Below are 55960 nucleotides of genomic sequence, written 5' to 3'. Positions count from 1 at the left end.
TCTGGCGCGGGCAGGCATTCCGGCCTCCTCCATCTGCTTTGAGCTTTCCGAACGTTTCGACAATACCAGCGTGCCGGAATTCACGGCGCTGATTGCCCGTATGCGCAAGGAAGGCTTCAAGCTGGCGATCGATGATTTCGGCGCCGGTCACGGCGAGATGAAGCTTTTGTGCGACTATCCGCTGGACTACCTGAAGATCGACCGGCACTTCATCAGTGGCGTCGATCATCTTCCGCGCAAACAGCACCTCGTTCGCAACATCGTCAACATCGCCCATGTTCTCGGTGTGCGGGTGATTGCGGAAGGCATCGAAACGGAAGCGGAGTTTCTGACCTGCCGCGAATATGGCGTCGATCTGGTGCAGGGCTGGCTGATCGCCAAGCCGACCGTCTTCACCAGCGAGCTTCCAGAGAGCTTTCCGCACCTCAACCGCATGGGCGTGGCGCGGCGCAGCAGCCAGTCGCTGGATGAAATATTGATCCGCCGGGAAATTGAGCGTCTTCCCACCGTCTATGAGCATGACAGCGTCGATAATGTCTTCGAACTGTTTCGCAGAAACCCGCAGCAGGCATTTTTTCCGGTTCTCAACGCCAATGGCGAACCGCGCGGCGTCATCAACGAATATCACCTCAAGGAATATATCTACCGGCCTTTCGGTCGCGACCTGCTCAAGAACAAGATCTATGAGCGCACCATCTCCCATTTCGTCGATCCCGCGCCGATCGTCGGTCTTGATGCGGATGCCGACCAGTTGATGAACATGTTCGCCAGCATGGGCGGCAGCGCCTGCATCATCCTGACCGAGAACATGCGTTACGCCGGCATCGTCTCGGCGGCCTCGCTCATCAAGGTCATCAATGAAAAACAGCTGAAGATGGCGCAGGACCAGAACCCGCTGACCGCGCTGCCCGGTAACCGTGCCATTGGCGGCTTCATTGCCGACAGCTGCGGCGACGGCGACGAGACGCGGTTTTTCTGCTATTGCGACTTCGACAATTTCAAACCCTTCAACGACAAATACGGCTTCAACGCCGGTGACCACGCCATTACCCTGTTTTCAGCGCTGATGCGCCGCTACTTTTTTGCCGGCGACTGCTTTCTCGGCCATATTGGCGGCGACGATTTCTTCATCGGCGCGCGGGACTGGACGGTGGAGGAACTGACGGAAATCCTCGAACGCCTGCTCAGCGATTTTCATGACGACGTGGCGGAACTCTATTCGCCGGAGGACCGGCAGGCAGGCCGCATGGTCGGCCTCGACCGGCGCGGCAATGAGCGGGATTTCGCCCTGCTGCGCTGCTCGATCGGTGTGCTCACCCTGCCGAAAGGGCTGATCATCGCCAATCCCGAACGCATCGGCAGCGAAATCGCCGGGGTCAAGACAGCCGCGAAGGAAAACGAAAGCGGCCTCGTCATCCGGGTGTTCGGCGAGACGAATTGAGAAATAGACTCTGGGCTTGGGATGCGTTCGCCTCTGCGTGCGTCGCTCACCCCCCTCTGTCCTGCCGGACATCTCCCCCTCAAGGGGGGAGATCGGCAAGAAGCGCTACAGCCACGTCATTCTCTGAAATCGAGACGGCCGAAACCTCACGGCATGTCGATCTCCCCCCTTGAGGGGGAGATGTCCGGCAGGACAGAGGGGGTGAGCGGCATACTCCAAGCCCGTGTCGTCCAAAAACGTGCAGCGCGCCGCAGCGTCAAAGAGCCGCCTTCCCTAAAGGACGCATCCGGCCTACATCTTAAGGTAACGCCAATGCTCAGGGAGTTGCCCTCGCCCATGTCCGACCCCACGACCCTGCCCGAAACAATGCGCTTCATCGACCTTCCTTCCCATGGCGGCCCGGAGGTCATGCGGCTTTCGCAGATGGCTTTGCCGAAACCCGCCAAAGGCGAGATTCTGGTCAAGGTCGAGGCGACGGGCGTCAACCGTCCCGATGTCGCGCAGAGACAGGGCATCTATCCGCCGCCCAAGGATGCAAGCCCGATCCTCGGCCTGGAGATTGCCGGAGAAGTCGTTGCTCTCGGCGAAGGTGTCACCGAATTCAAGCCGGGCGATAAAATCTGCGCGCTCGCCAATGGCGGCGGTTACGCAGAATATTGCACCGTGCCGGCCAGTCAGTCCCTGCCCTTCCCCAAGGGTTATGATGCCGTCAAAGCCGCAGCGCTGCCGGAAACCTTCTTCACTGTCTGGGCCAATCTCTTCCAGATGGCGGGCCTCACCGAAGGCGAAAGCGTGCTGATCCACGGCGGCACCAGCGGCATCGGCACGACGGCCATCCAGCTCGCCAAAGCATTTGGTGCGGAGGTCTATGCCACGGCCGGCTCAGCGGAAAAATGCGACGCCTGCGTCAAGCTCGGCGCCAAACGGGCGATCAATTACCGCGAAGAGGATTTCGCCGCCGTCATCAAGGCCGAGACCGGCGGCAAGGGCGTGGATGTGGTTCTCGACATGATCGGCGCGGCCTATTTCGAAAAGAACATCGCCGCGCTCGCCAGGGACGGCTGCCTCTCCATCATCGCCTTTCTGGGTGGCACGACGGCCGATAAAGTCGATCTGCGGCCCATCATGGTCAAACGCCTCACCGTCACCGGCTCCACCATGCGGCCCCGCACCGCCGAAGAAAAACGAGCGATCCGCGACGACCTCATCGAGCTGGTCTGGCCGCTCATCGAAAGCGGTAAAGTCGCACCGGTGATCAACCGGGTCTTTGCGCTGGATGAGGTCGTGGAAGCGCACCGGCTGATGGAAAGCAGCAATCATATCGGCAAGATCGTGATGCGGGTGTCGTGACGCCATGAACCGGGCCCGTTGTTTTGATTGACAACAGACGAGTGGGTTGTCATGAATAACAACATGAAGGCGGTCCTGATCGAAAAGACCCGCAAAGTGATCGATGAGACGGCCTTCTTCGAGGTTGTCTTGTGGCACCTGCCCGAGCCTGTTCCCGGAAGCGACCATCCGTTCAAATACCGGCTGGCGCTGGTGGTCAGAGGGGAATGTGTTCTGCGTTATGACAATGAACGTGGCAAAGGCGATCATCGTCATATGGACGGGCATGAAGACGCCATTGCATTCACCAGGCTCGAAGCCCTGTTCGATGCTTTTCAGGCGGATATGGAAAGGATTTTGTCATGACGGCACTTACTGTACGTCTCGGCACTGTTGACGACATTAAAAGCCGGTTCGCTGCCGCCGGAAACCTCGCCATGTCCGGAAAGCCGGTGGAGGCGAAACCATCCGTCGAATTTTCCAGCTATGAGGACCTGCACCGCATTCTCGCGCCGCTGCGCCTTGCCATCGTCAAGGTTCTGGCCGGACAGGGACCGCTTTCGATCCGTGAGGTCGCACGTCGGGTTGGCCGGGATGTGCAGGCCGTCCATCGCGACGTGACGACGCTGCTCCACGCGGGCATTATCGACAGGAGCGAGGTCGGGATCGAGTTTCCCTATGACAGCATCCACTTCGAATTCGACGTGAAGGCGGGAGAAGCGGCGTAAGCGCCGGAGGCCGATGACGGCGGAACCTCTTGCATTACTCACGAATCGTACTACCTTCTAGTTATGTTCAACGTATCGGAAGGAGGTGATCCAATGTCTAGTGAGATTTCGGTCTCTGGTGCAGGCAATGGAAAGGGTGTGTTTTCGACGGGGCAACCCTCGGCGTAAACCTCTTGCCTTCGGAACGTTGAGAAACAGTCCCGGGTCTGTAAACAGGACCAAACTCATGGAAGGGTCGCTTCGGCGGCCCTTTTCCGTTTCCGGGTTATTTGCCTTTGATGACGACGCGCGTGCGGATGCCCCTGCGGCAGGTTCGGTGCCCTACGTTGCCTTGAAACTTCTCTCCCGTCATGCCGGGCTTGATCCGGCATCCAGCAGACGCGAGTCTGCGCGGCGAGAAGGAAGCCTTTCAGCCCAAGGACTTGGGCTGGCTGGATATCGGCTCAAGGCCGGTATGACGGAGAACTGGGAGAGCGGCGGATCATCGACCGTCAATTACGGTCACGTCCCCTACTTCTTCCCGAACACCTTCCACCGTGTCGGGCGGAAGCGCAGTTCTGCGCCCACGGCCACGGCGGCGTTGAGCGGGACTTCGATTTCGAGGTGATAGGGCTCGTGGCCGTTATTAGCGATGTCGATTTCGGCGATACGGGTGCCCGCGAGGCGGCGACAGGTGGTGACCTTGCCGTAAAGCGCGTCCTTCTCCTGCGTCAGCACCACATCTTCCGGACGGAAGAAAAGCTCGCCCTCGCCCGTGCCGCTCTCATCGATGCCGATGCTTTCACCCTGAAACAGCACATGGCCGTCACGGATCGTTACCGGCAGGCTGGAGGATTCGCCGATGAAGGAGAAAACGAAGGGGGAGTTGGGCGTGTCGTAGACATCGTCTGCCGTGCCGACCTGTTCGATCTTGCCCTGGCTCATGACAACGACGCGGTCGGCCAGTTCCAGCGCCTCTTCCTGATCGTGGGTGACGAAAACAGTGGTGTGGCCGGTACGGTCGTGGAATTCGCGCAGCCAGCGGCGCAGCTCCTTGCGCACCTTGGCGTCGAGCGCGCCGAAGGGTTCATCGAGAAGCAGGACCTTCGGCTCGATGGCGACGGCGCGGGCGAGCGCCACGCGCTGGCGCTGGCCGCCGGAAAGCTGGGTGGGGTAGCGCTTTTCGAGACCGGAGAGATGCACCATGTCGAGAAGCTCGGACACCCGCCTGCGGATTTCCGCCTTTGGCGGGCGCTTGGCGGAGGGGCGCACCTTCAGGCCGAAGGCGATATTGTCGGCCACCGTCATATGGCGGAACAGCGCATAGTGCTGGAACACGAAACCGACATTGCGCTCCTGCACCGTGCGGTGGGACGCATCCTCATCACCGAAGAAGATTTGACCCTGCGTCGGCTGTTCGAGGCCGGCGATCAGACGCAAGAGCGTCGTCTTGCCGGAACCGGAAGGACCGAGCAGCGCGATCAGCTCGCCTGAGCGTATGTCGAGCGACACGTCGTTCAGCGCCGGAAAGCGATCGAACTGCTTGGTGATGCCGGAAACTTTCACTTCCATGAAGATGCCTTTCAATGCTTGCCGGCTGCGTTGCCCGCGCCAAAGCGTATTTCGAGAATGGTTTTGAGAACGAGCGTCACGAGCGCCAGACCGGCCAGCAGCGTCGCCACCGCAAAGGCAGCGCCGATATTGTACTCATTATAGAGTATCTCGACATGCAGCGGCATGGTGTTGGTCTCGCCGCGAATATGGCCTGATACGACAGAGACGGCGCCGAACTCACCCATGGCGCGGGCGTTGCAGAGCAGCACGCCGTAAAGCAGGCCCCATTTGATATTGGGCAGCGTGACATACCAGAAGGTCTGCCAGCCGGACGCGCCGAGCGAAATCGCCGCCTCCTCGTCGCCATTGCCCTGATCCTGCATCAGCGGGATCAGTTCACGCGCGACGAAGGGAAAGGTGACGAAGATGGTGGCCAGCACGATGCCGGGCACCGCGAAGAGGATTTCGATGCCGTAACTCTTCAGCCATGGCCCGAGCACGCTGTGGGCGGAGAACAGGATGACATAGACCAGACCGGAAATAACCGGCGAGATCGAAAACGGCAGGTCGATGAGCGTTATCAGGAACGCTTTGCCCTTGAACTCAAATTTGGCGATCGCCCAGGCGGCGGCAACCCCGAAGACCACATTGAGCGGCACCGAGATGGCGGCGACAAGCAGCGTGAGGCGGATGGCGGAGAACGCATCCGGCTCCACAATCGCTTCCCAGAAGGCATCCGCGCCCTTGCGGAAGGCTTCGAAGAAGACTGAGACGAGCGGCAACACGAGGAAGGCCGCGAGGAACAGGAAGGCAACGGCGATCAGCGCCAGACGGGCGGGAAGGCTTTCGCTGGCGGGATCACGAAACGGCCGGGGGGACGTGCGGGAAGCGGTCTCAGACATAACCGTACCTCTTGCGGCTCCAGGCCTGAATGAGATTGATGAGGAACAGCATGGCAAACGAGATGATCAGCATGATGGTGGCGATGCCAGTCGCGGCCGCATAATTGAACTCCTCCAGCCTGATGACGATGAGGAGCGGCGCGATTTCCGAGACATACGGAATGTTGCCGGCGATGAAGATGACTGAGCCATATTCGCCGACGCCGCGCGCGAAGGCGAGCGCGAAACCCGTGAGGATGGCGGGCGTGAGGCTCGGCAGCAGCACTCTTGTGATGGTCTGGAAACGGTTGGCGCCGAGCGTGGCCGCCACCTCCTCCACCTGCCGGTCGATCTCTTCCATGACCGGCTGCACCGTGCGAACCACGAAAGGCAGGCCGATGAAGATCAACGCAATGACGATGCCGGTCGGCGTAAACGCGATCTTGATGCCGAAGGGTTCGAACAGCGAACCGACCCAGCCGCGATTGGCGTAAAGCGTGGTGAGCGCGATACCGGCGACCGCCGTTGGCAGGGCAAAGGGCAGATCGACAATGGCATCGACAAAACGGCGACCGGGAAACCGGTAACGTGTCAGCACCCAGGCGACGATGACGCCGAAAACGGCGTTGACCAGAGCGGCGATGAAGGCCGTGCCGAAGCTGACGCGCAGCGCATTCAGCGTTCGGCTATCCGTGGCAATCGCAATGAAATCTGCAAAACCAAGTTTCGCCGTGGACCAGACAAGGCCGCCGAGCGGAATAAGAATGATGAGAAACAGATAGGTGACGGTGTAACCAAACGTCAGGCCGAAGCCGGGTATGACGCTCGACTGCCGCCATTTCCACCTGTTTCCGGATGTATTATTGCTCATCAAGGCTCCGGATAATCTTTGTTTTTGTACATTTCCAGGACAGGAAACCGGGGTCCACTTTTCTTGGAAATGCCCTCTGGGAGCCGGCGTTCCCCGGCGTTTATTATAAAGTATCGACCGGCACGGCGTCCGGTCGATCAGGTTCTTATTGTCTTGTCCCTGCGGACGGGTGATCGCGTTTCACCCCATCATCCGCTTACTTTGCGGGCTTGTAAATCTGGTCGAAGATGCCGCCATCACCGAAATGTTCCGGCTGCGCCTTGGCCCAACCACCGAAGATCGGGTCGTCGATGGTGACGAGCTTGATATCGGGCAGCTGCTTCAGCAGATCCTTGGAGACCACGGCGGGGTTGGACGGGCGGTAGAAGTGCTTGGCCGCAATATTCTGTCCCTCATCGGAATAGAGATATTGCAGATAGGCTTCCGCCGCCTTGCGGGTGCCCTTGGCGTCGACATTCGCATCGACCACCGCGACCGGCGGTTCGGCAAGGATCGAGATCGGCGGCACGACGATATCGAAGGCGTCAGCGCCGAATTCCTGACCGGCGAGATAGGCTTCGTTTTCCCAGGCCAGCAGCACGTCGCCAATCTGGCGCTGCGCGAAGGTGACCGTGGAGCCGCGGGCGCCGGTATCGAGAACCGGGGCGCGCTTGTAGAGATCACCGACATAGGCCTTGATCTTGTCCTGGTCGCCCTTGAACTCTTCATTGGCCCAGGCCCAGGCGGCAAGGTAGTTCCAGCGGGCGCCGCCCGAGGTTTTGGGGTTCGGCGTAACGATCTGGATATCGCCCTTCACCAGATCGCCCCAATTATGGATGCCCTTGGGATTACCCTTGCGCACCAGGAAAACGATTGTAGAGGTGTAGGGCGAGGAGTTGTGCGGCAGGCGGGTGCGCCAGTCCTTGTTGATCTTGCCGGAATTCTGGACGATGGCGTCGATGTCACTCTGCAGCGCCAGCGTCACCACATCCGCTTCCAGACCATCGATGACGGAACGCGCCTGCTTGCCGGAGCCGCCATGCGACTGCTGGATCGTGACGTCCTCACCGGTATCGGCCTTCCACTTCTTGGCGAAAGCTTCGTTGAAATCCTTGTAGAGCTCACGGGTCGGATCATAGGACACGTTGAGCAGCTTGGTCTGCGCGGCGGCCGAGCCAGCGCCGCCAAGTGCCAGTGAAAGGCTAAGCGCGACAACGCTCAAACCGGACAGAAGCTTGGACATCGGTATTCCCTCCTGATTGCGATGGCTTAACTCTACCGGTTGAGTAGAGTTGGTCAATGAGGCCGAATACGATCGAAAAAGTGTTTCCCAAGAGCGTTTCCCCGGGCAACAAATACAGCGCAGCATAAGCGAAAGGCGCAACAAGCGTCGTGTAAAACTTTGCTGAATGCAAAACCGTTTCACTTTTTTGGCGATTTTTTGCCGCGATGGCGAAAAATATTATGGGGTTTTAGACGATTTTTTCGTTTTGAAGGAACGAGGCAAGGGGACCATTACAATCTCCTCATCCGTCATTCCGGCCCTGAGCCGGAATCCAGCCAGCCCAAGTCCTTGGGCTGAAGGAGTCGTTTCGCCGCGCAGACGCGCGTCGGCTGGATTCCGGCTCAGGGCCGGAATGACGGACGGGTTGAGGACCCTCGTTGCAAACTCTCGACAGCGAAACGTGAAAAAAGACGAGTGTCAGGCCGTCAAAAGCTCGGGCACTTCGACACCGGCCACCGCATCGGCGATGGTGGTGTTGAAAAGGATGTTGCGCGTCGCATCGGCCACGCGGGCAAAGACGTGGCGTATCTCGCACTGCTTTTCGCCGTCACAATCCTCGCAGCGCCGATAGGCGGTCTGCGACAGGCAGGGCAAGGGGGCAAGCGGCCCGTCGATGAGGCGAAGTACCTCGCCGAAGGTGATATCCGCAGCCGGGCGCGCCAAGAGATAACCGCCCTGCTTGCCGCGCCGGCTTTCGACCAGGCGTTCCTTCTTCATTTCAAGAAGGATCTGTTCGAGGAACTTTTTGGGGATGGCCTGTTCGCGGGCAATGTCGGAAATCTGCACAGGACAGGCACCGTCGGCCTTAGCCAGCGAAAGGAGCGCCCTCAGCGCATATTTTGCCTTCTGCGAAATCATCGTAAAACCAGTAGACCACAAGCCCGGAAACCCGGCAATTCCGGCTTAGCGCAGAAGTTGTCACAATTCAAATCCAAGCTGCGAAGAAGGTGAACGGGTATCTTTTGCTCATACCCCGCACGCCTGAGGCATTTTTGCTCTGAAGTGCAGCGCACAAGCACTGTCATTTCTGTTCGCGGATAAGGATTTCAACAATAATCGGCCATGGAAATCCCGGACGTGACAATGACGATCAATTCAGCAAATGCCTTAGCCGATACCGCTTCCTTCGACGCCACGCTTGCCGGGCTCGATCTGGCGGGTCGGCTTTCGTTTATCGCCGGCCTCGGCGGGCGGGCGGTTTTCACCACCAGCCTCGGCATTGAGGATCAGGTCATCACCGCCGCCATCGGCACGCATCGCCTGCCGATCGATGTCGTAACGTTGGAGACGGGTCGGCTGTTTAAGGAAACCGTCGATCTCATCGATGAAACCGAAGAGCGCTTCGGCATTGAAATCCGTCGCTTCCGGCCCGAACAGGACGATATCGACGCCTATGCCGAAAAATACGGCCTGAACGGTTTTTATGAGAGTGTCGAAGCCCGTCACGCCTGCTGTCATGTCAGAAAGCTGATCCCGCTCGGCAAGGCGCTTGATGGTGCTGCCTTCTGGATCACCGGCCTTCGTCGCGGCCAGTCGGGCAATCGCGCCACGACGCCTTTCGCCGAATTCGACGCCGAGCGTAATCTCATCAAGATCAATCCCCTGGCTGACTGGGATATCGACCTTATCCGCGCGCATGTGCTCAAGGAAAACATCCCCGTCAACCCGTTGCATCAGCGCGGTTACCCCTCCATCGGCTGCGAGCCGTGTACGCGCGCCATCAAGCCCGGCGAGCCTGAGCGCGCCGGACGATGGTGGTGGGAAAACGACGAGAAGCGCGAATGCGGTCTTCACGTCGCCGGTGCGGAGCAAACATCCGCCGTTTCCGCCATCCCGCAACGATAATCATTCAGTACATCTCCCGGAGTTCACAATGTCCAACGCAGTCCACGAGACGGACAGCAAGAATACTGTCGCATCCAAGCCGCCGCTCGATCCCCATCTGAAGGCGCTTGAAAACGAAGCTATTCATATTTTCCGCGAAGTCGCCGCCGAATTCGATAACCCTGTGATGCTTTATTCCATCGGCAAGGATTCATCCGTGCTGCTGCACCTGGCGCGCAAGGCGTTTTTCCCGGGTCGCATTCCCTTCCCGCTGTTGCACGTCAATACCGGCTGGAAGTTCAAGGAAATGATCGAATTCCGCGACAATATCGTCAAGGAATATGATCTCGACCTCATTTCCTACACCAACCCGCGCGGTGCGAGTGAAAACGTCACGCCCTTCTCCCATGGATCGGCGCTTTACACCGACATCATGAAAACAGAAGCGCTGCGTCAGGCGCTGGATGCCGGCCAGTTCGATGCGGCCTTCGGCGGTGCGCGTCGTGACGAGGAGGCGAGCCGCGCCAAGGAACGCATCTATTCCTTCCGCACGCCCGACCACAAATGGGACCCGCGCAACCAGCGCCCGGAACTGTGGAACATCTATAACGGCATGGTCCGCAAGGGCGAAAGCGTGCGTGCCTTCCCGCTTTCCAACTGGACCGAAGTCGACATCTGGCGTTACATCGAAGCGGAAAACATTCCGCTGGTGCCGCTCTATTACGCCGCCGATCGCCCCTATATCGAGCGTGACGGCATGATGATCCTTGCCGAAGACGAGCGGCTGGAACTGTTGCCAGGCGAAGAGATCAAGCACGGCTCGATCCGCTTCCGCACGCTCGGCTGCTTCCCGCTGACCGGCGCGATCCGATCCGAGGCGGCGACGCTTCAGGAGGTCATTGCCGAACTCGAAATCGCCACCGTCTCCGAGCGGCAGGGCCGCGCGATTGACCGCGACCAGTCCGGCTCCATGGAGAAGAAGAAGCGCGAGGGGTATTTCTGATGAGTGCCGCTGCCATCAATCCCCCCTCTTCCGCCACCATCCTGCCGTTTGCCGAACATTCGAAGGCGACACGCGACACGCGTCCGCTGCGCCTCATTACCTGCGGCAGCGTCGATGACGGCAAATCGACCCTGATCGGCCGTCTTCTCTGGGACACCAAGGCCGTCAAGGAAGATCAGGCCGCCACGCTGCACCGCGACAGCGGCAAGCAGAACGATCTCGGCCTGCCCGATTTCGCGTTGCTGCTCGACGGTCTTCAGGCGGAGCGCGAACAGGGCATCACCATCGATGTCGCCTATCGTTATTTCGCCACCGACCGGCGCGCCTTCATCGTTGCCGACACGCCCGGCCATGAACAATATACCCGCAACATGGCGACCGGCGCTTCCACGGCCGATCTCGCCGTGCTTTTGGTCGATGCGCGCACCGGCATTCTGGAACAGACGCGCCGCCACGCCACCATTGCGGCGCTGATGGGCATCCGGCAATTCGTGCTGGCGATCAACAAAATTGACCTGACGAATTACGACAAGGCCGGTTTCGAACTGATCGCCCACGAATTCCGCGAGTTCGCCTCCGATCTCGGCATCAAGCAGATTACCGCCATTCCGATGTCGGCGCTGAAGGGCGAAAATGTCGTTCTCTCCGGCAAGGCCTCCATGCCCTGGTATGAAGGTCCGACGCTGGTGGAGACGCTGGAGCTCGCCACCGTTCGCTCCGCGCAGTCCGGCGGCTTCCGCCTGCCGGTACAGCGTGTCTCGCGTCCCGGTGAGAGCTTCCGTGGTTATCAGGGCACGGTTGCCGGCGGTTCGGTGAAGCCGGGCGATAGCGTCGTGGTTTTGCCTTCTGGCATGGTCGCCAATGTCAAGCAGATCGTCACCTTCGATCTGGTACGCAACGCCGCCGTCGCGGGTGATGCCGTCACCCTCGTGCTCGACCGTCAGGTGGATGTCTCGCGCGGCGACATGATCGTCTCCATCGAGGCGCAGCCGCAGACAGGCCTTGCCTTCGACGCACAGATCGTGGCCTTGCAGCCGGGCGGCATCGAGGCGGGAAAACGCTACTGGCTGAAAAGCGGCAGCCGCCGCCAGCGCGTCAGCGTGCAACCGATCAGCCAGCTGAACCTCAAGGAAGGCGAATGGCAGGCGCATGAGACGTCGCTGCCGATGAACGCCATCGGCAAGGTGCGGCTCTCCTTCGACGAGACGGCAATTTTCGATGCCTATGAACAGAACCGGGCAACCGGCTCCTTCATCCTGATCGACCCCGACACCAACAACACGGTTGCGGGCGGCATGATCGCCGGCAAGCGCAGCGTTGGTGCGGCGGAAGAAAAGGGCGACCGGGTCATCCTCTCGCTGCCCGCCGATCTTGCCGAAAAGCTGCTGGCGAGCGAGTTGCTGGCCAGACACCGCGACGAGATCGACATTCGCCGCACCGATGTGGCGACCGCCTCAAGGCTGATCGGCGATCTGGACTGAGAAAATTTCCGATACAAACAAAAAGGCGACCGCAGTGCGGTCGCCTTTTTTCGTTGCGGGCCATAGGTGCGAGGCGCCGCTTAAAATACAAACATATAAAGCAGAATGATCACCACAACCGGAACGCCCATAGCCCACAGTGCAATACCCTTTAGCATATTATCCTCCATTGTTATTGTGAATGGATAACGGCTGAAGTGCGGTTGCGTTCCCTGCTGCTGAGCCGACAATGGCTTCATCGCAGTCAATAAGCACGTGAAGGCAGGCGGAACCGGGAAGACGGCAAGCGCCATTGCACCCCGCCACATTGGCGCTGAAGCCTGCGCCGTCACCCATCGCGCAACCACGACCTGTTCGCTGTTCGCAGGGAAACCCGTGGAACCGCGTTCAGGCCCGGTTAATGGCCGACACGTCACTCTCTCAACAATGGAACTACGTACTCCAGCGCACGTTGGGGTCCGTCATTGGGAGATTAAGATCATGAAAATTTTGACTGCAGCGATCTGTCTTGTTTCGGTCGGCATCCTGAGCGGCTGTGTTGACGATCGGGGATACCGTAGCGGCGGATACTATACGACAGGCGTATACTACCGCTCCTATGACCGCGATCGCCACTACCGCGACTACGATCGTCGCGACTGGCGCGACCGGAGGGATTGGCGTGATCGTCGGGACTGGCGTGGTGACCACCGCTACCGCTGATAATGGTCGACTGGACCTACATCAGGCCGATTATTTCTGGAACTGGTGATGGGATGGTTTGACAGACGTCCGGCGCGCGGCCGTTGTTTGCTTTTCTCATTCTCGCGCTGACGAGAATGAGAAACTCACTACTCTTATAGTCGCTAATGTGGAGACTATGGACGGCACAACTGGGCGTCGAACCCGCGCAGTAGGCGACCGCATTCTAACCGGCCAGGGTTTTAAACGGTCCGGCTTTGATACGAGACTTTAGATTCAGGGATTTTCAGGAAATATCGGGATCAGTTGCAAGCCATCGTGAATGTGAGGCTTTTAGCTGGTCGGAGTGAGAGGATTCGAACCTCCGACCCCCACGTCCCGAACGTGGTGCGCTACCAGACTGCGCTACACTCCGTGACCAGCGGCGCTTCTATAGACCAGCCTCCAGCATTCGACAAGCGGCATATTGCATTTTTTATGACAAGTTTTCTCCCTGCAGCGAGGCAGCCTCGCCAACCGCTTGCGGCAAAGGGCGCAGGGCTGAAAAACGTTACAAAAAAGCAATTGTGGCAGGAAATTTTCGTCAAGCCGCATACCTCCCCTGCCCGCCGCCGCCAAATCTGCTAGGGGAACGGAATGACCGGCGGGATGCCGGACACGGCACAAAGGACATTTCACCATGCTATTTCGCAGCATAACGCTCGCAGGGCTCGCCATTGCGCTCTCCGCCTGCACGACATCGGAAGGCTCCTCCGTCCCTTCCTTCACCCAGAAGAGCCCCGTTGAAACACGGTGGGTCGGTCAGTCGGCAGGCATTTTCTTCGCAAAATTCGGCCCACCGCTGAGCGACACGGAATCCGGCAGCTCCACCGTCTATAACTGGCGCGGCGGTTACAAGAAGGCCACCATTCCGGCCAGGTTCGAAGAAGGCAAGGACGGCAAGAAGGGTCGCCAGATTTCGCCCGCCCGCACCGCCTCGCTCTCCTGCACGGTGCAGCTGGTCGTTTCCAGCAATTATACGATCACCTCGGTGCGCACGGTCTCCGACCGCCCCGGCGTCAACGGCCCCAGCTACTGCGCGGAATTCCTCGCCGCGAACTAAGGTTCGCCCCGGAAACCGGACGAACAAGGCCCGCCCGAAACGGCGGGCCTTTTCACTTTTTCGGGATTATTGTCATTTTCCTGAAAAAACTTTCGCCTAAAATCACAAGGCCCGTTCCATTGCGCCATGCACGCACGGGATTGTGGGCCGTTGCGCAATATTCGGCCCACAGAGCACTTTCAACCGTTTGAAAGCCCTGCCTGATCTTCGCATTCATAAAACTGACAATCCGCAAGACCGGAAAAAGCGCTATTGCGACCATATATCCCGACGAGCCAGCTGCAAAAACGCTTGAACTGGAGTGAAAAAGTCCGGGTTGTGCCGCTTTGCGCTTTGCTATAACGGGGCGGACGGGAGGAGTGTTTTTAACACAAAACAAGAATCAGGTATGGCCGTGACTCCCATCGATCAAGACAAATCCCAGCTCACTGATCTTTCCCAGGATACCTCCCTTTCCCAAGCATTTCCCCCCGGCGTGCTTCCAATGAACCGCCGTCAGGTTCTGGGTGGCGCGCTTGCCGGGATTGCCGCAGCGGCGCTGCCCTCTTCTCCACTTCTCGCCAGCACGACCGCCAAGAAGGTCGACGTGCTTTTGATCGGCGGCGGCATCATGAGCGCGACGCTCGGTGTATGGCTGCGCGAACTCGAGCCCACCTGGTCGATGCAGATGCTGGAGCGGCTGGATGGCGTGGCGCTTGAAAGCTCCAACGGCTGGAACAATGCCGGCACCGGACATTCCGCGCTGGCGGAACTCAACTACACGCCGGAAGACGACAACGGCAACATCAAGATCGCCCAGGCCATCAACATCAACGAATCCTTCCAGATTTCCCGGCAGTTCTGGGCTTGGCAGGTGAAGAACGGTGTTTTGAAGAACCCGCGATCCTTCATCAACCACACGCCGCATATGAGCTTCGTCTGGGGTGATGAAAACGTCGCCTATCTGGAAAAGCGCTATCAGGCGCTCAAAACCAGCCCGCTTTTCGCCGGCATGGAATATTCCAGCGACCCCGAGCAGATCAAGAAGTGGGTGCCGCTGATGATGGAAGGCCGCGATCCTTCCCAGAAGATCGGCGCGACCTGGTCGCCGCTCGGCACCGACATGGAATTCGGCGAAATCACCCGGCAATTCGTGTCGCATCTGCAGGGCGACCAGAATTTCGACCTTCAGGTCAACAGCGAGGTTTCCGACATTCAGCGCAATGCCGATGGCAGCTGGCGCGTGACCTATACCAACACCAAGACCGATGCCGAACAGGTGGTGGATGCGAAATTCGTGTTCATCGGCGCCGGCGGCGGCGCGCTGCATCTGTTGCAGATGTCCGGTATTCCGGAAGCGGACGATTATGCCGGCTTCCCGGTGGGCGGTTCGTTCCTCATCAACGAGAACCCTGACGTGACGATGCAGCATCTGGCCAAGGCCTATGGCAAGGCCTCGGTCGGCTCGCCGCCGATGTCGGTTCCGCATCTCGATACGCGCGTGCTGGGCGGCAAGCGCGTCATCCTGTTTGGACCTTTCGCCACCTTCTCCACCAAGTTCCTGAAGGAAGGCTCCTATTTCGATCTCGTCTCCTCGGTCACAACAAGCAATGCCTGGCCGATGGTGCGGGTGGGCATCGATGAATATCCGCTGGTGGAATATCTCGCTGGCCAGCTGATGATGTCGGATGACGACCGTTTTGCCGCGCTGAAGGAATATTTCCCGAATGCCAAGCAGGGCGAATGGCGCCTGTGGCAGGCCGGCCAGCGCGTGCAGATCATCAAGCGCGACGAAGAAAAGGGCGGCGTGCTGCGGCTCGGCACCGAAGTCGTCGCCGCACAGGACGGCAGCATCGCCGGCCTGCTCGGCGCTTCGCCGGGCGCCTCCACGGCCGCGCCGATCATGCTCAGCGTTCTGGAAAAGGTGTTCAAGGACAAGGTGGCGACGCCGGAATGGCAGGCCAAGATCCGCCAGATCGTGCCGAGCTACGGCACCAAGCTGAATGACAACCCGGAAAAGGTGCGTGAGGAATGGGCCTACACCGCCGAACACCTGCAGCTGCCCACCCCGCCGCAGATCGACCTTGAGGCGCTGAAGGGTGCCGGTGCGGCACCTGCGGGTGCACCGGTGAAGAAGGTGCCGGATATCGCGCTTTAAGGCTTGGCTGCGATTTTAAGATTCGACGCCGCGTGTCTTTGGATGCGCGGCGTTTTTTGTTGATGCGCGCCTTCCTCCGCACTCGACGTCCTCCTCGGGCTTGACCCGAGGATCCATTAACTTCAACGGATCGTGGATCCTCGGGTCAAGCCCGAGGAGGACGGAGGACAGGTTTTCGCGCTTAACAGTATCCTAGGTTATAGCGTAGCGTGGTAAGCCGACCATCATCGGATATACCGCCACCGAAATATCTGGCCCCCAAACATACTCGGTGGTAATAATTCCCACCAGATGATGGAGATAACCATGGCCAACGTGGAAAAGATCAGCGTTTCGATGACGCCCCAGCACGCCGAAATCTTGCGTGACGCCGTGGAGAGCGGCGCTTATGCCAGCAGCAGCGAAGTCATCCGTGAAGCGATGCGAGACTGGTCGGCAAAATGGGTTCAGCGACGCGGCGACATCGCCAAGCTGCGCGCATTGTGGGCCGAGGGCAAAGCCAGCGGCAATTCAACCGAAGTGGATTTTGACGAGGCGCTCAATGAAGCGCGTGCAGAACTGGCCTCGTTGAAAAATCGTGACCACTAAGCTTGTCTGGACGCCCCGCGCACGCAGCGATGTGAAGAAAATCTATATCGACATTGGCAAATCACAGCCCCTTGCCGCAGAACGATATTTCGCTTCTTTCCGCGCCAAAGCGGAGCGCCTGGTCGCCCATCCTCACCTTGGCGAGCGCCACCCGGAAATTTTTCCATCTGCCCGTATGCTCGTCGAAGCGCCTTATGTCATTCTCTACGAAACCGTGCCGGATACCGATGGCGGCGAAATATGTTCCGTGGAAATCGTTCGCGTGATCGATGGTCGCCGGGACCTGCGCACGTTGTTCTGACTTTGGAAGAGATGGCTGGGGCGCCAGGATTCGAACCTGGGAATGCCGGTACCAAAAACCGGTGCCTTACCGCTTGGCGACGCCCCAACAGGGCAGCGAAGGCGAAACGCCGCTGCCTGAACCGCGCCTGATTATCAAAGCCTGCCCGGCCCGGCAATGACCCGGCGACTTATTTTTTCACAAAATCCAAGCTTTTTGGATGCCGTGCCAGAGATGGCATGTTAGGGCTTGGCGATGGCGCGGTTGAGGCCGTGGCTCAAGCTGGCATGGCATTTTTCAGGAGGTCTCGATGGCGGACCCGGCATTCGATCTCGATTTTAAGCCGGCCTATGGTGAGGCGGTTGCTGTCGCCCCGCTGATCCAGCGCCTCACCGTCAACAACCCTTCCGCCTTCACCTTCCATGGCACCAATTCCTATATCGTCGGCGACCGTTCCGTCGCCGTCATCGATCCCGGTCCGGAGGATGAGGCGCATTTTCGGGCGCTGATGGCGGCGCTCGAAGGCCGCGAGGTGACACATATCTTCGTCAGCCACACTCATCGCGATCACTCGCCGCTTGCCCGGCGGCTGAAGGAGACAACCGGGGCGCTGACGGTGGCCGAAGGCCCGCACCGGGCCGCCCGGCCGCTGCATGTGGGCGAGACCAACCCCTTTGCCGAAAGTTCCGATACGGCTTTTGCGCCGGATATCGCACTTGGCGACGGGCAGAGCCTTTCCGGCGACGGCTGGACGCTTACCGCGCTGCATACACCGGGCCACACCGCCAATCACGCCGCCTTCGCGCTCGATGGCAGCGGCATCGTCTTTTCCGCCGATCACGTCATGGCCTGGGCCACCACCATCGTCGCACCGCCGGATGGGGCAATGAGCGATTACATGGCCTCGCTGGAGCGGCTGCTCACCCGCGACGACCGGCTGTTCCTGCCCGGCCATGGCGGCCCGGTCACCGATCCCGCCGCCTTCATGCGCGGGCTTCGCGCCCACCGCCGCATGCGGGAAAAGGCGGTTCTGAAACGCATCCGCGACGGCGACCGGTTTATCGCCGATATGGTGAAGGTGATTTATGCCAGCACCGACAAGCGCCTGCATGGGGCGGCCGCACTTTCCGTGCTGGCGCATATCGAAGACCTGATCGAAAAGGGCGAAGTGCGGACGGACGGTGCGCCTTCGCTCTCGGGTGAGTATTTTCCGGCGTAGTCGGGGTTTTGAAGCGCGCGATTTTCAAATCTTGCTATCGCCTGAGCCACCGCTGTCCTGTTGATGGAGCGAGCGACTGACGCTTGTTTCTTCTCCCCGAGGGGGAGAAGGTCGCGGCAGCGGGATGAGGGGGCAAGGTCAGAGATAAACCGAGAGGTTGCCCCCTCATCCGACCCTTCGGGCCACCTTCTCCCCGGCGGGGAGAAGAAACCAAGCCGCAGCGCCATGCGCTACCTCACGCCAAAAAACACCTCAGTTATCGTTCAACCCCTGCATTTCCGCATCCAGCGCATCGAGATAGGCCTCGGCGATGGCAGCTCCCATGCCGAGATCGTGCGGGGCGTAGCGCGAGGCGACGCGGACATCGACGATGGTGGTTTCCGCCTCTTCCTTGAGGCGGATGAGAATATCGAAACGCAGGCCCCAGATGCGCGTGCGCGTTTCGCCCTGCATCAGCACCACACCGCTGCCGTTAAAGAAAGTGGGCTGCGGTGCCTCGGCCGGTCGGGCCGTGGGCACCGGCACGATGGAGGGCAGGTCTTCGACAGGCCCCTCTTCAGCCGGCGGCGTCTTGTCCTGTTCGGGAATGCCGGTGGAGGGTGCTTCCTCCGCGCCGATGACGCCTCTCGTGTGGGTGATACGGATATTCTGGGCGGCGGCCATCTTCTTGGCGGCCGCATAGATGCGGTCGATCGCGCCTTCATAACGGCGGCCGGCGAGGCTGGCATAGGCAATCGCCTGCGCGTCCCGGTCCTCTTTTGCCACCATGGCGGGCCTTGCCAGCCATTGCTGGTTCGCCACCGGCACCACCAGCCATTCCGGCACGTCGGTCAGATCGGTCGAGATGTCGTAAATCTTCGGCTGCTGCCAATAAAGATATGCGCCGTAACCGACCACACCGAGCGGCAGGGCCGATAGAAGAAGAGCGGCAAGCGCTGAAAGCCCGCCCCGCGCGCCCCTTGTCCACAGCCGCTCAAGGCCGATCAGCGCCAGAAGCACCGCCATCAGCGCAATGCCGGCGGCAATCATCAGCAACCCCACGAGGTCAGGCGTCGTCAGCGGCCCGAAACGGTGGATACCGGCGGCGATGAGAAAAAGCGCCAGCGCCACTAGTGCGAGATAGCGGGAAAGATAGGCTGCAACCGAAAAAGGCCGGACGAAACGCACAGTCATGGAAGCGGATATCCGTATGATCGCATTGGCGTAAAAGCGTTGCACCCGAAATCTGGCAAGGGAATCACCTGCATATGATGTCATAGACCGGATTTGCGGCGAGGAAAACAAAGGAGGCGGCCGATCCGTACGCTAAAGCATGCGAATCTCTCCGTCATGCCGGACCTGATGCGGCATCCAGACCGCGCGTCTGCGCCGTTAAGAATGAGTCTTTTGCGATCAAGGACTTGATCGCGCTAGACCCCGGATCAGGTCCGGGGTGACGGCGTATGAGGCTACGACACTGCCAAACTACAGGTTCCAGGCCTCCGACGTCAGAGGCGACGAAGAAGTGGAACATTTTTCCGTATTATCTCACCTTAAGAGAATAATTCCCCGACAATGCAACAAATACGCAAGCTCATCCCTTAATTGCTGAGGAAATCGGCGTATCCTCGGCGACCTCCCTCGAGAATGCGTGTAAAAAGTGCAACATTCTCGTTTTCTTGCACAATAAAGAGACATGTCATGTCACAGGCAACGACGTCCGCCGGCCCCTCCGGGCCTAAACCCTTTTATCGCAATTTCGGCTTTCAGGTTCTGATCGCCATGGTTATCGGCCTGCTGCTCGGGCTTCTTGCGCGCAACATCGGTCCCGATGCTGCCGGCAGCCCGAACGGGCTTTCGGTGACGCTGCAGACCATCGGCAGCATTTTCGTGCAGCTCCTGCGCGCGCTGGTACCGCCGCTGATCTTCACGGCCATCGTCGCCTCCATCGCCAATCTCAAGAACCTTTCCAATGCGGCAAAGCTGGTATGGCAGACACTTTTGTGGTTCGCCATCACTGCGCTCATCGCCGTGGTCATCGGCATCGTGCTCGGCCTCGTCATTCAGCCGGGCGTCAACACGGCGATTGCCAATACGGCTGCGGCAGCGCCGTCCTCCACCGGTTCGTGGCTGGACTTCCTCAAGGGCCTCGTTCCTGCCAACGTCTTCGGCCTCGAAGCGTCTACCAAAATCAACAACGGTTCCGGCAGCACCTCGCTGAACTTCAACGTGCTGCAGCTGCTCGTAGTATCGATTGCCTTTGGTGTTGCGGCACTGAAAGCCGGCAAGGCGGCGGAGCCGTTCCTCGCCTTCAACCAGTCGCTGCTCGCCATCGTGCGTAAAATCCTCTGGTGGGTCATCCGCCTCACCCCGATCGGCACGATCGGCCTGCTCGGCCGTGCGGTCGATCAATATGGCTGGACGACGCTGTCGCAGCTCGGCTGGTATGCGGCGGCCGTCTATATCGGTCTGGCGCTGGTGCTCTTTGTGGTTTATCCGGCGCTGCTGATCGCCCATGGCCTGAAACCCTCGCGTTTCTTTGCCGGCGCATGGCCGGCCATCCAGCTCGCTTTCGTGTCGCGTTCCTCCATCGGCACGCTTCCCGTTACCGAAACCGTGACGGAAAAGAGCCTGGGTGTGCCGCGCGAATATGCCGCCTTCTCCGTGCCGCTCGGCGCCACCACCAAGATGGACGGCTGCGCCGCCATCTATCCGGCGATTTCGGCGATCTTCATCGCACAGTTCTTCCAGGTGCCGCTCGGCATTCAGGAATATGTGCTGATCGTTTTCGTCTCGGTGCTCGGTTCCGCCGCAACGGCAGGTCTCACGGGCGCAGTGGTGATGCTGACGCTGACGCTTTCGACGCTCGGACTGCCGCTCGAAGGCGTGGGCCTGCTGCTTGCCATCGACCCGATCCTCGACATGGGCCGCACGGCGGTCAATGTCGCCGGTCAGGCGCTGGTGCCCACCATCGTCGCCAAGCGCGAAGGCATTCTCAATGAGGCGGTTTACAACAACGCCAAGGATATCGACGCGCTCGATGACCGTGAAGTAGCGCCGGCCTGACTGCGATAATCGTGGGGTGTTTCCGGTAAAACCGGAAACACCCCAGGTCGATTTCTGCTGTCACAAATAGTATCAAAACCGCCTCCCATGGCGCTTATAAAATCTGCTGCATTCAGCTGGAATGGAACGCGCTTTGGAAATGCTTCGAATGTCCCGCGGTCTCGGCAAACACGACCCAGCTCTTACCGTTCGGCGTATTCTCAAGGTCAATCACGCCGGTGAATTTGGCGCTATTCGTATCTACGGAGCGCAGATATGGATGGCTCGCCGGCTGTTTCCGGAGATCGTGCCCGCTCTTCAGGAAATGCGGGAAGACGAAATTGATCATTGCCGCCGGTTCCGGGACGCCATGCCAGCCAGAAAAGCGAAACCTTGTCGCGTAATGGCATTTTGGAGCCTTGGAGGTCTCGTTCTCGGTTTTCTGACCGCGCTCGGCGGACGCAACATGGTCTGGATTTGCACCGAAGCTGTTGAAAGCACCGTTCACCGCCATCTGGGAGATCAATTGGCCTTCCTGCAAACAAGAGATCCCGAGCTTCACGGGCTTATCGCTTCAATTCAAGAACAGGAATTGGCCCATCTGCAGGAAGCCGAGAAAAACCAGACGACGCGCGGTTTGGGCCACAGGCTTCTGCTGCCGATTATCGGCTTTCTCACCGATCTGATGATCTGGCTCTCGACATGGAGGGATTCGAGCTGGATGCGCGCTGAAATGGCGAGATCCAGACAGTCTGGACGATAAGCGCCGTTGCTGGATACCGACTAAGGGCCCGACATGACGGTAGAGAGGTTCTCGTTCCAAACGCAACTTTCCGCGCCAACGCGGCTTTTCCCCGTATGAAAACAGGCGTATCAATCGCGGCAATAAAAGTGCCGTACGGCTGTCATGTTCAAGGGAGAAACAAGATGCGTGTTTCCATCGTCTTCGGTGCGCTTGCCACTATGCTGGCGCTCACCGCCTGCCAGACGCTGACGCCGGAAGAGCGACGGGCGCGGGACGAGGCGACATGCCGGGGTTATGGTTTCCGCCCCGGCACAGACCCGATGGCGGGTTGCCTTCTCGATCTGGAAATGGACCGCCGCGCCGATAACCGCGCCTGGCAGGCGCAGATGAACCGCGACATGTTCTACCGGCCGGTCGTCGTCGAGCGTCAGATCATCGTCCGACAGAACCCCTGACGGGAATAAACGCGACATTGCTTGCCACCTGCCCCTCCTTTGCCCGCGCAGCAAGCGTTGCCTGCGCGGCGGCAAGGCGGGCGATGGGCACGCGGAAGGGTGAACAGGACACGTAATCGAGATCGGCATCCTCGCAGAAATGAATGGAGGCCGGATCGCCGCCATGTTCACCGCAGATGCCGAGCTTCAGTTCCGGCCGCGTCTGGCGGCCACGTTCGGCGGCAATACGGATCAACTCCCCCACACCGTCGAAATCGAGCGAGATGAACGGATCACGTTCGATGATGCCCTTGCGCTGATAGGTATTGATGAAGCGCGCCGCATCGTCGCGGGAAATGCCGAAGGTCGTCTGCGTCAAATCGTTGGTGCCGAAGGAGAAAAACTCCGCGGCTTCGGCGATGACATGGGCGCGCAATGCTGCGCGCGGCAACTCGATCATGGTGCCGGTCAGATATTCGAGCGTCATGCCGGTTTCTTCCGCCACGGCGGCAGCAACGCGATCGATAACCTCGGTAACATAATCCAGCTCCGATCGCAGGCCGACCAGCGGCACCATGATCTCAGGCACAACGGGCGCGCCGGTGATGCGCGCCGCCTCAACGGCGGCTTCGAAAATGGCGCGGGCCTGCATTTCGGCGATCTCGGGATAAGAAATGGCGAGACGGCAGCCGCGATGGCCGAGCATGGGGTTAAATTCGTGCAGCGCATCCAGCCGCTGGCGGAACACGGTCTGCGGCATGCCCATGGCGGCCGCCACCTCGACGATCTCGCCATCGGTCTTCGGCAGAAATTCATGCAGCGGCGGATCCAGCAGACGGATCGTCACTGGCAGGCCATGCATGATCTGGAACAGTTCGGTGAAATCCGAACGCTGCATCGGCAAAAGCTCATCGAGCGCTGCCCGCCTGCCCTTTTCGCTTTCGGCAAGGATCATCTCGCGCATCACATGGATACGGTCGCCCTCGAAGAACATATGTTCGGTGCGGCAGAGGCCGATGCCTTCGGCACCGAAGGCGCGGGCGGCGCGGGCGTCGGCCGGGGTATCGGCATTTGTACGCACGGTCATGCGGCGCAGATTGTCGGCCCAGACCATCAGCTTACCGAAGTCGCCTGACAGTTCCGGCTGCGTCATCGGCACTTCGCCCTTCAGCACCCGGCCGGAAGAGCCATCGATGGTGATGATATCGCCGCGCTTGAGCATACAGCCGACGCCGATCAGCACCTTGTTGCGCATGTCGACACGCATGGAGCCGGCACCGGTAACGCAAGGGATACCCATGCCGCGCGCCACCACCGCGGCGTGGCTGGTCATGCCGCCACGCGTCGTCAGAATGCCTTCGGCGGCATGCATGCCGTGAATATCTTCCGGGCTGGTTTCGATGCGCACCAGAATGACGCGGCGACCTTCGGCTTCCGCCGCAACCGCTTCTTCCGAGGTGAAGACGATCTCACCCGTCGCCGCTCCCGGAGAGGCCGGCAGGCCGGAACCGATGATGGGGCGGGAAATGCCCGGATCAATTGTCGGGTGCAACAGCTGGTCGAGCGATGAGGGCTCGATGCGGCAGACGGCCTCCTCCTGCGAAATCAGCCCCGCTTCCACCATATCGACGGCAATCTTCATGGCGGCGCGGGTGGTGCGTTTGCCGGAACGGGTCTGCAACATCCAGAGCTTGCCGCGCTCGATGGTGAATTCCAGATCCTGCATGTCGCGATAATGGTTTTCCAATCGATTGCAGATGGCCAGGAACTCACTGAACGCCTCCGGCATCAGCTTTTCCATTGAGGGCTTGTCGGAACCCGACGCCAGCCGCGCCGCCTCGGTGATGGATTGCGGCGTGCGGATGCCGGCCACCACATCTTCCCCTTGAGCATTGACGAGGAATTCGCCGTAAAGCTCCGCCTCGCCGGTAGAGGGATTGCGGGTGAAGGCGACGCCGGTTGCCGAGGACGAGCCGAGATTGCCGAAAACCATGGCCTGCACGTTGACCGCCGTGCCCCAATCGCCCGGAATATTGTGCAGGTGGCGGTAGGTTACGGCGCGGTGGTTGGTCCAGCTGGCGAAGACGGCGCCAATCGCACCCCAGAGCTGGACATGACAGTCCTGCGGGAAGGCTTCGCCCAGCTCATCTTCGATCAGCTTCTTGTAAAGCGAAACGACGTGCTGCCATTCGACCGCCGACATGTCGGTATCGTATTCGTGGCCGAGCCGGCCTTTCTCGTCCTCGAGAATTTCCTCGAATAATTCGTGGTCGAGGCCCATGACCACATCGGCATACATCTGGATGAAGCGACGGTAGCTGTCCCAGGCAAAACGGGCGTCGCCGGCATCGTGGCCCAGCGCCTCGACGGTGCGATCATTGAGGCCGAGGTTCAGGACCGTATCCATCATGCCCGGCATGGAGGCGCGCGCGCCGGAGCGGACGGAGATGAGCAACGGCGAATGGCTGCCGCCGAAGGTCTTGCCCGTCACGGTTTCCATGCCGTGCAGGCCGGCCATGACTTGAAGCTTCAATTCCTCGGGAAGATCACGTCCGTTCTTGTGATAGAGGGCGCAGGCATCGGTTATGATGGTGAGGCCGGGGGGAACGGGTAGGCCGAGACTTGCCATTTCGGCAAGGTTCGCGCCCTTGCCGCCCAATATTGCAACGTCACCTGCCCTGCCTTCGGCAGCACCATTGCCGAAGGTATAAACCCATTTTTTCATTCCACGCTCTCCACCCAGAAGCGTTGTCATTTTTCTATCATCTACAGCATTGCCAGCGTGTTGGAAACGCCGCAACGTACAGTTTACATCGCAGTGCAGCATAATTGCGGCGAATTGCGCGCCAGAATTGCCGCAAACACAAAATAACAGCAGGACTGACGCATTCGTGTAGTGCGCAGAAACGGAGTGTTCCCTAAGCCATTATCATCGCCGACAAAGAGATTATTCATGCAATTTACTCGCCGCCATACGTTGAAATTTGCCGGAATTTCTTGCGCCGCCACGGCGCTGGCCGGTGCGCTCAAGGCCGAGGGCGGCAGGCCCGCCGCAAATGCCGCCACCACCCTGCCCTTTGCCGTGACGACACCCATGCATATCGGCCAGGCCGCACTTCGCGTGCGCGACCTTGATCCGATGATCGATTATTACCGTTCGGTGCTTGGCATGAACGAGGTGGGACGCACGGCGAGAGGCGTGACGCTCGGCGTGGGAAGCGTGCCGCTGCTCGATCTCGTCCACAAACCGGCGGCAGATTTCGAAAGCCCTACCTCCGCCGGCCTGTTCCACATCGCCTATCTGATGCCCTCCCGCAAGGATCTCGCCCGCTGGCTGGTGCATGCGGCGCTCAGGCAGGTGCCGCTTTCCGGTTTTGCCGATCACAATGTCAGCGAGGCGGTCTATCTCAACGATCCCGAGGGCAACGGCATCGAGGTTTACAGCGACCGCCCAAAGGACGCGTGGGTCTGGAGCGGCAGGGTGGTGAAAATGGGCACCGAACCGCTTGATGTCGATAATCTCGTGGCGCTGACCGACACCAAAACCGACCATTACGAGGTCGCCCCGGCCGGGATGCGCATCGGCCATATTCACCTGCGGGTCGGCGAAATCGCCGCCGCCCGTGGCTTTTATGAACAGGCCGTCGGCCTGCAACCGACGCAGGATGCGCGTTCGGACGCATCATTCCTCTCCTCCGGCGGCTATCACCATCATCTGGCGGTGAATAGCTGGAACAGCCGGGGTGCGAAGGAACGCAACGCCATGGAGACCGGTCTCGACTGGTTTTCAATCACCGTTCGCAATCCCGATGATCTCGAGGCGCAGAAGACGCGGCTGCGAGCGGCCGGTTATGTGCTGGTGGAGATGGAAAACGATATGGTGGAGGCGATCGACCCCTGGGGCACCCGACTGCGACTGATGCCGGGGTGAGTGGTGGTGGGTCTCTCCATGCATGATGCGGAGTACATTGCGCGATTGACGGTTACGGCGAGTTGAGCGTTTAGAGGGCTTCGCAGCATCTTCTCCTTCCGACATTCCGGCCTTGGAACGCTACTGTCCGGTTTAAATTTTCAGCGTTGGACACGAATGACGTATTGCCGTCGCCCTATGAATGGCAAACCTCGCCAAACACTCCGACGTCATCCTCGGGCCTGTCCCGAGGATCTGCAACGGCTTGATTTTGTTGACGTGTTTAGATCCTTGGGACAAGCCCAAGGATGACGTCGAGAAAATGCTCAACGCTCACCGCTGTCTTCCACGCCATATGAAGTGTCCAGAAATTTAAACGAGACGGCAGTCGCCTTGAGCCGTAATCCAGCCGACGCGCGTCGGTGCGACGGGAAGAGTCTTTTCAGCCCAAGGACTTGGGCTGGCTGGATACCGGCTCAAGGCCGGCATGACGGAGGAGGTTTGCGCCCCGGAAACGATTACCAGCCATGCAGCCACCTCGCACTATGAACCCGGAAAAAGAAAGCCTTGCGAGGCCACGGCAGCGGCCTCGCAAGGCATTCCATCCGGTACAGGAAACCGGATGGGGGGTCTGGTGAGAGCCCTTGGTTGTTTCGGAAAACATAGCAAAATGCTGCGCATTGTCGCTCACCCGAATGGGTGATACGGCCAGATAAATTCGCGATGGAGAGAAACGGAAAAGGAGCCTCAGACGGCTTCGCGCAATTGCTCGGCGGTCTGCAAATCCACGGAGACGAGTTGCGACACGCCCTGTTCGGCCATGGTGACGCCGAAGAGGCGGTTCATGCGCGCCATGGTGATGGGATTGTGGGTGATGATGACGAAACGGGTTTCCGTCGAGGCCACCATTTCATCCATCAGGTTGCAGTAGCGCTCGACATTGTGGTCGTCGAGCGGGGCATCCACCTCGTCCAGCACGCAGATTGGCGCGGGATTGGTGAGGAAGACGGCAAAGATCAGCGCCATGGCCGTCAGCGCCTGCTCGCCGCCGGAAAGCAATGTCATGGTCTGCGGTTTCTTGCCCGGCGGACGGGCGAGAATTTCCAGCCCCGCTTCCAGCGGATCGTCGGATTCGATCAGCTGCAATTCCGCCGTGCCGCCGCCGAAGAGATGGGTGAACAGCCGCTGGAACTGTGAATTCACCACGTCAAAGGCGGCGATCAACCGTTCACGACCCTCGCGGTTGAGATTCTGGATGCCGGCGCGCAGCTTGCGCACGGCATCGATGATATCGTCGCGTTCCTTGATAAGCGCTTCGAGCTTGGCGGAAAGCTCGGCCTGCTCTTCCTCGGCACGCAGGTTGACGGCGCCAAGCCTCTCGCGTTCGATCTTCAGCCGGTCGAGATCACGCTCGACATCGCGAATATCGGGCTTCGGCTGGTCCGGGCCAAGGCCGGTCAGGCGCAGGGCCATATGCGGCTCGGTGTTCAGTGTTTCGCGGATGCGGTGTTCAGTCTCCTGCCGTTTTTCGCGGGCGGAAACCAGGCGTTCTTCGGCACGGCCGCGTTTTTCCCGGGCCTCGGCCAGTTCGGAAAGGGCCGTTGCAGCCACCCGGTCTGCGGCACGCTGCAGGTTTTCCGCCTCGGCCAGCCGGTCAGCGGCCTGACGGCGGGCGTCTTCGGTCTTTTGCAACTCATTGAGGAGGTTGCGGCGTTTCTCGTCGAATTCTTCTGGCGCTATATCAAGCTCGGCGATTTCATCGCGCGCCTCTTCCTCACGCGCACGCAACGTCGCGATGTGATCGGCCGCACTTGCCGCGCGTGACTGCCAGGTGGAACGCTCCTGCCCTATTGCCTGTATTCTGCGCTGGCGGCTTTCCGCCTCGCGGCTCACGCCCTCGTGGCGGGCGCGGGCCTCCGCCAGAAGACCGCGATCAGTCGCGACCTCCAGCTGGCTTTCGCGCAGCTTGAAATCCAGCACGGAAAGGTCAGGCGCATCTTCCATTTCGATGCGGGCATTTTCTTCCTGAACGGCGATCTCGTCGACCTGCGCGCCAATCTGGTTCAGCGCTTCGGAAACGATATCCCGACGACGCAGCAGATCGCCCGAAGCCCGTTCGGCTGATGTCAGCGCCTCTCGCGCTTCGGCAAGCTGACGGGTCGCGAGCCGGCTCCGGTCCCGCGCTTCCGAAAGCCGCAATTCGCTGCTTCTGATGGCCTCGGTTCTCGCGGCAAGCTGGTCTTCGGCCTCTTCCAGAATGAACCGAGCCTCATCCAGTTCGGTCTCGATTTCGGCGAGGCGGTTCTTCTGCGACAGGCGAAGTGCTGCAGCGCCCGGTGCATCGGCGCTGGCGATGTGGCCGTCCCAGCGAAACAGCGCGCCTTCGCGTGTTACCAGCCGCTGGCCAGCTTTGAGTGAAGGCAACAGGCGTCGGGCTTCCGATACGTCTGCAACGACACCGATCTGCGCCAGGGCGCGGCGCAGAGCATCCGGCGCCTGCGCATAGTCCAGAAGCGGTTTCGCGCCCTGCGGCAAGGCGGGATCGCCCTCCCCGTCGCCATTGCCGGCCCAATAAGCGGGAGCGCCGGAATCGAGCGGGCTTTCGATATCGTCGCCAAGGGCGGCACCCAAGGCTGCCTCAAAACCGCGCTCCACCGTCATTTCTTCCGCAACCGGCGTGAAGCTGCCATTGGCAGCAGCGCCGGAGGCGAGGATTTTGGTGATGGTGCGTGCTTCCGTTTCCAGCGCGTTCAGCCGGTTTTTCGCCGTTTCCAGCGGCCCGCGCGCCAGCGCTTCGGCGGAGCGCGCCTCGGCGACGGCGGCTTCGGCCTCCTCCACCACGATCAGCGCATCCTCGACCGCGATTTCCGCCGCCTCTACCGCTTCTCGCCGTTCCGAAGGATCGGGAAGGCCGGAGAGTTTCTCATCGATGGTATCGATCTCGGCGGACGCTTCCTGCGACTGCCGTTCCAGCCGGAGCTTGCGGTCGGAAAGATCGCGGATCGCCCGTTCCAGCTGCTGGCGGGCGGCAGCGGCCTCGGCCCGCTCGGCGGTGATGGCGGTGAAAACGGCTTCGCTCTCCGCCAGTTTGACAGCGGCGGTTTCGAAGGCATCGCGCATCTCTTCCGCATGGCGGCCGGAATCGGAGAGGATTTCGAGGAGTTCGGCTTCCTCTTCATCGAGCCGTGCGAGTATCTGGGCATTGTCAGAGACAAGCCGTTCCTCGCGGACGATATCTTCGCCAAGCTGCGAAAGACGGCGCGCCAATTCGTCACGACGGCGCAAAAGGCGGTTCGCCTCGTCATCCAGCTGGGTGCGGGCGATCTGCAGGCGTTGCAGGGCGGCGGCCACCCGCGCTTCATCCTCGCGCAGTTCCGGCAGTTTCAGGCTGGCGATGCCCTGCTGCTTGGCCGCTTCCATCTGGCCTTGAGCCTTTTCGGCGACGATATTTGTTGCCTGATTGAGCGCGCTTTCCGCCTCGCCTTCCGCTTCCTTCGCCTCCACCCAGCGGATGTGCAGCAGGGTCGCCTCGCGGGCGCGGATATCGGCCGACAGCATCTTGAAACGGTTGGCCTGTCGCGCCTGGCGTTTCAGGCTTTCGATCTGGCTTTCCAGCTGGGCGGTCACATCTTCCAGCCGCTCCAGATTGGTCTCGGCGGCGCGCAGGCGCAGCTCGGCCTCGTGGCGGCGGGAATGCAGGCCGGAAATGCCGGCCGCCTCTTCCAGCAGCTGGCGGCGGGCCTGCGGCTTGGCGTTGATGAGTTCGCCAATACGGCCCTGCCCCACCATGGAGGGTGAGCGCGCGCCGGTGGAGGCATCCGCAAACAGCAGCTGCACATCCTTGGCGCGGGCTTCCTTGCCATTGATGCGATAGACGGAGCCGTTTTCGCGCTCGATGCGGCGCGTCACCTGAATTTCATCGGCATCGTTGAAGGCGGCGGGCGCGGTGCGGTCGGAATTGTCAAGATAAAGGCCGACTTCGGCGGTGTTGCGGGCCGGGCGATTGCCGGAGCCGGAGAAGATGACGTCATCCATGCCGGATGCGCGCATGTTCTTGTAGGAGTTTTCGCCCATCACCCAGCGAAGCGCTTCCACCAGATTGGACTTGCCGCAGCCATTCGGACCGACGACGCCGGTGAGACCCGGCTCGATGATGAATTCGGAAGGTTCAACGAAGGACTTGAAACCGACAACGCGCAGCTTGTTGAACTTCATGCCGCCATGCTCCGGCCGGAAGACAGGCAATAAAAAACGGGCGAACGGAAATATCCGCCGCCCGTTTCTCTCAGGGTTCGGCGATCAGAGCAGCTTGTCGATGACAGCCGACATGTTTTCAACCGACATGTCTCCCGCATATTTCTTGCCGTTGATGATGAAAGTCGGCGTGGAGTTGATGCCGAATTCCGTCGCACCGCGTTGCATGGTTGCGTTCACATCATCCAGAAGTTTCTGGTTCGTCAAGCAGGCCTCGAAAGACTCCTGTGAGAAACCGGCCATTTTCGACAATTGCAGCAGGGCGGCGCGCGCATCCTGGGCTACAGCCCAGCTCTGCTGCTGCTTGAACAGCATGGAAACGAAGGGGAAATACTGTCCTTCAGGGGCGCAACGCGCCAGCATGAAGGCGGCAGCAGCGCGCGGATCGAACGGGAATTCGCGCAGCACGAAATAGACCTTGCCGGTATCGATGTATTTCTTCTTGATCTCTTCGAAGGTCTTGTTGTGGAAGTTTGCGCAGTGCGGGCAGGTCATCGACATATATTCGACGATCTTGACGGGTGCGTTTGCATCACCCAGAGCCGCTTCCGGCAGCGGGCCGGGCTTCATCACGGCGGCCATATCCACGTCACCGGTGGATTCAGGCAGTTCCTGCGCCTCGGCGACACCGGGCGTGAAGGCAAACGGCAGGGCCGCGGCAACGGCGGCAAGGGCAACGCCGCCAAGGAGGCTACGACGGGAAATGGTCAGTTCGGGAAAATGCATGAAAGCACCTGTTGGTAATAGACTCTATTGTCCGTTGATTCCGATATAGCGCCAGCCTGTTCATCACAAGCGGGGTTTTGAACTCTTCTTGTCAAAGAATTGTGACCAGTCAAGGACAGCGCCGTTGGTCAAATCGCTTTGCGTGGCGGTTTCTTCTGCAAGACCGCCGTGCCAAGCCGCTCCACCGCCTTGCGCAGCGCCTCGCTCTCGATGCCTTCCATCATGTCATCGAGACGTTTTGCCGCATCGCCGCGCAGCGGCGGCGGCTTCCTTTTGCGGGCAATGGTTTGGGAAACCGGCTTCTGCACGATACGGATCTGGCGCACCGCCGGAAAGCCGAAAAAGCCGTTGATGCGGGCGATGAGTTCGCCCTGCGCATGGGTGAGGAACAAAGCGCGGGCGCCTTCGCAGGCAATGGTCAGCACGCCGGGCTGATAACCGCCGCGATCCGGCCCCTCGTCGCGGCGCGGCCAGGTTATCTTTTCCGGCCGGGTGCAATCGGCAAAGTCGTCACCGGCAATCTCGTCCCAGGAGCCGAGCAGCGCGGTGTTGATGCCCGCCCGCTTCGACAGCACGGGATCCATGATGCCGTTGGCGACTTCGGCGATCTGTACGACGCCCTTGCGGAATGAATCTGCGGGTTTCTTCATGCTCTCCTCGACAGAGGCGAAAGACCTCAAGCGGCCGCGCCGTCGTCATCTTCTTCGCCGCGCAACAGCGCACGGAATCGCTGCCAGTCTCGGCGGGCGGCCAATCGTATCATTCCAGCCGCCAAACATCCAAAGAGGAAATATCCGGCGGTCAAAAACTGCAGATGCAATATTCCCGGTTTATCGGAGAGAAAGGCAATCACCAACATGCAGACCAACGCGACCGACAGGTATATCCACAGGCCATGGCAAAAAATCGCCCAGAAACCGGATTCAAAAATCCGAAAGCGGCGCGAAGGCTTTTGCCGCGTCCTTTCCAGTTCGCGAACATGCCGGATTATGCGCGCGATCGTCACGGCCACACCGTTCTGCAACCCGAAACACAGCCGGCCGATGTGGTTCAGCAGGCTCATGATCAGGCACAACGCCAGCAGAATTCCGATGACATACGGGAGCGGTTGAGGGATATTTTCCAGCAGCGCATCAGGCATAAGGGTCTTCCTCCGAAATCGGATCAGGGGGGCGATGTCATGGTGTTCATCGCCGGATGCGGTTTTCCACCTCGCCGCAACGGGTCTCCTGTTGCAGATTGCCGTGCCGTGTCTATGTTCAGCGGCGATGAACACACATACGCGGCAACCGATATCACATCCGACGGCGGAACACCTTCTCGCATGGTACGACCGGCACCATCGCGAACTGCCATGGCGCACGTCTCCAGCCATGGCGGCACAGGGGAAACGTGCCGATCCCTACCATGTCTGGCTTTCGGAGGTGATGCTGCAGCAGACGACGGTGCAGGCGGTCAAACCCTATTTCCTGAAGTTTCTCGCCGCCTGGCCTGATGTCAACGATCTGGCGGCGGCGCCGGTCGAGGATGTCATGGCGGCCTGGGCGGGGCTTGGTTATTATGCCCGCGCCCGCAACCTTAAGAAATGCGCGGAAGCCGTAGCGCGCGAGCATGGCGGCGTCTTTCCGGACACCGAAGAGGGACTGAAGGAACTGCCCGGCATCGGCGATTATACCGCCGCGGCCGTGGCAGCCATTGCGTTTAACCGGCAGGCGGCTGTCATGGACGGCAATGTCGAACGTGTCATTTCGCGCCTCTTCGTCATAGATGCTCCCCTGCCCGGCTCCAAACCCGCAATGAAAGCGAAGGTGGCGGCGCTGACGCCTGCCGACCGGCCCGGCGATTTTGCCCAGGCGATGATGGATCTCGGCGCAACGATCTGCACACCAAAGCGGCCGGCCTGCGCGCTCTGTCCGTTCAATGGCGCCTGTCTGGCGCTTGCCCGTGACGAGCCGGAGCGTTTTCCGGTCAAGGCGGCGAAGAAGGCCAAGCCTGTGCGGCTCGGCGCCGCCTTCGTGGCCGTAAACACAAGCGGCGAAATCCTGCTGCGGCGGCGCATCGATAGCGGGCTTCTCGGCGGCATGACCGAGGTGCCGACAACGGCATGGACTGCCCGCATGGATGGCGGCACCGATGCGAGCCACGCGCCCTTTGTCGCCGGCTGGCAGGCGGCAGGCGTGATTGTGCATGTCTTCACCCATTTCGAACTGCGGCTCACGGTCTATCGTGCCCAGGTGCCGGATGGTCTTCAAACCGGGCCGGATGACGGATGGTGGGAGCCGGTTACAAATCTTGACGCGCAGGCGCTGCCAACGGTGATGAAAAAAGTCATCACCCAAGCTATTCCATCCGCGTGTCGGCCCGAAAATCGAAATTGATTTTCGACAGGAACGATGCGCAACTCAAAGATTTAGAGCGTCTGAAAGGCGCGCTAATGTTCGATGAAAGCAGGAAGTTTCGATGACCAAGATTGAGCATATCGTATTCGACATCGGCAAGGTGCTGATCCATTACGATCCGCATATTCCCTATAGCCGCCTCATTCCCGATGCCGACGAGCGCAAATGGTTCTTCGAGAATGTCTGCACCCATGACTGGAACCTCGAACAGGATCGCGGCCGCCGCTGGGAAGATGCCGAAGCGCTGTTGCTGGAGCAATTTCCCGAGCGGGAAGAACATATCCGCGCCTTCCGCAAGTTCTGGCACGAGATGGTCTCGCATTCCTATGACGACAGCGTCGCGATCATGGTTGCCCTGATCAACAACGGCCACGATGTGACGATGCTGACCAACTTCGCTTCCGACACCTTTCGCGAAGCGCAGAAGATGTTTCCCTTCCTCACCTTGCCGCGCGGCGTGACGGTCTCCGGCGATGTGAAGCTCCTGAAGCCTGACGTGGCGATCTACGATCTGCACGCCCGGGAATTCGGCCTCAACCCGGCCACCAGCATCTTCATCGACGACACGCTGGCGAATGTGGAAGGCGCCAGGGCTGCCGGCTGGCAGGCCGTGCACTTCACCGGCGCGGAAAAGCTGCGGCAGGATTTGCGGGAATATGGGGTGGAAGCCTGAAAATGACAGAACGGGCAGCTCCGAGGGAGTTGCCCGTTCCTTGAGATTGCACCGGAAACCCGGGGTTCAGCCCTGTGCGAAGGGCACGGCGACATAGGTCTGCGAATCGCCACGCTGGATGAGCAGCAGAACGGATTTGCGACCGGCCTTGCCCGCCTGCGCGATCGCCGCCTTGGCATCGGCAGCCGATTTCACCGCCGTTTGATTGACCGAAACGATCACGTCGCCTGCCTGCAAACCAGCTTCGGCTGCGGGTTTGGAGGGGGTAACACTCTCGACGATCGTGCCCTTCTCATCCTGCGGGAGATTGAGGGCTTCACGGATCGCCGGGGTGATATCGGCCAGTCCGATACCGATCATCGGCAGGGCTTGCGATGAGGCATCGCCCTTCTGCTGGCCATTGTCAGGGGATGCCTGTGCGCTCTGGGCGTCGTTGCCGCCCACGGTCAGAAGCATGTCCTTGCTTTCTCCCTGGCGCCAGACCGTGACATGTTCCTTCTGGCCGGGCGACAGATCGGCGACCATGCGCGACAGGTCGCGCGGGGACTTGACCGGCTGTCCGCCGAGAGAGGTAATCACGTCGCCGGTCTTTATGCCGGCGCGGCCTGCCGGCGTGCCGGCATCGACCTTGGCGACCAGCGCGCCTTCCGCCGTGGCAAGACCGATGGCATTGGCCACGTCAGGGGTCACCGGCTGTATCTGGACACCGATGAAGCCGTGCTGGATCGATCCGTCCTTCATGAGACGGACAACGACGTTCTGCGCCTGGTCGGAGGGAATGGCGAAACCGACACCGACGCTGCCGCCATTCGGCGAATAGATCGCGGTATTGATGCCGACCACCTTGCCTTCGACGTCGACCAGCGGGCCGCCTGAATTGCCGTGATTGATCGGTGCGTCGATCTGGATGAAATCGTCATAGGGTCCGCTATGCAGGTCGCGTCCGCGGGCCGAGACGATGCCGGCCGTGACCGTGGTGCCGATGCCGAACGGATTGCCGATCGCCAATATCTGATCGCCGGCCTTCAGCCTGTCGGAATCGCCCCAGGAAATCACCGCGAGCGGCTTGGGTGAGACGACCTTGAGGACCGCCAGATCGGATTTCGGATCAGCGCCGACAAGCGTGGCGGGAAGCTCCGTGCCGTCATCCAGCGTCACCTTGATCGAGGTGGCATTGTCGATGACGTGATTGTTGGTGACGATATAGCCGTCCGGCGAGATGATGAAGCCGGAACCCAGCGCTTCCGCGGTCTGGGACTGGCGCTGCTGCGGCTGCTGTTGCGGCAGGGGAATGCCCTGCTGGCCGAAGAACTGGCGGAATTGCTGGTCGAACGGCGTGGTATCGTCGGTCGCCTGTTCCTGCGTCTTCATTTCGGTGGTGATGGTCACCACCGCCGGCTTGTCGGCGGTAACGATCCCGGCGAATGAACCGCCCGAGGTCACCGGACCGGGAACGGCCGATAATCCGGCCTGGGCAAAAGCGGGTGTGTTATGCAGAAAGACGGGCAGCACAAGCGGTGCGGCGACAAAGGCTGCGCCAAGCAAAGCTGCGATGCGATATCTGCGTAGAATACCGGACATGACGTTTCTCCTTTGTGAGGACATGCTCACGGCCTTAACCGGGAGGGGAGCAGGCTGGGCCGCACCCCATGCAGCCGGCAGGCGCATGGTTTTTAAGTTTCCATTCGTTGTTTCGAAATCCGCGCGACCCCGTGGGGGATTGGATCGTTCTGACTTTTCTTCGAACCGCCAAAACGATCCAACTGTTTGTCCTGATGGCTGGAGGGCGGGTTCGTGCCCCGTCACCGCTCTCCGGCGGCTATCTGCGGCGGCATGGCCGATCCTCGTCACGCGAGGACGGAAAGCCCCGGTCAGCTCATGCGGACGATGTTCCGGTCAAGTTGCCGGACTTCGCCCTGAAGGGTGGCAAATGCCTTCATGGGAATATGGCCACGATGCATTTGGGCGGTTTTCAGCGCCTGGGTACGGATTGCGGACGATTCATTTTCGAGCCTGTGGAAAGCGCTTGCGCTCAACCTGCCCTGCTGGCGTTCAAAATCGATCCGGTGGTCGGCGACACGAAGCTCATGAAGCACACGAACCAGATGCGGTCTCTGCCCGTAAGCGGCAGGACCCGTATAGTTCATGTACATAGTGTTCATGGACAGGTCGTCATCGTTATGGCGGAAGAAATGTCTCCCACCCCGGTCGAAATCATGGGACCGTTCGCTATGCATTCCGCCGGAGCCGGAATGCTCGCCGTGCGAGTGTTCGGCCGCGAAAGCACCGCCAGTGGCGGCCGCCAGAATGAAGGATGCTATTGTGACTGTCTTGAAAAGCGAGCGCATGGCACGCCTCCTTGTTCATCGCAGGTTGGCCCGCGAATCCGGCTGTCTCGCATCGTCGCGTCGCGATCATTTTGGTCGCCGGCGACACTCAGCCTGGAAGAATATGTACTCCCCGCCGTGTATAGCGTCACGTTAATCTTCCGTAACGCGCAGGACATCTATTGTTAAGGCTGGGGAACTCGTCGCGGCCGGGCGGAGCGTCATGAATGGCTGATGAAAAGCCCGCGCAGGCCCAGAAAAGAAAATTGGCGCAGGCGGAAATGGCGGTCTCCGGCCTGCGCCAGTCCTGCCGCAAGCGGCATGGGACAGCAATGTTTTCGTGATCTGTCCGAACCGGATTTTCACAACCACTGCTTTGACCCAGACAGTATGGGCCGTCTCTTGCGCGAAACTTGTCTGGCTAAAGTTTTATATTCGAAAATACCAACGCCCGACACCGAGGTGCCGGGCGTTGGTCGTTCTCCATCCGGGACTGAAGGTACTAAACCGGACAGAGACGTATTCTGACAAGGGCGGGCGGTGGATCGTCCGTCTACAGCCTCCAAGGCTTTTGACTATTCGGCCTTTGCCATTTCACTGCGAATGATCGTTCTCAGATCATCGATCGGCTTCAATTCGTCGCCGTCCTCGAAATGCCAGAACGTCCATCCGTTGCATGCGTCGAGACCCTGCACCTTCGCGCCGAGGCGGTGAATGGAGCCGGCGGTCCCACCGGATGCGAGGGTACCATCGGCACGAATAATGGCGCTATAACGGCGTCTTGCATCCGTCAGAACCTGGCCGGGGCGAACGAGGCCGCTTTCCACCAGCGTGTTGAAGGCCACGCGCGGCTCAGCCTTCTTGCCCGTCATGACCGTCAGTTCGGCCTTGCCGAGCGGTTCGACGGCGGCGATGCGGGCGGAAGCCGCATCGATATAATCCTGTTCGCGCTCGATGCCGACGAAGTGGCGGCCGAGACGCTTTGCAACAGCACCCGTGGTGCCGGAGCCGAAGAACGGGTCGAGCACGATGTCACCCGGCTTGGTCGACGCCATGATGATGCGAGCCAGCAAGGCTTCCGGCTTCTGGGTCGGATGCACCTTCTTGCCGTCGTCACCCTTCAGCCGCTCATGGCCGCTGCAGATCGGGAACAGCCAGTCGGAGCGCATCTGCACATCGTCGTTGGAAGCCTTCAGTGCATCGTAGTTGAAGGTGTAGCTTTTGGCTTTCGGATCACGGCTTGCCCAGATCATGGTCTCATGGGCGTTCTGGAAACGGCGGCCCTTGAAATTGGGCATGGGATTGGTCTTGCGCCAGACGATATCGTTGAGGATCCAGAAATCGAGGTTCTGGAGCATGGCGCCGACGCGGAAGATATTGTGGTAGGAGCCGATGACCCAGATGGTGCCGTTCGGTTTCAGCACGCGGCGGCAGGCGAGCAGCCAGGCGCGGGTGAAGGCGTCATAGGCATCGAAGGAGGCGAACTGGTCCCATTCGTCATCGACAGCATCGACCAGCGACTGATCGGGCCGGTGAAGCGTGCCGCCAAGCTGAAGATTATAGGGCGGGTCTGCGAAGATCGCATCCACCGACTGGCTCGGGAGGGCATCCAAGGCAGCGACACAATCACCTTTGATGATGCTGTCTTTCCAGGCGTCACTCTCGCCCGCACGATCAAAACCGGCACGCCGAAAATCGGCCAGCGGAAAAACTGCTGCCATTGGTACTCGCTCCATACGCTTACTCTCTACTGACGCTTATGGTTACCGAAGATGGTTATCAAAGCCTGAACAAGTCACGGAAAACGCAAAATAAATGGCTGTGGCGCCCGCCATGAGGGATTTGCGGCGATGGGCGGGGAACCCGAAGCGGCGCAAAAACGTTGTGCACAACGGGTTAGTCTGTCGCGCAGTTCGACGCGGCAGGAAGACGGCAATGGCAAGGGGTGATCCGCAATGGGGTCGATGATGAAAATGGCTTCTTTTTCCGTAAATGTCGTATGCGCTGCGCTTGTCGTTGCGGCGCTGCCGTTACCATTGCGGGCGCAGGCGCCGTCGGCGCAATTTAACGTGGTGACGGATGCGGTGCTGTTCGATGGCGGCCCCTCGCTTGGCAACAGCAACAGGGTGCGTTGGGATTTCTACAAGACCGACCGGGCCGGAGCACGCACCGACGAAAATGCCGGCGGCTCCTATGACGCCACCTTCGAGGCAAAGCTGCCGGCGGGCAAATATGTCGGCGTCGCGGCGCTGGGCAATGTGAGCCGCGAAATTGCCTTCGAGGTGAAGGATGGAAGCGTTGCAAGGCCGAAGGTGAATTTCGATGCGGCGGAACTGACGGTCGTGCCGAAACGCAGCCCTGATGGCGATGTGGAAACCCAGGCGAAAACCGAAATCACCAAGGGCGATTTCAAGGACAGCGTCTATGGCCAGAATGCGGTCTTCGTGCCGGCGGGCGAGATTGTTCTCACCGGCAGCATCGGTCCGGCGCGAGTGCAGGAAACACTTGCCGTCAAGGCCGGCGAAACGATCAGCCACGAGCTTGTCATCCCGAGCGGCGTGGTGGTTGCCAAGGCGGTTTATACGCAGGGCGGCAAAGCGGTTGAAACGGACGACATCCGTTTCGAGGCGATGTCGGCCAAGGAAACGCTTGATGGCACCCGCCAGACCATCAACGGCATTTACGGCACGGGCAAGATGATGGAAATGCCGGCGGGCGATTTCCTCATGCGGGGCCGTCTCGGCAAGGTGACGGTGGAACAGCCATTCACGGTGACCGCCGGAAAACGCTCGGAAATCACCCTTAATCTCGATGCCGGCGTTCTTGCCATCACCGCTCCCGGTGCGGAGCGGATTGATATCGTCGAGACCACCAAGGATCTTCAGGGTACGCAGAAGGAAATTTCCGGCCGCTACGGCACACAGCATCAGGAAACGCTGCATCCCGGCGATTATTCGGTGAAGGTAAGCTACGACAAGAAATCCGGACGCGACCCGAAAGAGATCAAGGCAACGGTCAAGGCGGCGGAGCGGACCGAGACGAATGTGCCGGAGTAATGGCCCAGCCCCCTGCCCTCACTCCTGTGCCCGTCACGGGGATGAGGGTTTGGAATGTCGAACATCACAATTTCCTACCATGCGGCCCATATTTGGGCCTGAGCATCGGATGCTTCGCAAACCGCGCCACATCCTTCGGCGCTGCCTGTAACGGCTCGCCGATCTTTACGCCCACGAAGCCTGATGCGGCGATGCGGTCACACAGCCTTATCCACTGGCAACCACGACAGGCCTGCCGGATGTCTCCCGCAGCGAAGGCAAGACGCATGCTCTCAAGAAAATCCGGCGTTGCCCGCAGCCGTCTCCCGGAGGCAAGCGTCTCGTTCAAAAGCGCCGAAACAGAAAGCCGGGCCGCCTCATCCCGCTGCACCACGCCTTCGTTAAAACAGTGCGCATGGCTTTCGCAGAGCAGGCCGGTGCAGATATCATCCGGTCCGTCCACCAGCTCGATATCCTCCTCACCCGCATTCAGGCGGGCGGCGACACGGTCGTAATTTTCGACGAAGCCCGAGGTATAGCCCTTGCCGACATAGGTCAGCATACAGAGAAGGTGGTGGGGGCGCAGCCGGACAGTCACGGGCGGCCGCCTATCCGACAATCGCAAAGGCGTCGCGCACCGAGCCGGACGAGGTGCGTATGGCCTTGCGGCCGATCCATTGCACATGTCCGTCGAGAATGCGCACCGCCTCCTCTGCCCTGCCGCCGCGCAGCGCATCGATGATCGCCCGGTGATCGGTATCCGTGCGACGCTCCCAGCCGGCCCGCCAGGCGGAAAACAGGAAACGAGCGCTTGCCGCATGCAGGCCGTCGATCGCCTCCATCAGACGCGGCATGTTGCAGGGCGCGGTGATGAGGCGATGGAAGCGGCGATTGGCCTCTTCCCAGTGCTGCACGTCAACGGCGCTATCACCTTCCAGTGTCGCGGCCTCGGCCTGATCGAGAATGGCTGACGTCATGTTTGGAATGGCGTGGCGCAGCGCCAGAACCTCGAGCGCAGCGCGCATTTCTGCCACTTCGCGCACATCGTCAAGGCCGAAATCCGCCACCCGGACACCCCGGCGCGGAATGCTGGCGGCGAGCCCCTGCGCTTCCAACCTGCGAAACGCTTCGCGAACCGGCACATGCGACGCGCCGAATTCTGCGGCGATATGATCCTGCCGCAGCCGTTCGCCCGGCGACAGCTCACCGCGGACGATGCGGTCGGCGAGCGTGCGGCTGATGCGTGCGGCAATGGTGTCTTCAGGTGTGGTTTTCACTGGCTTGGGCATAATATCCCATAACGCATATGCCGCGCGACTGTGTAGCTGTTTTTGCAGGGTCCAGATGCGTAAAACCGAATATTCTAAATCAGTCAGCTGCTTATGTGCTCCCCGCATTCGGAACGGGCAAGCTATGAGCCCGGTGGGACCGACCCTTGCGGGTGAGCCGGTTGAGCTTGGCGCGGACATGGTCTAAAAGCCCGGCATCACTTTTTCCAGGCACATTCGATACAGGGAGCGCCCATGAGCGGCTTCGACCTCATTATTTTCGACTGCGACGGCGTTCTGGTCGATTCCGAAATCATCGCGGCGCAGGTGGAATCCCGCCTTCTGACCGAGGCCGGTTATCCGATCTCAGTCGAGGAAATGGGCGAGCGCTTTGCCGGCATGACCTGGAAGAACATTCTTCTGCAGGTGGAAAGCGAAGCCAGCATTCCGCTTTCCGCGTCGCTTCTCGACAAGTCGGAAAAGCTGCTCGACATGCGGCTGGAACGGGACGTGAAGATCATCGAGGGTGTTAAATTCGCCCTGTCGCGCCTGACGACGCCGCGCTGCATCTGCTCGAACTCTTCGAGCCACCGCCTCGACATGATGCTGACGAAAGTGGGCCTGAAGCCCTATTTCGCACCGCATATCTATTCCGCCAAGGACCTCGGCGCCGACCGCGTGAAGCCGAAGCCCGACATCTTCCTGCATGGCGCGGCCCAGTTCGGCGTCTCGCCCGACCGTGTCGTCGTCGTCGAAGATTCCGTCCATGGCATCCATGGTGCGAAGGCCGCCGGCATGCGGGTCATCGGCTTTACCGGCGCATCCCACACCTATCCGAGCCACGCCGACCGGCTGACGGATGCGGGCGCGGAAACGGTGATTTCACGCATGCAGGACCTGCCCGCCGTGATCGCGGCGATGGCGGAGTGGGAAGGCGCTTTTTGAGTTGTGAAAGCGCTTCTTTCATGATCTGAGTAGCTACATTGATCTTTTAATAAATGTAGCTACATTAATTCATGAAAATTATATGGGACGAGCCCAAGAGGCTCGCCAATATCGAGAAGCACGGCTTCGACTTTGAAGATATCGATGGGTTTGACTGGGAGAACGCCATCATCGAGAAAAGCCTCACCGAACCGGGAAGTTCGCGTTTCAAAGCGATCGGATATTTTCGGGACGGGACTATGGCCGTTGTTTTTGCGACTGTCGGGACAGAAGCAATATCCATCATCAGCTTCCGACGGGCGAGTTCCAGGGAAAGAAGGAGGTTGCCATGGCCAAAGTTGCAAAACTGAAAGAATTCAAACCCGGCCGCGGCTATACCGAAGCGGATTGGGACGCCGTCGATTTCCCGGAGATGACGGATGAGGAGCTGGCAAATGCACGCCCCGCCCGAGACGTTTTGCCTCCTGCTTTCTTCGAAGCAATTGATGAATACAGAAAGACGCGTGGCCGCCCGCCGGTGGATAAGCCGAAGAAACAGGTAACATTGCGCCTCGATGAAGACGTGGTGGAGCGTTTTCGCGAAGGTGGCAAAGGATGGCAGAGCCGCATCAACGAGGCCTTGCGAAAGGCAGCTGGTATTTAAATCCGTTGCCATTCAAAAAAAACCGGAGCCCGCAAAAGCAGCCTCCGGTTTTTTCATCTAGCCCGTCAAATCACCGGCGCCTGGTCTTTGCCTTGGCGCTTTCGCCGCCGAAGCCGATGTAGACGCTGACCGACTTCGGTGCGCCGCCGGGTCCATTGGGAATGGCCACGTGGTCATTGTTGAAGATGAACTGCGTGCCAGCGGAGCCTGCCGGCACGTCGATGGCGAAATTGGTCGTTTCGCCGTAAATTTCACCGTCACCGTCCTTTACCGTCACGCGGATCGGAACCGTTACGCGGCCGGGCTTGGCCATCGGGCCGGGAACGAGACGACCCTGGGCCAGCACGTTCACCGTCAGCGTGGATTCGTTTGCAGTGCACGAGCGCGTCGTATCTGACAGCGAGACCTGATAGGCGAGCTTCTGCGGATCGTCCTTGGCGCCACCGGCATAAACGCGGTGGACGGCGCTGGCGTCGAGAACCGTGACCGTCGGGCAGTTAGCCTGCACCACCGGGGCAACGGCATTGGCCTGCGCCGCAGGAGGGTTGACGGCAAGCGAGTCCGACGGATTGGAGGAATTGCACCCTGCAACGACGGCCAGAAGCGACATCGCGGCGGACAAACGCAAGAAATTCCCTGACACTCTTCTAATTCCCTCTCCATTGTCCCGGAACCGAACCGGAGACGCTGTTTATTGACCTTTCACGCAGGTTGGCGATGGTCTATAGCAGCGACGCCGGAAAAAATCGATTGGCATGTTCGGTTTTGCTTGAATTTTCAAAAAAGCCCTTCATTACCTCGCCAATCGCCTCATTTCCGTGAGACGCTGCTGGAAAAGATGCCGAAGATCGGCGACGGACATACCGGTTAAGGACAGGGGACTATCTCGTGAAATATGTATCGACCCGGGGTGCGGCCCCTTCGCTTGGTTTCTGCGACGCGCTTCTGGCGGGCCTTGGCCGTGACGGCGGGCTATACGTGCCGCGCGAATGGCCTTCCATGACGAAGAAGGAAATCCGCAACCTGCGCGGCAAGTCCTATCAGGACGTCGCCTTCGAGGTTCTCCATCGTTTCACCGGCGGCGAAATTCCGGCCGACAAGTTCAGGGCGATGATCGACGACGCCTATGCGACCTTCCGTCATCCGGCCGTCGCGCCGCTGACGCAGACCGGCCCGAACACCTTCGTGCTGGAGCTTTTCCACGGCACCACGCTCGCCTTCAAGGACGTGGCGATGCAGCTTCTCGCCCGCCTGATGGACTATACGCTGGCTGAGCGCGGCGAGCGCGCCACTATTGTCGGCGCCACCTCGGGCGATACCGGCGGCGCGGCGATCGACGCCTTTGCCGGCCGCGAGCGCACCGACATTTTCATCCTTTTCCCGAACGGCAAGGTCTCGCCGGTGCAGCAGCGCCAGATGACCACCTCCACCGCTTCCAACGTGCATGCGCTGGCGATCAACGGCAATTTCGACGATTGCCAGACGCTGGTCAAAGAAATGTTCAACGACGTGAAGTTCCGCGATGGCGTGAAGCTTTCCGGCGTCAACTCCATCAACTGGGCGCGTATCATGGCGCAGGTGGTTTATTACTTCACCGCGTCTCTGTCGCTCGGCGGACCGGACCGGAAGGTGTCCTTCACCGTTCCAACCGGTAATTTCGGCGATATCTTCGCGGGTTACGTCGCCAAGAAGATGGGCCTGCCGATCGACAAGCTGGTCATCGCCACCAATGACAACGACATTCTGGCGCGCACGCTGAAGACCGGCCGTTACGAGATGCGCGGCGTCAAGCCCACCACCTCGCCTTCCATGGACATCCAAATCTCGTCCAACTTCGAACGCCTGCTGTTTGAAGCCTATGACCGCGATTCCGCGGCGGTGAAGGCATCGATGGATGGTCTGAAGCAGTCCGGTGCGTTTGAAATTCCGCCGAAGGCACTGAAATTCATCAGACGCGACTTCCGCGCCGGCCGCGCCACCGAAAAGCAGGTGGCGGCGACCATCCGCGAGACGCTTGAGAAAACCGGCTATCTGATCGACCCGCATACGGCGACCGGTGTTTTCGTGGCGGAAAAGCACGAAAAAGCGGGAAGCCCGATGGTGGTTCTGTCTACCGCCCACCCGGCTAAATTCCCGGCCGCTGTAAAATCCGCTTGCGCAATCGAGCCTGCGCTTCCAGTATGGCTAGCTGACATTATGAACCGGGAGGAGCGTTTCGACATTCTGGACGCAGAGCTGAAAGCCGTGGAAACCTTCATTGGCCAACATGCACGCGCCGGCAAATAGAGACGCGGAAAGACGTTGAGTATGAGAGTTAATGTGACCCGGCTTTCGTCCGGGTTGACCGTTGTGACGGAAAGAATGCCGCATCTCGAAAGTGTTGCTCTTGGGGTGTGGATCAAATCCGGGTCCCGCAACGAGACGACTGCCGAACACGGCATCGCCCATCTACTCGAACATATGGCGTTCAAGGGCACGGCGCGCCGCACCGCCCGGCAGATCGCCGAAGAGATCGAAAATGTCGGCGGCGAAGTCAACGCCGCGACATCGACGGAAACAACCTCCTATTACGCCCGCGTCCTCAAGGACCATGTTCCGCTCGCCGTCGATATCCTTGCCGATATTCTGACGGAATCTCTCTTCGACGAAGACGAGCTGGAGCGGGAGAAAAACGTCATCCTCCAGGAAATCGGCGCTGCGACCGATACGCCCGACGACGTGATCTTCGACAATTTCTCCGGTGTCGCCTATCGCGACCAGACCATTGGCCGCCCGATCCTCGGCACGCCGGACACCGTGCAATCCTTCACGACAGGCCAGATCAGACATTATCTCGCCCGCAACTACACGACGGATCGCATCTTCGTCGTTGCCGCCGGCGCTGTCGATCACGAAAGCTTCGTGAAGCAGGTGGAAGAGCGTTTCGCCTCGCTGCCGCAACTGCCCATCGCCACGCCCGTGCTTGAGAAGGCGATCTATACCGGCGGCGAAATCCGCGAAACTCGCGACCTCATGGACGCGCAGGTGCTTTTAGGCTTCGAGGGCAAGGCCTATCACGCCCGCGATTTTTATTGCTCGCAGATTCTCGCCAATATTCTCGGTGGCGGCATGTCGTCCCGTCTGTTCCAGGAAGTGCGCGAATATCGCGGCCTCTGCTATTCGGTCTATGCCTTCCATTGGGGCTTTTCCGATACCGGTATCTTCGGCGTGCATGCGGCCACCGGCAGCAATGACCTGCCGGAACTGGTGCCCGTCATTCTCGATGAGCTGCGCAAATCGTCGCAGACCATCCATCAGGAAGAAATCGACCGCGCCCGGGCGCAGATCCGCGCGCAATTGCTGATGGGGCAGGAAAGCCCAGCCGCCCGTGCGGGGCAGATGGCCCGGCAGATGATGCTTTACGGCCGGCCCATTCCCAATGAGGAGATGATGGAGCGCCTCGGCGACATCACGCGTGAACGCCTGACCGATCTTGCGGGACGGCTGTTTTTCGATACAGTTCCGACATTGTCCGCAATTGGCCCGCTTGAACATCTGCCGCCTCTTTCAGACATCACTGCCGCGCTTTCTGCGCAGCAGCCTGCAAGGATAAAGGCGAACGGCTGAGAAAATGGCGGTTTCTTCCGCACAGGGATGGTGAATGCTGCGTTTTCTTTCCCGACATAACGACACGCCTGAACTGCGCAGCGCCGACCATCTTCTCAGACTGCCGCGCTACAGCGATTTCAAGCAATGGCATGTGCTGCGCTCCGAAAGCCGGCAGTTTCTTCAGCCCTGGGAACCCACCTGGCGCCCTGATGAACTGACCGAAGGCTCCTTTCGCATGCGCGTGGTGCGCAACGGGCAGGAGTTTTCTTCCGGCACCGCGGTCTCGTTTCTGCTGTTCGAAAAGGAGACCCTCCTCGTCGGCGGCATCACCATCGGTTACATCCGCCGGGGTGCCGCGCAAAGCTGTATGATCGGCTATTGGACAGGCGAACGGCACGCCGCAAAAGGCCATATGTCTGCCGCATTAAAATTGGTAATACCCTATATCTTCAACGGACTTCAGTTGCACCGTATCGAGGCAGCCTGTATTCCGGAAAACTTCAAAAGCATCCGGCTTCTCGAAAATGCCGGGTTCCAGCGGGAAGGTCTCTTGCGGGAATATCTGAAAATCAATGGCCAATGGCGGGATCATATGATGTTTTCCCTTCTTGCCGACAAGCAAAGCTCCGGCGGAACGAAGTACGATACATGACCTACATTCACCCTGAGCCATGCCTTGCGAAACGTCTGGCGGCAATCGCGCTGGCTGTACCGTTTTTCCTGCTGTTCCTGCTTTTCTCTTCTTATTCCTACGCTTTCGAGCCGGTGAAGATTTCCCGCGACGACACGGCGCTTGATCTGACTGCCACCACCGATATCTATGCCAACCAGGGCGAAGCCTTTCAGGTCTCGACCGCGCCCGGCCCCGACGGCATCCGCCGCCGTATCGAGGTGCGCGCCAGTTCCACCGACCACCAGGGCGACTGGGCGGTTTTCGCGCTCGCCAACGTGTCGGAAGAACAGCTGGAGCGCGTCATCGTCGCCCCGCATTTCCGCCTCGTGAATTCCAAGCTGTTCTGGCCCGATCTCGGCTCGCAGCGCATCATGGCGATTACGCCGAGCGAAGGCTTCGCGCTCGACCGGCAGCCGAGCCCGGATGCCGACGTGTTCCGCATCACGCTCAATCCCGGCTCCGTCATCACCTTCGTTGCCGAGCTTTCCACGCCGCAGCTGCCGCAGCTTTATCTGTGGGAACCGGAAGCCTACAAGGACACGATCAACGCCTTTACGCTCTATCGCGGCATCGTGCTCGGCATTGCCGGCCTGCTGGCCGTACTTTTGACCATCCTTTTCGTGGTTAAGGGTACTTCGGTTCTGCCGGCGTCCGCAGCACTCGCCTGGGCGGTTCTGGCCTATATCTGCGTCGATTTCGGCTTTCTCGAAAAGCTCATCACCGTCACCTCAAGCGACCAACGAATATGGAGGGCGGGTGCCGAAGTGGCACTCGCCTCCAGCTTCGTGGTCTTCCTCTTCACCTATCTCAACCTCAACCGATGGCATGCGCATCTGGGTTATGCGACCTTTGCCTGGGTCGTGGGCCTGGCGCTGCTGTTCGGCGTTGCCATTTACGATCCGTCGGTCGCCTCGGGCATCGCCCGCGTGTCCTTTGCGCTGACGGCAACCGCGGGCATCGCCCTCATCATCTATCTCGGCTTCAACAAATATGACCGGGCCATTTTGCTGGTCCCCTCCTGGGCGCTGATTCTCGTCTGGCTGTTTGGCAGCTGGCTGACGGTGACGGGGCAGCTGGACAACGACATCGTGCAGCCGGCGCTTGGCGGCGGGCTGGTGCTGATCGTGCTTCTGATCGGTTTTACCGTGATCCAGCACGCCTTTGCCGGCAGCGCTTATCAGCAGGGTCTGTTTTCCGACCTCGAACGCCAGTCGCTGGCCCTGACGGGCAGCGGCGACACGGTCTGGGACTGGGATGTGACGCGTGACCGTATCGTCACCACGCCTGACATTTCCAACCGGCTTGGGCTGGAACCCGGCACCATGCATGGCGCTGCGCGCAACTGGCTGCCGCGCCTGCACCCAGACGATCGCGACCGGTTCAAAGCGACGCTCGACGTGCTGCTCGACCATCGCAAGGGCCGCCTCAACCACGAATTCCGCATTCGCGCCGAAGACGGGCATTTCCACTGGCTGCAAATCCGCGCCCGTCCGGTTCTCGGCTCCAACGGCGAGATCATCCGCTGCGTCGGCACCATCACCGATATTACCGAGCAGAAAAATTCGGTCGAGCGGCTGTTGCAGGATGCGATGAACGACAATCTGACCGGGCTTCCGAACCGGCAGGTCTTCCTCGACCGCCTGCAATCGATCCTCAATCTCTCGCCCGACAGCGAGGGCGTACGCCCGACCGTGATGGCGATCGATATCGACCGTTACAAGCTGGTCAATGATACGCTCGGCATTGCTGCCGGCGACAATATCCTCATCGCACTGACCCGGCGTCTGCGCCGTCTGCTGAAACCGCAGGATACGCTGGCGCGTCTCGGTGGTGATGAATTCGGCCTTATCCTGACCTCGGAGCGCGATCCGCAGCGTGTCGCCGATTTTGCCGATGCGGTGAACAAGGCGATCATGGTGCCGATCAATTTCGCCAATCGCGAAATCATCCTCACCGCCTCCATCGGCCTCGTTTCGTGGATCGACCAGCAGGAAAGTGCGGCCGGTCTGCTCAGCGACGCGGAGCTGGCCATGTACCGCGCCAAGCGCGCCGGCGGCAACCGCGTCGAACCGTTCCGCCCCGCCTTCCGCACCTCAGGCACCGACCGCCTGCAGATGGAAAGCGACCTGCGCCGCGCCATCGAGCGCAAGGAGCTGTCGCTCGCCTATCAGCCGATCGTCAAGCTTGATGACGGTGAGCTGGCCGGCTTCGAGGCGCTGATGCGCTGGGAGCACCCCAAGCGCGGCAATATTCCGCCAAGCGAGTTCATTCCGATTGCGGAAGCCTCCGGCCTGATCGAACCGCTCGGCATGTTCGCGCTCGAACGGGCGGCCACCGACCTGATGGACTGGCAACATGCCATCGAGAAGATGCCGATCTTCATTTCCGTCAATATTTCCAGCGCGCAATTGCTGAACAACGAATTGTACAACGATGTGCGTGGCATGCTGACCCGCACGCGTTGCAATCCGCAGCAGCTGAAGCTGGAACTGACGGAATCCGTCGTCATGGAAAATCCGGAACAGGCGCGGCTTGTACTTTCCAAGCTGAAGGAAACGGGCTTGAGCCTCGCCATGGACGATTTCGGCACCGGCTATTCGTCACTCGCCTATCTCACCCGCTTCCCCTTCGACACCATCAAGCTCGACAAGGCGCTGGTGGCCAATACCAGCGACAAGCGCAACGTGCTCCTGCGCTCCGTCATCGCCATGGCGCGCGCGCTCGACATGCAGGTGGTGGCGGAAGGCATCGAAACGCCTGAAGATGCGGCCGAGCTTTCACGCATGAACTGCCATTTCGGCCAGAGTTTCCTGTTCGGCACCCCTGTCTCGGGCGATGCGGCGCTGAAGCTGCTGCGGGAGCGGTTCCAGCCGACGAAGCGGGCTTCGTAAGGGGGCCGACCTGGGGTGATGAAGGCTGATGCCCCGCCACCTCCGTCATTCCGGCCTTGAGCCGGAATCCAGCCAACGGGCGTCTGCCCGGTGGAAAGACTCCTTTCAGCCCAAGGACTTGGGCTGGCTGGATACCGGCTCAAGGCCGGTATGACGGGAGAAGGAATCGGTGCGTCTCCTGATCAGGACTTCCCCCGGCCGGGCATTCACTGCACTACCGCATTCTGCCCTGCCATCGGCGCTTCATCCGCCGCCACCTTCCCATGCAGGAGGTCATGAATGAACTCCATCTTGGTCACCACCGGCGGCGTCAGCACGAAGGGGTAGAGGTCCGCCTCCCCCATGCTGCGCTGGATGGAATTGATGGCGACACTGAGCGGGATCCAGGCCTTGACCAACTGTGCGGCACTGCGGGCATTGTAAGGATCGAATGTCACTTCGGCTGCCATTTCCTCATGCCCATCAGGATCGATTGCGACGCCGAAGGCGCGGGCGGTCTCAAGCGTATCGACGATATGCAGGTAATGGGCGAAACATTCGGCGAAATCCTCCCAGGGGTGGACGGAGGCGTAAGAGCTTATGAACGTCTCCTGCCAGTCGAGGCGCGGCCCCTGTTCGTAATTGCGTTGCAGCGCCGCAGCGTAATCCTCGCGGTCATCACCGAACACCGCGCGGCAGGCCTCCAGGCGGTTCGCATCGCGCACCAGCTTGTTCCAGATGAAGTGCCCGACCTCATGGCGGAAATGGCCAAGCAGGGTGCGATACGGCTCATTCATGTTGGTACGCACCTGCTCGCGCGTCACATCGTCGGCTTCCGCGGCGCGGATTGCGATCAAGCCCTCATCATGCCCGGTCATCGCCGGAATAACCGAGCCATCGGGTGCCACTTCATCGACCAGAAAGTCGAAGACAAGTCCACCGGCCGGATCAACATCACGGTTGGGATGTGGCAGGCCAAGCCGCAGGATCGAATAAAACAGGTGCCGCTGCGCCTGGCTGATGCGGCGCCACTGTTCGATCCCCTGCTCCGTGGCGATGTCCGGCACCAGACGATTATGGCTGCAGGCGGGGCAGAAGGCACTGTCGCTTTCCGCCGGCACCGCCCAATTGCAGATGTCGTTCACCTCATTGGCGCAGAAACGCACCTGTCTTTGCGGCTCGCCGACGATCTGCCAGTTCGGTTCGCCGGCCGGCGCCAGCGCTTCCATGGAAAGGCGCTCCGGCACGAAGGCAAGGCGATGACCGCAGGAGACGCAGAAACGATTGTCAAAATGGGCCGGCTGGCCGCAGGATGCGCAGGAAAAAAGTCTCATTGATGAAACCCTTGCGATGGATCAGTTGGGAGAAGGCAAACATACGATGTCACCATGAACGGCGTAACAAACCCGTCGTTCCGGCATCGCATACGACAAGAGCGCATGTGCGATAACACATGCGCTCCAAGCGCCGCATCGTTAGAGAGGCGGAAGACTGTCAGACGGCATTACATCCGGTCGACAGCGCCCTTGACGGCATCCTTGGCCTTGCCAACACTCTTCTGTACCTTGCCCTTGGTTTCCTGGGCGGCACCCTTGGCGCGCAGCTCGTTATTGCCGGTGGCTTCGCCGACGCTCTTCTTGACCTTGCCAGCAACTTCGTTTGCCGTACCGGAAATCTTGTCTGATGTGCTACCCATCTTACTGCTCCCTAGTTGAGCCGTACTGTCTGTCCGGCTTTCCGGGTGACTAACGTGAGGGGGCAGGATTTGGTTCCCACCTATAATGATATGCGGGCGGCAGAAAATATACGCCCGCCAAATTTACGCGTGGCCGGCATCGGTGGAGAGCATGCGCGCATCAACGCCCATCAGGGCCAGCGCCCGCTCATATTTATTGTCCAGCCCGCGATCGAAAATCAGATCTTCCGCCGCCGGGCAGTTGAGCCAGCCATTATTGGCGATCTCGTTTTCCAGCTGGCCGGGTCCCCAGCCGGCATAACCGAGCAGCATGGTGGCCCTTTGCGGGCCACGGCCGTTGGAAATGGCGCGGACGATATCCAGTGTCGCCGTCAGCGAAATATCGTCGCTGACGGGTATGCTGGATTCGCTCAAGTAATCATCGGAATGCAGCACGAAGCCACGGCCGGATTCGACCGGTCCGCCGCACTGGATGGGAAATTCGCGGGTACGGTTGGGTAGCATGATGGCGTCATTGCTATCCACCAGTTTCAGATGCAGCAGAATGTCCGTAAACGTGATCTGCTGCGGCCGGTTGATGATGAAGCCCATGGCGCCGGCATCCGAATGGGCACAGATATAGATCACCGCACGGGCAAAATTACCGTCGTCCAGCCCCGGCATCGCCATGAGGAACTGACCGTCGAGAAAGCCACGTTCGCGTTTGTCCATCAGGGTTGAAAAGCTCACCGGCGCCTCCAGCAGACCGAATTCCGTGATTGAACGGAAAACGGCGTTCGCACTTCGACAAGGGACAGGATGCGGCATAGCGTGCCATCAATCAACCGAAAATGATGAACCCCACGAATTCGTAACTGGTCGGCCGGGCAATGTTGGGTTAGACGGGAAGCATGAGCGTCAGGACATTCTTCCGATTTTCACATCTTCGTTTCGCGGCCCTGTTTGCCGCTCTCCTCGGCGGCACGCAAGCCGCCCGGGCCGAAATTACCGATTGGGCCAGAAGCGAAGGCGGCCAGATGCGGGTGGCAAGCCTTGCCATGGATGCGGACGGCGTGGTGCGCGGCGTATTGCAGATTGAGCCGAAAGACGGCTGGATCACCTATTGGCGCGAGCCGGGAGAAGCCGGCATACCGCCGAAGATCACGCTTGATCCGGCAAGCGGTGTTACGCTTGCCACCATGGCCTATCCCGTTCCCAAGCTCATCGAAAATGGCGACATTACCGATATCGGCTACGACCATGCCGTCAGTCTGCCTTTTCAGCTGAAAGCCGCCGACCCGGCGGCCAGCGGAAAGATCGACCTCACCGCCTTTATCGGCGTGTGCCAGAATATCTGCATTCCCTTCGAGGCGACATTCTCCATCGACCGCGGCAATGCGGGTGATGACGATGGCGAGGAACGGCGTCTGCTGGAGGAAGCCCGCGAAACGCTGCCCGAAGCCGCCTCCGACGATTTCAAGGTCACCGATTTCCACATCACGCCCGACAAGACCATGCTCGGCGTGCAACTGCAATTGCCGGAAAACGCGCCGAAGGAAACCGAGATCTTCATCGCCGGTCCCTCTGGCTTTGCCTATTACGAGCCGCAGAACATGGTGCGCGACAAGCGCAAGCTGTCCTTTTACATGAACATCAAGGGCCTGCCGAAAACCTATCAGGTGCCGGGCAATAGCTGGCCTATCCTGGTCAAATCCGGCGACCGGGCCATGGAAACGATGCTGAATTTTCCGAAGCCCTGAGCGGTTTTCGCAAGGAGCCGAGCGGCCCTTTCAGGTTAAGCAATTTAACTCGAAAACCGCATGACAGATTTCATTTCCGTGCTCTGGAGCACGTCTGAACGGAACCATCGGGAAGTGCTCCATTTCTTTGTTTTATCGCATCATCCGGACGTAAAACCGCTACGCAATTTTACTGGAAATGCTCTATAGTCGCGCCAACCGAACGACCACAGGAGCATGGACATGACCATCAAGATCGGCGAAAAACTGCCTTCCGCAACCTTCAAGGAAAAGACGGCCGACGGCCCGGTGGAAACCACCACGGATCAGCTTTTCGGCGGCAAGAAGGTCGTTCTTTTCGCCGTACCCGGCGCTTTCACCCCCACCTGCTCGCTGAACCATCTGCCGGGTTACCTCGAAAACCGGGACGCCATTCTCGCCAAGGGCGTGGATGACATTGCCGTGATCGCCGTCAATGACTGGCACGTCATGGGCGCATGGGCACAATCCTCCGGCGGTCAGGGCAAGATCCACTTCCTCGCCGACTGGGACGCGGCCTTCACCAAGGCGCTTGGCCTCGATGCCGATCTTTCCGGCGGCGGGCTTGGCGTGCGCTCCAAGCGTTATTCGATGCTGGTTGAAGACGGCGTGGTGAAGTCGCTGAATGTCGAGGAAAACCCCGGCCAGGCGACGGTCTCGGCTGCTGCGGCGATGATCGAGCAGCTTTGACATTAAGAAGCGGCCTCTTGGCCCTGGGTAAGACGTCATCCTCGGCCCTGTGCCGAGGATCTAACCACGTTCAACTCAATCGAGACGTTGCAGATGCTCGGGACAAGCCCGAGCATGACGGAAGAGAGCGGCCACGCCGCCCTCTCACACGTTCATATCAAACACCAGAAGCCCGGCGAGACCGCCATCGGTGAGCGAGACCAGACGCTCCCCCACTTCCACATGCTGGGGGTGGGCCAGATAGCCGTCGCGGGCCTCGGGGCTTTCCAGCGTCACGATGAAGCCGTCGACAAAACCGCCGTTCAGGCCTTCGGGCGAGACATTCTGGCCGTATTTCACATCGATGATACCGGGTATCACGTCCTTCAGGGCGGCAATCGCCTCGAATATCGCATGTTTTTCAGAGGATGCCGTCGCAGCCTTGAACCGTAGAAATACACAATGCAGGATCATCCGGATTCCTCTCCTCCGTTGGACGCAACGCAGGCGTCCTTGACGACAAGATAAGTCGGGTTTCGGTTTTCACAACCCCGATAAATGCGGCCCGGTTCAAATCGGCGCGGGTCAAATCGCCCCTGACTGGGCCGAGCGGAAATAAAGCAGGCTTGCGTTACCGGCGTTTGAAGGGCTCCATGCCCTTGCGCGCCAATTCGTCGGCGCGCTCGTTTTCCGGGTGGCCGGCATGGCCCTTGACCCAGTGCAGGGTAACCTTGTGGCGCTCCTGTGCCGCCTCAAGCGCCTGCCAGAGCTCGACATTTTTGACCGGCTTGTTATCGGCGGTCTTCCAGCCCTTCTTTTTCCAGCCGAAAATCCACTTGGTAATGCCGTCCTTGACATAGGCGCTGTCGGTATAAAGATCGACCTCGCAGGGGCTCTTTAATGCGTTGAGTGCGGAAATCGCCGCCAGCAGCTCCATGCGGTTATTGGTGGTCTCGGCCTCGCCGCCGGACAGTTCCTTCTCCACCTCGCCATAACGCAACACAGCGCCCCAGCCGCCGGGACCGGGATTGCCGGAGCAGGCGCCATCGGTGAAAATATCGACATGTTTCATTCGCCCGTCAGCCCATATTCAGCGACATTGGCGATCGCGCGGTGGAACCGCAGCTTGCGCAGATATTCCAGCGGGTCTTTCTTCACCACCAGCGCGCCTTCCGGCGTCGTCAGCCAGTCGTAAAGCCGCGTCAGGAAGAAACGCAGCGCCGAACCGCGAGCCAAGAGCGGCAGCGCTTCCAGTTCCGCCTCGCTCATCGGGCGCACCGACTGGTAACCTTCCAAGAGCGCCTTGCCCTTGGTGACGTTATAGGCGCCATCCTTTTCGAAGCACCAGGCATTGAGGCAGATCGACACGTCATAGGCGAGCAGGTCATTGCAGGCGAAATAAAAATCGATCAGGCCGGACAGCTCGTCACCGAGGAAAAATACATTGTCCTGAAACAGATCGGCATGAATGACACCGGCGGGCAGATCCTTCGGCCAATGGGCAGCGAGATAATCGATCTCGGGACGGATTTCGTCCCTCAAGCCCTTCTCCACCTCGTCGGCGCGGTCTTCCGACTTGTCCCACAGCACCTTCCAGCCTTCAACGGACAGTGCGTTGGGACGCGTGATTTCGAACCCCTCACCCGCCAGATGCATCGCGGCCAGCGCCTTGCCGACTTCGCGGCAATGTTTGGCTTCCGGCTTTCGCAGCCACATGCCTTCAAGGAAGGAAATCAGCGCCGCCGGCCGGCCCGACAATTCGCCCAGCAATTCGCCATCCCTGCGCGGCAGGGGCAAGGGGCAGGACAGGCCCTTGGCAGCCAGATGCTGCATGAGGCCGAGGAAGAACGGCAGATCGTTTTTTTCCACCCGCTTTTCATAAAGCGTCAGAATCAGTGGTTCCTTGGTGGTGTGCAGCAGGAAATTGGAGTTTTCGACACCTTCGGCAATGCCCTTGTAGGA

53 protein-coding genes and 2 tRNA genes (2 of these 55 running past the window's edge) are annotated in these 55960 nt (G+C 60.0%); 29 read left to right on the top strand and 26 right to left on the bottom strand.

What is annotated here, in order from left to right; translation table 11 throughout:
- The 4 genes from AKG12_RS02350 to AKG12_RS02335 form a co-directional block, all read left to right on the top strand.
- Window positions 1-1441, top strand: partial view of a GGDEF domain-containing protein gene (locus AKG12_RS02350; protein WP_052817468.1) — the 3' portion only. 362 nt of this gene lie to the left of the window's left edge; only the last 1441 of its 1803 coding nucleotides appear in the window; its start codon lies off the left edge, out of view; it ends in the stop codon at window positions 1439-1441.
- A gap of 336 nt (window positions 1442-1777) precedes the next feature.
- Window positions 1778-2791 (top strand): NAD(P)H-quinone oxidoreductase, encoded by a 1014-nt coding sequence (locus tag AKG12_RS02345; protein WP_052817465.1) that lies wholly within the window; start codon window positions 1778-1780, stop codon window positions 2789-2791.
- A gap of 63 nt (window positions 2792-2854) precedes the next feature.
- Window positions 2855-3136 carry a toxin-antitoxin system TumE family protein gene (locus tag AKG12_RS02340; protein WP_052817463.1) on the top strand — a complete coding sequence of 94 codons (282 nt, stop codon included), beginning with the start codon at window positions 2855-2857 and terminating at the stop codon, window positions 3134-3136.
- Window positions 3133-3498, top strand: coding sequence for an HVO_A0114 family putative DNA-binding protein (locus tag AKG12_RS02335; protein ID WP_052817461.1), 366 nt, complete (start codon window positions 3133-3135; stop codon window positions 3496-3498). The genes AKG12_RS02340 and AKG12_RS02335 overlap by 4 nt, the downstream gene beginning before the upstream one ends.
- Before the next feature lie 510 nt (window positions 3499-4008).
- Here AKG12_RS02335 and AKG12_RS02330 read toward each other — a convergent pair.
- From AKG12_RS02330 to AKG12_RS02310, 5 genes are all read right to left on the bottom strand, one after another.
- Complete coding sequence (locus AKG12_RS02330) at window positions 4009-5049, bottom strand: sulfate/molybdate ABC transporter ATP-binding protein (RefSeq protein ID WP_052817875.1); 1041 nt, start codon at window positions 5047-5049, stop codon at window positions 4009-4011.
- An 11-nt stretch (window positions 5050-5060) separates the two neighbouring features.
- Window positions 5061-5933 carry a sulfate ABC transporter permease subunit CysW gene (cysW, locus tag AKG12_RS02325; RefSeq protein ID WP_052817460.1) on the bottom strand — a complete coding sequence of 291 codons (873 nt, stop codon included), beginning with the start codon at window positions 5931-5933 and terminating at the stop codon, window positions 5061-5063.
- Window positions 5926-6783: a sulfate ABC transporter permease subunit CysT gene (gene cysT / locus AKG12_RS02320; protein ID WP_010971172.1), complete on the bottom strand. Its 858-nt coding sequence runs from the start codon at window positions 6781-6783 to the stop codon at window positions 5926-5928. The genes cysW and cysT overlap by 8 nt, the downstream gene beginning before the upstream one ends.
- Before the next feature lie 196 nt (window positions 6784-6979).
- A complete protein-coding gene (locus AKG12_RS02315) occupies window positions 6980-8005 on the bottom strand; it encodes a sulfate ABC transporter substrate-binding protein (RefSeq protein WP_046798547.1) in 1026 nt (341 codons plus the stop codon).
- A 459-nt stretch (window positions 8006-8464) separates the two neighbouring features.
- The gene (locus AKG12_RS02310; RefSeq protein WP_003520468.1) at window positions 8465-8905 is read right to left on the bottom strand and encodes an RrF2 family transcriptional regulator; all 441 of its coding nucleotides are present in this window, start codon (window positions 8903-8905) and stop codon (window positions 8465-8467) included.
- 204 nt (window positions 8906-9109) lie between these two features.
- Here AKG12_RS02310 and AKG12_RS02305 point away from each other — a divergent pair, with 204 nt between their 5' ends.
- From AKG12_RS02305 to cysN, 3 genes are read left to right on the top strand one after another with little or no spacing between them, the layout of a single operon-like run.
- Window positions 9110-9892, top strand: coding sequence for a phosphoadenylyl-sulfate reductase (locus AKG12_RS02305; RefSeq protein WP_197283290.1), 783 nt, complete (start codon window positions 9110-9112; stop codon window positions 9890-9892).
- 28 nt (window positions 9893-9920) lie between these two features.
- Window positions 9921-10874, top strand: coding sequence for a sulfate adenylyltransferase subunit CysD (gene cysD / locus AKG12_RS02300; protein ID WP_052817458.1), 954 nt, complete (start codon window positions 9921-9923; stop codon window positions 10872-10874).
- Window positions 10874-12355 carry a sulfate adenylyltransferase subunit CysN gene (gene cysN, locus AKG12_RS02295; protein ID WP_052817456.1) on the top strand — a complete coding sequence of 494 codons (1482 nt, stop codon included), beginning with the start codon at window positions 10874-10876 and terminating at the stop codon, window positions 12353-12355. The genes cysD and cysN overlap by 1 nt, the downstream gene beginning before the upstream one ends.
- Before the next feature lie 80 nt (window positions 12356-12435).
- Here cysN and AKG12_RS29075 read toward each other — a convergent pair whose 3' ends face one another.
- Entirely contained in the window at window positions 12436-12648 is a 213-nt protein-coding gene (locus AKG12_RS29075) for a hypothetical protein (protein WP_082178658.1), read from the bottom strand.
- Window positions 12649-12835: 187 nt separating this feature from the next.
- Between AKG12_RS29075 and AKG12_RS29070 the strand changes: the two genes are divergently transcribed.
- Entirely contained in the window at window positions 12836-13057 is a 222-nt protein-coding gene (locus AKG12_RS29070) for a hypothetical protein (RefSeq protein WP_080842219.1), read from the top strand.
- Between the two features lie 317 nt (window positions 13058-13374).
- Here the strand turns inward: AKG12_RS29070 and AKG12_RS02285 are convergent.
- Window positions 13375-13451, bottom strand: a tRNA-Pro gene (locus AKG12_RS02285).
- A 264-nt stretch (window positions 13452-13715) separates the two neighbouring features.
- Here AKG12_RS02285 and AKG12_RS02280 point away from each other — a divergent pair.
- From AKG12_RS02280 to AKG12_RS02260, 4 genes are all read left to right on the top strand, one after another.
- Window positions 13716-14138 (top strand): hypothetical protein, encoded by a 423-nt coding sequence (locus AKG12_RS02280; RefSeq protein ID WP_046798543.1) that lies wholly within the window; start codon window positions 13716-13718, stop codon window positions 14136-14138.
- A gap of 388 nt (window positions 14139-14526) precedes the next feature.
- Entirely contained in the window at window positions 14527-16275 is a 1749-nt protein-coding gene (gene mqo, locus AKG12_RS02270; protein ID WP_052817451.1) for a malate dehydrogenase (quinone), read from the top strand.
- Window positions 16276-16581: 306 nt separating this feature from the next.
- Complete coding sequence (locus tag AKG12_RS02265) at window positions 16582-16863, top strand: type II toxin-antitoxin system ParD family antitoxin (protein WP_052817449.1); 282 nt, start codon at window positions 16582-16584, stop codon at window positions 16861-16863.
- A complete protein-coding gene (locus tag AKG12_RS02260; RefSeq protein WP_052817447.1) occupies window positions 16853-17164 on the top strand; it encodes a type II toxin-antitoxin system RelE/ParE family toxin in 312 nt (103 codons plus the stop codon). The genes AKG12_RS02265 and AKG12_RS02260 overlap by 11 nt, the downstream gene beginning before the upstream one ends.
- Before the next feature lie 12 nt (window positions 17165-17176).
- On the opposite strand, the gene AKG12_RS02255 is transcribed toward AKG12_RS02260, so the two are convergent.
- A tRNA-Gln gene (locus AKG12_RS02255) sits at window positions 17177-17251 on the bottom strand.
- Window positions 17252-17453: 202 nt separating this feature from the next.
- Here AKG12_RS02255 and AKG12_RS02250 point away from each other — a divergent pair.
- Complete coding sequence (locus AKG12_RS02250; protein ID WP_052817445.1) at window positions 17454-18362, top strand: MBL fold metallo-hydrolase; 909 nt, start codon at window positions 17454-17456, stop codon at window positions 18360-18362.
- A gap of 252 nt (window positions 18363-18614) precedes the next feature.
- Here the strand turns inward: AKG12_RS02250 and AKG12_RS02245 are convergent, their stop codons facing one another.
- Window positions 18615-19535, bottom strand: a complete 921-nt coding sequence (locus AKG12_RS02245) for a DUF1499 domain-containing protein (RefSeq protein ID WP_052817871.1) — start codon at window positions 19533-19535, stop codon at window positions 18615-18617.
- Between the two features lie 507 nt (window positions 19536-20042).
- Between AKG12_RS02245 and AKG12_RS02240 the strand changes: the two genes are divergently transcribed.
- The 3 genes from AKG12_RS02240 to AKG12_RS02230 all read left to right on the top strand — a co-directional run bounded on the left by AKG12_RS02240 (window position 20043) and on the right by AKG12_RS02230 (window position 22586).
- Window positions 20043-21407, top strand: a complete 1365-nt coding sequence (locus AKG12_RS02240; RefSeq protein WP_046798538.1) for a dicarboxylate/amino acid:cation symporter — start codon at window positions 20043-20045, stop codon at window positions 21405-21407.
- 148 nt (window positions 21408-21555) lie between these two features.
- Window positions 21556-22149, top strand: coding sequence for a demethoxyubiquinone hydroxylase family protein (locus tag AKG12_RS02235; RefSeq protein ID WP_285277716.1), 594 nt, complete (start codon window positions 21556-21558; stop codon window positions 22147-22149).
- Between the two features lie 164 nt (window positions 22150-22313).
- Window positions 22314-22586 (top strand): hypothetical protein, encoded by a 273-nt coding sequence (locus AKG12_RS02230; protein WP_052817443.1) that lies wholly within the window; start codon window positions 22314-22316, stop codon window positions 22584-22586.
- On the opposite strand, the gene ppdK is transcribed toward AKG12_RS02230, so the two are convergent.
- A complete protein-coding gene (ppdK, locus tag AKG12_RS02225; protein ID WP_046798536.1) occupies window positions 22564-25290 on the bottom strand; it encodes a pyruvate, phosphate dikinase in 2727 nt (908 codons plus the stop codon). The genes AKG12_RS02230 and ppdK overlap by 23 nt on opposite strands.
- 228 nt (window positions 25291-25518) lie before the next feature.
- Between ppdK and AKG12_RS02220 the strand changes: the two genes are divergently transcribed.
- Window positions 25519-26496 carry a VOC family protein gene (locus AKG12_RS02220; protein WP_052817440.1) on the top strand — a complete coding sequence of 326 codons (978 nt, stop codon included), beginning with the start codon at window positions 25519-25521 and terminating at the stop codon, window positions 26494-26496.
- A 726-nt stretch (window positions 26497-27222) separates the two neighbouring features.
- Here AKG12_RS02220 and AKG12_RS02215 read toward each other — a convergent pair.
- From AKG12_RS02215 to AKG12_RS02200, 4 genes are all read right to left on the bottom strand, one after another.
- Window positions 27223-30690, bottom strand: a complete 3468-nt coding sequence (locus tag AKG12_RS02215) for a chromosome segregation SMC family protein (protein WP_052817438.1) — start codon at window positions 30688-30690, stop codon at window positions 27223-27225.
- An 84-nt stretch (window positions 30691-30774) separates the two neighbouring features.
- Entirely contained in the window at window positions 30775-31455 is a 681-nt protein-coding gene (locus AKG12_RS02210) for a DsbA family protein (RefSeq protein WP_046798533.1), read from the bottom strand.
- A gap of 128 nt (window positions 31456-31583) precedes the next feature.
- Entirely contained in the window at window positions 31584-32105 is a 522-nt protein-coding gene (locus AKG12_RS02205) for a DUF721 domain-containing protein (protein WP_046798532.1), read from the bottom strand.
- 26 nt (window positions 32106-32131) lie between these two features.
- The gene (locus tag AKG12_RS02200) at window positions 32132-32596 is read right to left on the bottom strand and encodes a hypothetical protein (RefSeq protein ID WP_052817437.1); all 465 of its coding nucleotides are present in this window, start codon (window positions 32594-32596) and stop codon (window positions 32132-32134) included.
- A 127-nt stretch (window positions 32597-32723) separates the two neighbouring features.
- Here AKG12_RS02200 and mutY point away from each other — a divergent pair, with 127 nt between their 5' ends.
- Together mutY and AKG12_RS02190 are read left to right on the top strand one after the other, a co-directional pair.
- Window positions 32724-33833 carry an A/G-specific adenine glycosylase gene (gene mutY, locus AKG12_RS02195; RefSeq protein ID WP_052817436.1) on the top strand — a complete coding sequence of 370 codons (1110 nt, stop codon included), beginning with the start codon at window positions 32724-32726 and terminating at the stop codon, window positions 33831-33833.
- Window positions 33834-33915: 82 nt separating this feature from the next.
- Window positions 33916-34527: an HAD family hydrolase gene (locus tag AKG12_RS02190; protein WP_052817435.1), complete on the top strand. Its 612-nt coding sequence runs from the start codon at window positions 33916-33918 to the stop codon at window positions 34525-34527.
- A gap of 66 nt (window positions 34528-34593) precedes the next feature.
- On the opposite strand, the gene AKG12_RS02185 is transcribed toward AKG12_RS02190, so the two are convergent.
- From AKG12_RS02185 to AKG12_RS02175, 3 genes are all read right to left on the bottom strand, one after another.
- Window positions 34594-36108 carry a Do family serine endopeptidase gene (locus tag AKG12_RS02185; protein WP_052817434.1) on the bottom strand — a complete coding sequence of 505 codons (1515 nt, stop codon included), beginning with the start codon at window positions 36106-36108 and terminating at the stop codon, window positions 34594-34596.
- A 290-nt stretch (window positions 36109-36398) separates the two neighbouring features.
- Window positions 36399-36875 carry a hypothetical protein gene (locus tag AKG12_RS02180; RefSeq protein WP_052817433.1) on the bottom strand — a complete coding sequence of 159 codons (477 nt, stop codon included), beginning with the start codon at window positions 36873-36875 and terminating at the stop codon, window positions 36399-36401.
- A gap of 554 nt (window positions 36876-37429) precedes the next feature.
- The gene (locus AKG12_RS02175; RefSeq protein ID WP_046798526.1) at window positions 37430-38575 is read right to left on the bottom strand and encodes a site-specific DNA-methyltransferase; all 1146 of its coding nucleotides are present in this window, start codon (window positions 38573-38575) and stop codon (window positions 37430-37432) included.
- A 234-nt stretch (window positions 38576-38809) separates the two neighbouring features.
- On the opposite strand from AKG12_RS02175, the gene AKG12_RS02170 reads away from it, so the two are divergent.
- The gene (locus AKG12_RS02170) at window positions 38810-39910 is read left to right on the top strand and encodes a hypothetical protein (RefSeq protein ID WP_052817432.1); all 1101 of its coding nucleotides are present in this window, start codon (window positions 38810-38812) and stop codon (window positions 39908-39910) included.
- Between the two features lie 64 nt (window positions 39911-39974).
- Here the strand turns inward: AKG12_RS02170 and AKG12_RS02165 are convergent, their stop codons facing one another.
- Window positions 39975-40451 (bottom strand): DUF1284 domain-containing protein, encoded by a 477-nt coding sequence (locus tag AKG12_RS02165; protein ID WP_052817431.1) that lies wholly within the window; start codon window positions 40449-40451, stop codon window positions 39975-39977.
- A gap of 46 nt (window positions 40452-40497) precedes the next feature.
- Window positions 40498-41178, bottom strand: coding sequence for a GntR family transcriptional regulator (locus AKG12_RS02160; protein ID WP_035218528.1), 681 nt, complete (start codon window positions 41176-41178; stop codon window positions 40498-40500).
- Window positions 41179-41412: 234 nt separating this feature from the next.
- On the opposite strand from AKG12_RS02160, the gene AKG12_RS02155 reads away from it, so the two are divergent.
- The 3 genes from AKG12_RS02155 (at window position 41413) to AKG12_RS02145 (ending at window position 42745) form a co-directional block, all read left to right on the top strand.
- Window positions 41413-42102 (top strand): HAD family hydrolase, encoded by a 690-nt coding sequence (locus tag AKG12_RS02155; RefSeq protein ID WP_004440401.1) that lies wholly within the window; start codon window positions 41413-41415, stop codon window positions 42100-42102.
- Between the two features lie 71 nt (window positions 42103-42173).
- Entirely contained in the window at window positions 42174-42452 is a 279-nt protein-coding gene (locus tag AKG12_RS02150) for a BrnT family toxin (protein WP_046798523.1), read from the top strand.
- Window positions 42431-42745 carry a BrnA antitoxin family protein gene (locus tag AKG12_RS02145; RefSeq protein ID WP_046798522.1) on the top strand — a complete coding sequence of 105 codons (315 nt, stop codon included), beginning with the start codon at window positions 42431-42433 and terminating at the stop codon, window positions 42743-42745. The genes AKG12_RS02150 and AKG12_RS02145 overlap by 22 nt, the downstream gene beginning before the upstream one ends.
- A 70-nt stretch (window positions 42746-42815) precedes the next feature.
- On the opposite strand, the gene AKG12_RS02140 is transcribed toward AKG12_RS02145, so the two are convergent.
- Window positions 42816-43355, bottom strand: a complete 540-nt coding sequence (locus AKG12_RS02140) for a hypothetical protein (protein ID WP_052817869.1) — start codon at window positions 43353-43355, stop codon at window positions 42816-42818.
- A gap of 278 nt (window positions 43356-43633) precedes the next feature.
- Between AKG12_RS02140 and thrC the strand changes: the two genes are divergently transcribed.
- Genes thrC through AKG12_RS02120 form a run of 4 tightly spaced genes read left to right on the top strand, consistent with a single transcriptional unit; the run spans window position 43634 to window position 49897 of the window.
- Window positions 43634-45031, top strand: a complete 1398-nt coding sequence (gene thrC / locus AKG12_RS02135) for a threonine synthase (RefSeq protein ID WP_052817430.1) — start codon at window positions 43634-43636, stop codon at window positions 45029-45031.
- A 21-nt stretch (window positions 45032-45052) separates the two neighbouring features.
- A complete protein-coding gene (locus AKG12_RS02130; RefSeq protein ID WP_046798520.1) occupies window positions 45053-46351 on the top strand; it encodes a M16 family metallopeptidase in 1299 nt (432 codons plus the stop codon).
- A 34-nt stretch (window positions 46352-46385) separates the two neighbouring features.
- Window positions 46386-46985 carry a GNAT family N-acetyltransferase gene (locus tag AKG12_RS02125; RefSeq protein ID WP_046798519.1) on the top strand — a complete coding sequence of 200 codons (600 nt, stop codon included), beginning with the start codon at window positions 46386-46388 and terminating at the stop codon, window positions 46983-46985.
- On the top strand, window positions 46982-49897 hold the full coding sequence (locus tag AKG12_RS02120) for a sensor domain-containing phosphodiesterase (protein ID WP_046798518.1): 2916 nt from the start codon (window positions 46982-46984) through the stop codon (window positions 49895-49897). The genes AKG12_RS02125 and AKG12_RS02120 overlap by 4 nt, the downstream gene beginning before the upstream one ends.
- Before the next feature lie 206 nt (window positions 49898-50103).
- Here AKG12_RS02120 and AKG12_RS02115 read toward each other — a convergent pair whose 3' ends face one another.
- From AKG12_RS02115 to AKG12_RS02105, 3 genes are all read right to left on the bottom strand, one after another.
- Window positions 50104-51210, bottom strand: a complete 1107-nt coding sequence (locus AKG12_RS02115; protein ID WP_052817429.1) for a zinc-binding metallopeptidase family protein — start codon at window positions 51208-51210, stop codon at window positions 50104-50106.
- A 170-nt stretch (window positions 51211-51380) separates the two neighbouring features.
- Entirely contained in the window at window positions 51381-51572 is a 192-nt protein-coding gene (locus tag AKG12_RS02110; protein WP_046798516.1) for a CsbD family protein, read from the bottom strand.
- Between the two features lie 123 nt (window positions 51573-51695).
- Window positions 51696-52301: a YqgE/AlgH family protein gene (locus AKG12_RS02105; RefSeq protein WP_046798927.1), complete on the bottom strand. Its 606-nt coding sequence runs from the start codon at window positions 52299-52301 to the stop codon at window positions 51696-51698.
- A 161-nt stretch (window positions 52302-52462) separates the two neighbouring features.
- Between AKG12_RS02105 and AKG12_RS02100 the strand changes: the two genes are divergently transcribed.
- The gene (locus tag AKG12_RS02100; RefSeq protein WP_052817428.1) at window positions 52463-53311 is read left to right on the top strand and encodes a protein-disulfide reductase DsbD domain-containing protein; all 849 of its coding nucleotides are present in this window, start codon (window positions 52463-52465) and stop codon (window positions 53309-53311) included.
- A gap of 222 nt (window positions 53312-53533) precedes the next feature.
- On the top strand, window positions 53534-54019 hold the full coding sequence (locus AKG12_RS02095) for a peroxiredoxin (RefSeq protein ID WP_046798514.1): 486 nt from the start codon (window positions 53534-53536) through the stop codon (window positions 54017-54019).
- Window positions 54020-54163: 144 nt separating this feature from the next.
- Here the strand turns inward: AKG12_RS02095 and AKG12_RS02090 are convergent, their stop codons facing one another.
- From AKG12_RS02090 to AKG12_RS02080, 3 genes are all read right to left on the bottom strand, one after another.
- Complete coding sequence (locus AKG12_RS02090; protein ID WP_046798513.1) at window positions 54164-54472, bottom strand: Dabb family protein; 309 nt, start codon at window positions 54470-54472, stop codon at window positions 54164-54166.
- 157 nt (window positions 54473-54629) lie between these two features.
- Window positions 54630-55070, bottom strand: coding sequence for a ribonuclease HI (rnhA, locus tag AKG12_RS02085; RefSeq protein ID WP_003494262.1), 441 nt, complete (start codon window positions 55068-55070; stop codon window positions 54630-54632).
- Window positions 55067-55960, bottom strand: partial view of a homoserine kinase gene (locus AKG12_RS02080; protein ID WP_052817427.1) — the 3' portion only. It continues 75 nt past the right edge of the window; only the last 894 of its 969 coding nucleotides appear in the window; its start codon lies off the right edge, out of view; it ends in the stop codon at window positions 55067-55069. The genes rnhA and AKG12_RS02080 overlap by 4 nt, the downstream gene beginning before the upstream one ends.

Origin of the sequence: Agrobacterium sp. SUL3 (assembly GCF_001263295.1) — a bacterium.
In the GTDB taxonomy this organism is placed as follows: Bacteria; Pseudomonadota; Alphaproteobacteria; order Rhizobiales; family Rhizobiaceae; genus Agrobacterium; species Agrobacterium tomkonis.
The sequence above is the reverse complement of the archived record's forward strand: the minus strand, read 5'-3'. Positions and strand labels throughout refer to the sequence as shown.

What these genes read in the sequence shown, in the direction of transcription:
- AKG12_RS02345 (WP_052817465.1), top strand. Translation starts at nt 1,778, where the DNA reads ATGTCCGACCCCACGACCCTGCCCGAAACAATGCGCTTCATCGACCTT.
- AKG12_RS02340 (WP_052817463.1), top strand. Translation starts at nt 2,855, where the DNA reads ATGAAGGCGGTCCTGATCGAAAAGACCCGCAAAGTGATCGATGAGACG.
- AKG12_RS02335 (WP_052817461.1), top strand. Translation starts at nt 3,133, where the DNA reads ATGACGGCACTTACTGTACGTCTCGGCACTGTTGACGACATTAAAAGC.
- AKG12_RS02330 (WP_052817875.1), bottom strand. Translation starts at nt 5,049, where the DNA reads ATGGAAGTGAAAGTTTCCGGCATCACCAAGCAGTTCGATCGCTTTCCG.
- cysW (WP_052817460.1), bottom strand. Translation starts at nt 5,933, where the DNA reads ATGTCTGAGACCGCTTCCCGCACGTCCCCCCGGCCGTTTCGTGATCCC.
- cysT (WP_010971172.1), bottom strand. Translation starts at nt 6,783, where the DNA reads ATGAGCAATAATACATCCGGAAACAGGTGGAAATGGCGGCAGTCGAGC.
- AKG12_RS02315 (WP_046798547.1), bottom strand. Translation starts at nt 8,005, where the DNA reads ATGTCCAAGCTTCTGTCCGGTTTGAGCGTTGTCGCGCTTAGCCTTTCA.
- AKG12_RS02310 (WP_003520468.1), bottom strand. Translation starts at nt 8,905, where the DNA reads ATGATTTCGCAGAAGGCAAAATATGCGCTGAGGGCGCTCCTTTCGCTG.
- AKG12_RS02305 (WP_197283290.1), top strand. Translation starts at nt 9,110, where the DNA reads ATGGAAATCCCGGACGTGACAATGACGATCAATTCAGCAAATGCCTTA.
- cysD (WP_052817458.1), top strand. Translation starts at nt 9,921, where the DNA reads ATGTCCAACGCAGTCCACGAGACGGACAGCAAGAATACTGTCGCATCC.
- cysN (WP_052817456.1), top strand. Translation starts at nt 10,874, where the DNA reads ATGAGTGCCGCTGCCATCAATCCCCCCTCTTCCGCCACCATCCTGCCG.
- AKG12_RS29075 (WP_082178658.1), bottom strand. Translation starts at nt 12,648, where the DNA reads ATGGCGCTTGCCGTCTTCCCGGTTCCGCCTGCCTTCACGTGCTTATTG.
- AKG12_RS29070 (WP_080842219.1), top strand. Translation starts at nt 12,836, where the DNA reads ATGAAAATTTTGACTGCAGCGATCTGTCTTGTTTCGGTCGGCATCCTG.
- AKG12_RS02280 (WP_046798543.1), top strand. Translation starts at nt 13,716, where the DNA reads ATGCTATTTCGCAGCATAACGCTCGCAGGGCTCGCCATTGCGCTCTCC.
- mqo (WP_052817451.1), top strand. Translation starts at nt 14,527, where the DNA reads ATGGCCGTGACTCCCATCGATCAAGACAAATCCCAGCTCACTGATCTT.
- AKG12_RS02265 (WP_052817449.1), top strand. Translation starts at nt 16,582, where the DNA reads ATGGCCAACGTGGAAAAGATCAGCGTTTCGATGACGCCCCAGCACGCC.
- AKG12_RS02250 (WP_052817445.1), top strand. Translation starts at nt 17,454, where the DNA reads ATGGCGGACCCGGCATTCGATCTCGATTTTAAGCCGGCCTATGGTGAG.
- AKG12_RS02245 (WP_052817871.1), bottom strand. Translation starts at nt 19,535, where the DNA reads ATGACTGTGCGTTTCGTCCGGCCTTTTTCGGTTGCAGCCTATCTTTCC.
- AKG12_RS02240 (WP_046798538.1), top strand. Translation starts at nt 20,043, where the DNA reads ATGTCACAGGCAACGACGTCCGCCGGCCCCTCCGGGCCTAAACCCTTT.
- AKG12_RS02235 (WP_285277716.1), top strand. Translation starts at nt 21,556, where the DNA reads ATGTCCCGCGGTCTCGGCAAACACGACCCAGCTCTTACCGTTCGGCGT.
- AKG12_RS02230 (WP_052817443.1), top strand. Translation starts at nt 22,314, where the DNA reads ATGCGTGTTTCCATCGTCTTCGGTGCGCTTGCCACTATGCTGGCGCTC.
- ppdK (WP_046798536.1), bottom strand. Translation starts at nt 25,290, where the DNA reads ATGAAAAAATGGGTTTATACCTTCGGCAATGGTGCTGCCGAAGGCAGG.
- AKG12_RS02220 (WP_052817440.1), top strand. Translation starts at nt 25,519, where the DNA reads ATGCAATTTACTCGCCGCCATACGTTGAAATTTGCCGGAATTTCTTGC.
- AKG12_RS02215 (WP_052817438.1), bottom strand. Translation starts at nt 30,690, where the DNA reads ATGAAGTTCAACAAGCTGCGCGTTGTCGGTTTCAAGTCCTTCGTTGAA.
- AKG12_RS02210 (WP_046798533.1), bottom strand. Translation starts at nt 31,455, where the DNA reads ATGCATTTTCCCGAACTGACCATTTCCCGTCGTAGCCTCCTTGGCGGC.
- AKG12_RS02205 (WP_046798532.1), bottom strand. Translation starts at nt 32,105, where the DNA reads ATGAAGAAACCCGCAGATTCATTCCGCAAGGGCGTCGTACAGATCGCC.
- AKG12_RS02200 (WP_052817437.1), bottom strand. Translation starts at nt 32,596, where the DNA reads ATGCCTGATGCGCTGCTGGAAAATATCCCTCAACCGCTCCCGTATGTC.
- mutY (WP_052817436.1), top strand. Translation starts at nt 32,724, where the DNA reads ATGAACACACATACGCGGCAACCGATATCACATCCGACGGCGGAACAC.
- AKG12_RS02190 (WP_052817435.1), top strand. Translation starts at nt 33,916, where the DNA reads ATGACCAAGATTGAGCATATCGTATTCGACATCGGCAAGGTGCTGATC.
- AKG12_RS02185 (WP_052817434.1), bottom strand. Translation starts at nt 36,108, where the DNA reads ATGTCCGGTATTCTACGCAGATATCGCATCGCAGCTTTGCTTGGCGCA.
- AKG12_RS02180 (WP_052817433.1), bottom strand. Translation starts at nt 36,875, where the DNA reads ATGCGCTCGCTTTTCAAGACAGTCACAATAGCATCCTTCATTCTGGCG.
- AKG12_RS02175 (WP_046798526.1), bottom strand. Translation starts at nt 38,575, where the DNA reads ATGGCAGCAGTTTTTCCGCTGGCCGATTTTCGGCGTGCCGGTTTTGAT.
- AKG12_RS02170 (WP_052817432.1), top strand. Translation starts at nt 38,810, where the DNA reads ATGGGGTCGATGATGAAAATGGCTTCTTTTTCCGTAAATGTCGTATGC.
- AKG12_RS02165 (WP_052817431.1), bottom strand. Translation starts at nt 40,451, where the DNA reads ATGCTGACCTATGTCGGCAAGGGCTATACCTCGGGCTTCGTCGAAAAT.
- AKG12_RS02160 (WP_035218528.1), bottom strand. Translation starts at nt 41,178, where the DNA reads ATGCCCAAGCCAGTGAAAACCACACCTGAAGACACCATTGCCGCACGC.
- AKG12_RS02155 (WP_004440401.1), top strand. Translation starts at nt 41,413, where the DNA reads ATGAGCGGCTTCGACCTCATTATTTTCGACTGCGACGGCGTTCTGGTC.
- AKG12_RS02150 (WP_046798523.1), top strand. Translation starts at nt 42,174, where the DNA reads ATGAAAATTATATGGGACGAGCCCAAGAGGCTCGCCAATATCGAGAAG.
- AKG12_RS02145 (WP_046798522.1), top strand. Translation starts at nt 42,431, where the DNA reads ATGGCCAAAGTTGCAAAACTGAAAGAATTCAAACCCGGCCGCGGCTAT.
- AKG12_RS02140 (WP_052817869.1), bottom strand. Translation starts at nt 43,355, where the DNA reads ATGTCGCTTCTGGCCGTCGTTGCAGGGTGCAATTCCTCCAATCCGTCG.
- AKG12_RS02130 (WP_046798520.1), top strand. Translation starts at nt 45,053, where the DNA reads ATGAGAGTTAATGTGACCCGGCTTTCGTCCGGGTTGACCGTTGTGACG.
- AKG12_RS02125 (WP_046798519.1), top strand. Translation starts at nt 46,386, where the DNA reads ATGCTGCGTTTTCTTTCCCGACATAACGACACGCCTGAACTGCGCAGC.
- AKG12_RS02120 (WP_046798518.1), top strand. Translation starts at nt 46,982, where the DNA reads ATGACCTACATTCACCCTGAGCCATGCCTTGCGAAACGTCTGGCGGCA.
- AKG12_RS02115 (WP_052817429.1), bottom strand. Translation starts at nt 51,210, where the DNA reads ATGAGACTTTTTTCCTGCGCATCCTGCGGCCAGCCGGCCCATTTTGAC.
- AKG12_RS02110 (WP_046798516.1), bottom strand. Translation starts at nt 51,572, where the DNA reads ATGGGTAGCACATCAGACAAGATTTCCGGTACGGCAAACGAAGTTGCT.
- AKG12_RS02100 (WP_052817428.1), top strand. Translation starts at nt 52,463, where the DNA reads ATGAGCGTCAGGACATTCTTCCGATTTTCACATCTTCGTTTCGCGGCC.
- AKG12_RS02095 (WP_046798514.1), top strand. Translation starts at nt 53,534, where the DNA reads ATGACCATCAAGATCGGCGAAAAACTGCCTTCCGCAACCTTCAAGGAA.
- AKG12_RS02090 (WP_046798513.1), bottom strand. Translation starts at nt 54,472, where the DNA reads ATGATCCTGCATTGTGTATTTCTACGGTTCAAGGCTGCGACGGCATCC.
- rnhA (WP_003494262.1), bottom strand. Translation starts at nt 55,070, where the DNA reads ATGAAACATGTCGATATTTTCACCGATGGCGCCTGCTCCGGCAATCCC.